This window comes from Pseudomonas sp. P42 (assembly GCF_017973755.1).
Taxonomy (GTDB): domain Bacteria; phylum Pseudomonadota; class Gammaproteobacteria; order Pseudomonadales; family Pseudomonadaceae; genus Aquipseudomonas; species Aquipseudomonas iridis.
Genome location: NZ_JACOPU010000006.1, coordinates 403,701 through 461,371, shown reverse-complemented (window position 1 = coordinate 461,371; position 57,671 = coordinate 403,701). Strand labels below are relative to the sequence as shown.

Below are 57,671 nucleotides of genomic sequence, written 5' to 3'. Positions count from 1 at the left end.
CCATAACACGCTGCGCAAGATCCAGTCCTGCCATAGTCCCGTGTTGCTATCGGCCTGCAGTAATACCAACCCGAGGATTACGAAAGGAAAGGCGATACCGTCATTCAGCCCGGCCTCGCCGGACAGGCCGAAGCGCACGCTGTCGACGTCCCTTGCATCGTTGACCTGGACCAGCGCCGCGAGCACCGGGTCGGTCGGCGCCAGAATCGCACCGATCAGCAACGAGGGCCCCCATGCGAGTTGCAAGCCCCAATGCAGCAACAGGCCGACGCCCGCGATGGTCAGCACCATCACCGGGCCGGCCAGGCCGAACGCGATCCGCCAACGCTTGTCACTTAGCGGCAGGCGCAGTTTCAATCCGCAGACAAATAATGAAAAGAGCACCGCGACTTCCGTCAGGTGCTCCATCCATAACGAGGCGTCATCCAGCGACAGTTTCAGCAGATCCAGGCCACTGGGGCCAATTGCAACACCCAGCAGCAAGCACACCGCCGAGGTCGTCACCGGCATCCAGCGCAGATAGGAGGAGGTCAGCGCCAGCGTCAGCAACACGGCGCCGAGCACGGCAACCCACACGGTAAAACTCATGATTCTTCTCTCGTACTGGCCAGACCGGGCGTCGTGTTCATTCTTCCCGCCGAATTCCCTGTAGGAGCTGCCGCAGGCTGCGATCTTTTGATCTGGTCTTCTAGAGTCAAAAGATCGCAGCCTGCGTCAGCTCCTACACGGGACGGGGGCGGCACTGATCAGGGGCGAACGTCAGAGCATCGGTTTGCCGCCCGTGACGCCATAGCGTTGGCCGGTGATGTAGCTGGCTTCGTCGGATGCCAGCAGAACGTAGATCGGCGCAACTTCCACCGGCTGGCCGGGACGCCCCAGCGGGGTATTGCCACCGAAGTTCTGCACTTCTTCATCAGGCATGGTCGAGACGATCAGAGGCGTCCAGATCGGCCCCGGCGCCACACAGTTCACGCGAATTTCCTTGGGCCCCAGCATCTGCGCCAGACCACCGGTGAAATTGGCGATCGCACCTTTGGTGGTGGCGTAAGCCAGCAGGCTCGGCTTCGGCATGTCCGAATTGACTGAGCTGGTATTGATGATCGACGCACCGGGGCGCATGTGTTTGATCGCCGCCTGACACAGGCGGAAAATCGCCGTGATGTTGACGTCGAAGGTCATCACCCATTCGTCATCGGGGATGTCTTCGAAGTTTTCGTGGGTCATCTGGAACGCGGCATTGTTGACCAGCACGTCGATGCGGCCGAAGTGTTCAATGGTTTGATCGACCAGTTCCTGGCAATGGGACTTTTGCGCGAGGTCGCCCGACAGCAACAGGCATTGGCGACCGGCCTGTTCGACCCAGCGTGCGGTTTCCTTCGCGTCTTCGTGTTCATTGAGGTAAGCGACGACAACGTCAGCGCCTTCACGGGCAAAGGCAATGGCTACAGCGCGGCCGATACCGCTGTCGCCGCCAGTGATCAGGGCGATCTTGCCGGCCAGTCGGCCAGAGCCAACGTAACTTTGCTCGCCGCAATCAGGATACGGCTCCATTTTGCGTTGCGAACCGGGAACGGATTGGGACTGCGCAGGGAAGGGTGGTTTTGGATAATCGGTCATCGTGGGTCTCCGAGTCTCATGGCGGGTATGGCCGGTTGACCCGGCAGGTTTGCCATGAGTTCGATCGGATTTGCGCTGACGGTTCTACATTGAGCAAAACCCAAGTCCCCCTGTAGGAGCTGTCGAGTGAAACGAGGCTGCGATCTTTTGATCTGTTTTTTAAGAGCAAGATCAAAACATCGCAGCGTGCCGCAGCTCCTACATGTGCGGGTTACAGACCAAGCGCCGACAGTCCCGGATGATCATCCGGGCGACGGCCCAGCGGCCAGTGGAACTTGCGCTCGCTTTCCTGAATCGGCAGGTCGTTGATGCAGGCATAGCGCTGGAACATCAGGCCGTTGTCGTCGAACTCCCAGTTCTCGTTCCCGTAGGAGCGGAACCAATTGCCGGAATCGTCATGCCATTCGTAGGCATAGCGCACCGCAATGCGCGTGTCCGAGTAGGCCCAGAGTTCCTTGATCAGTCGGTAGTCCAGCTCTTTCGCCCATTTACGGGTGAGGAAGGCTTTGGCCTCTTCCCGGTTGTTGGCGAACTCGGCGCGGTTGCGCCATTTCGTCTCGAGGGTGTAGGCCAGCGAGACCCTCTCGGGATCACGGGAATTCCAGCCGTCTTCGGCCAGGCGAACTTTCTCGATGGCCGATTCAAGGTTGAAGGGTGGCAATGGCGGACGTACCTGAGCTGCAGTAGACATGATCAGTCTCCCGATAGATTCAACGTTTAAACAACTTGTCTGGCCTATTAAGGCGTTACAGGTCCAATAACTTGCGCGCCATGCATTGCGCATTATCGGCGGCACTGTGATCACCCATCACAAGCGCTACGGTAATGGCGCCGTCAATCAGGATCAGCAGCTGTTTGGCCAGCAACTGCGGATCCTTGGCGCCATGTTCGGTACACAGCTCGCACACGTAGTCGAGCAGCTTCTGTTTGTGTTGCCTGGCAACCAGACGCACCGGATCTTGCGCGTCGCCGGTTTCGCCGCTGGTGTTGATGAAGGCGCAGCCGCGAAAGCCCTCCGAGGCGAACCAGCCCTTGAGCACGGTAAACAGGTTGAGCAGGCGATCGGCCGGCGTTTCGGCCTGATCCACAGCGCTCCGGTACCAATGCATCCAGCGCATGTCGCGTCGTTGAAGGGCGGCAGCCACCAACTCATCTTTATTGGTGAAGTAGCGGTAGATGCTCTTTCTGGAGACGCCGGCGGTTTTCACCAGAAGATCCATGCCCGTGGCGGCGATGCCACTTCTATAGATCAGCTTTTCGGTGACATCCAGAATGATGTCGCGGGTTGAGGTGTCTGTGATTTCGTTCATGTGGCGAACAGTAGAACGGTCGTTCTTCATTGGCAAGTTGTTTTTTAAAGTCAACAGATCGCAGCCTTCGGCAGCGCCTGCGCGGGGATTGTGAACACCTTGTAGGCGCAGCCGAAGGACGCGATCTTTCGATCTCTTTACAGACCCTCACAAGACCCACAGGGATCGATGGTGTAAGCTCTCGGGTTCTTCGGATTCGACCCATTGCGAGCCCTATGCCGTTGCTCTTCAAACGCTCTCTGCTGCCAAAACTGCGCAGCTTTCCGCTGGCCGCCGAGGCCGTGACCATTTTGTCCGGCGCCGCCGAGTTCCGCCGTTGCCTGCTGGAGAGAATCGCTATGGCGACCCAGCGCATCTATGTCGTCGCGCTGTATTTGCAGCAAGACGAAGCCGGTCAGGAAATCCTCGATGCCTTGCACACCGCCAAACTCGCGCGTCCCGAGCTGGAAATCGCCGTGGTGGTCGACTGGCTGCGCGCCCAGCGCGGGCTGATCGGTGCCGGCAAGCAGCCGGGCAATTCGGCGTGGTATCAGGAAATGACCCGCACCCACCAGAGTGAAGTGCCGGTCTATGGTGTACCGGTGCAAACCCGCGAACTGTTCGGCGTGCTGCATTTGAAGGGCTTCGTGATCGACGATTGCGTGGTCTACAGCGGCGCCAGCCTTAACAACGTTTACCTGCACAAGTTCGACAAGTACCGTTTCGACCGCTATCACGTCCTGCAGAGCCCTGAGCTGGCGGACTCGATGCATCACCTGGTCAAGCACGGCCTGATCGAGTCCAAAGCGGTGCATCGCCTCGACCTGCCGAATCTGCCGACCACCCGCAGCCTGCGTAACGACATCGGCGATCTGCGCAGCCGCCTCAAGCACGCGGCGTACGACACCAGTGCCGGCAGCACCGCCAGAGTAGGTTTGTCGGTCAGTCCATTGCTGGGCGTGGGCAAGAACAACCCGCTAAACCGGGCAATTCTCGAATTGATCGCCAGTGCGCAAAAGCAGCTGACCATTTGCACGCCTTACTTCAACCTGCCGCTAGGGGTGATCCGCGAGATCAACCGCGCGCTGGCCCGTGGCGTGAAGATCGACATTGTGGTTGGCGACAAGACCGCCAACGACTTCTACATTCCGCCGAGCGAGCCGTTCAGGGTGATCTCAGCGCTGCCGTACCTGTACGAGATCAGCCTGCGCCGCTTCGCCAAACGCCATCAGCGCAGCATCGACAGCGGTCAGTTGAACCTGCACCTGTGGCGTGACGGCGACAACACCTATCACCTCAAGGGCATGTGGATCGATCAGCGCTACACGCTGCTGACCGGCAACAACCTTAATCCACGGGCGTTCCGCCTGGACCTGGAAAATGCGTTGTTGATCGATGATCCCAAAGGCGAGTGGGTGGACCCGCGAGCGCAGGAGCTGGAGGCAATCTTCCGCCATACCTCGCGGATTTCCAGCTTCCACGACCTGGAGACCTTGCCGGAATACCCGGCCGGGGTGGCGAAGTTTCTCAAACGCGTGAGTCGGGTGCGGATTGAGCGGTTGCTTTACCGGATTCTGTAAATTGATCTGGATGATGCGGCGAGCCTGCTGACGTCATCGCTGGCAAGCCAGCTCCCACAGGTCTGGCCGGCGTTCACGAAATCCGTGAGCACTCCAAAACCCTGTGGGAGCGAGCCTGCTCGCGAAGGGGCCAGCCCAGACGCTAGAAAACTCAGTTCAGCCCCAACTTCCCACGCAACGTGGAAAGATCTTCAGCCAAAGTATTCACCGGCCCGACCAGTGCCTTGCGGTCGTTATCCTTGACCTTGTCATACGTCTCAAACCCACCATCCTGGGTCTTGTACCTGGCCAGCACCTTGTTGACGGTGGCGAAGTTCTTGTCGACTTTCGCTATGAAAGCCTTGTCCTGCTGCTCTATCTGCGGACGGAACAAATCGACGATTTTCTTCGCGCCATCGATGTTGCCCTGGAAGTCATACAGGTCGGTGTGGCTGTAGCGATCTTCCTCACCGGAAATCTTTGTCGCGGCCACTTCTTCCAGCAGCGCAGCAGCACCGCCCACCACTTTTTCCGGCGGGAAGGTCAGGCCGGCCACGCGGGTTTGCAGGTCTTGCACGTCTTTGTTCAAGCCATCCGCCAATGCATCGAGGCCCTGGGTGCTCTTCTGCGCGAACAGCGAATATTCAATGCGGTGGAAACCGGTGAAATCTTCAGCTTTCACGCCTTTCTCGTGATCATCGACGCGAGAATCGATGGACGCATCGAGATCACTAAACAGCTCGGCAATCGGCTCGATCGACTCGTAGAAAACGCGGGTCGGTGCGTAGAGTTTTTGCGCGGTCGCCAGGTCGCCTTTCTTCACGGCGTCGGTGAATTGCTGGGTGTGGCTGGCCAGTTCATCGAGTAGTTCGGTGACGTAAATCTTGTAGTCCGACACCGGCCCGACCAGATCCAGCGGTGCTGTTGCGGCGAATGCCGACAGCGGGGTGTTGAGCAATCCGAGGGTCAGCAATAACGCGAGTGGCGTCTTTTTCATGGGGGCGGCTCCAGTGTTGAAGTTGTTTTATGCGGCTGTTTTGGGTTGTGTGGCGTTGAGCAGCGAGCGACCGATAAAGTCCTTGTCGCCCGTAACACCCGGCAGGGTGAAGAAGTAACCGCCGCCGACCGGTTTGAGGTATTCCTCCAGCGGTTCGCCGTTGAGGCGGGTCTGCACGGTGATGAAGCCTTTTTCCAGATCAGCCTGGTAACAGATGAACAGCAGGCCCATGTCGAGTTGGCCGTTCTTGTTGACGCCATTGGAATAGTTGAACGGTCGACGCAGGATCAGGTTGGCCTGGCTGGCGGCGGTGCGCGGGTTGGCCAGGCGAATGTGCGCGTCGAGCCTGGTCAGCTTGCCTTCCGGGTCTTTGCTGTAATCCGGGACCTCGCTTTCGTGGTGACCTCCCATTGGCGCGCCGGTGTTCTTGGTCCGACCGAAAATGCTTTCCTGCTCCTGCAACGGCGTGCGATCCCAGCGTTCGACGAAGTTGCGGATGATCCGTACCGCTTGATAACTGCCGTGCGCCGCCCAGGCCGGTTCGTCGCTGCCCGGTTGCACCCATACCAGGCGATCCATGGCTTTATCGTCGTTGGAATCGGGGTTGGCCGAGCCATCACGGAAACCCAGGAAGTTACGCGCCGATTGCGCCGGCACACCGGGCTTGGCCGGGGCTTGCGGCGGCACGCTGCCTTCCTGTTTCCAACGCACCAGCAACAGGTCCGGCAGGTTTTTGACGATGTCGCGCAGGGCGTGGATGTTGGTGTCGGCGGTGTTGGCGCAGAACTGCAGACTCAGGTCGCCATGGCAGCCATCAGCCTCCAGCGCATCGTTGGGGAAACCGACCATGCGTTGCAGACGTTTGGGTTTGGCGTCCGCCAGGCCGAAGCGCTCATCGAACAGCGATTCACCCACCGAAACGGTGATGGTCAGGTTGTCCGGGGTGACGACCGGGCCGAGGATGCCGGAGTCTGGCGGTGGCAGTTTCGGATCGGTCTGCGCGACCGGTCCGCCCTTCATCAGGAAGGCGATGCGCTCGTTGAGCGTGCGGAACAGTCGCTCGAGATCTTCGCGATCGCTGGCCAGCACGTCGAACGCCACCAACATGCCTGACGCCGGGCGAGGGGTGACGATGCCGGTTTGATGCACACCGTGGAAATCGTGACGGTCTTCGGTCTTGTCGCTGCTCGGTGCTTCGGTGACTTGCGCAGGTGCAGCCGCCATAACCTGGCAGCTCAGGGCCGATCCGGCCAGCGCGACACCCGCAGCGCCCATGCCCATCAGTACACGGCGGCGTTGCAGGTTGAGTTTTTCAGAATATTTCATCGGTACGGGTCTTCTGCTTACAGGCCGGAGAGGCCAAGGGCTGGATCGATGCCATCAAGTGCGTCGGCCAAAGCCTGGGCCTTGTCGGCGATCTGCTTGCGTTGCGCGCCGCTGATGGCGTCGTAGCTGGCGTAGCCGTCCTTGACCTTGTAGCTGTTCATTTCGTTGTCGAAGTCGGCCAGCGTCTGGTCGATTTTCGGCAACAGATCTGCCGCCGACTTGCTCAGCATCGGCCGCAGCAGATCGACCACTTTGTGGGCGGTTTGCAGATTGGCGGCGAAACCGTTGAGGTCGCTGTGGCTGTAGCGTTCTTCTTCACCGCTGGCGGCACGCACGTCGGCGAGAGTGTTGAGGTTGCGCACGACGATGTTGACCAGTTGCTCGGGTGGCAACGATTGCGCGAGCAGTTGCTGTTTCAGCGTGGTGACGTCGCTCAGAAGACGCTGGGCGACGGCGGCGAGATCATCGAGTTGGCGTTGCTGGAACAGCGCGTATTCGATGCGGTGGAAACCGACGAACGCCGGGTCCTGCTCGCGCTTCTCAAAGTAATCGGCGCGCGCATTGATGCGGTTGTCCAGTTCGGCCAGTCGCTGAGCCGCCGGGGCCAAGCGTTGATACGCCGCCCGCGCCGGCAGGTACAACGCCTGCGCCTGACTCAAGTCACCGCTGGCAATCGCCTGACTGAGCGCGGTCGTGGTTTTGATCAACGCGCTGCCCTGGCTGGCCAGATACACACGGAATTCCGACAGCGGCCCGATGAACGCCACCAGCGACGGCTTGGCTTTGGCGGCGGCGTCAGAAGCGGCGGTCAGTGTCACATGCAGGGTGCCGCGCGGGTTGCTCAGCAGGCCGCAAGTGATGGCGTAGTCGCCGGGTTGCAGGTTGGCATTGATCACCTGGCTCAGGCCCGGGGCGATGTTTTCACGCTCTTCGACCACCAGCACGCCGTCGAGGATTTCCCATTCCACCGCCCGTTCGGAGCGGTTGACGATACGGAAACTGGCGCGACCGGCCGGGACTGTCAGGGCGTTCGGCTCGCAATTGCCCGGATGAATGTTGACCACCACTTCATCGTGGTTGTGCTGACGCTTGGCCGCGGCCATTTTCGAGGCGTACCAGAACAGGCCACCGGCGGCGATCATCACGATCACCGAACCGGCCAGCGCCCAACGCAAGGCACCGGGAGGCGAGGCCTGAGGAGTATTCGGCTTTGACATGAGTGCCCTTATTGGCTGGAGGCGGAAGACGATTGCGCGACAGGCTTGGGCGCGGGCAGAAAGAACATCACCAGCGCCAGCAGCAGATAGATCAGGTATGCGCCAAGGGTGCTGACCGTCGGCGCATCCTGATAACCGAACATGCCGGCCAGCACCGAGCCCAGCGGGCCATCCATCGGCAGTGTCGCGCTGAAATCGAAGAGCACGGTTTGCAGGTGATTCCAAACGCCGGCTTCATGCAGGGCTTGCACCGAGTTGGCGAGAATCCCCGCGGCCACGACCAGAATGAACAACCCGGTCCACTTGAAAAATGCCGAGAGGTTGAGGCGCATGCTGCCGCTGTAGATGAGGAAGCCAACGATGATCGCCAGAATCAGGCCGAGCAGGGCGCCAATCGGCGCGCCCGGGCCTTCGCTCTGCTGGAACACTGCGAGCAAAAAGAACACGGTTTCCAGACCCTCTCGCGCCACGGCGAAGAAGACCATGGCGATCAGCGCAATCACCTGATGTCTGGACGAGGTCAGCGCCTGATCCAGCGAGGCGTGCAGCGAATGCTTGATCGACCGCGCGACCTTGCGCATCCAGAACACCATCGAGCTGAGAATCGCCACGGCCGCCAACCCGACCACGCCTTCGAACAGTTCTTGCTGCTTTTGCGGGAATTCGGCGCTGACCAGCTCCAGGCCACCGCCGACCAGCAATGCCAGGGCTGCCGCGAGAAAAACACCGATCCACACGGCGGGCATCCATTCGCCGCGGCCGGTCTGTTGCAGGTAGCTGGCGATAATGCCAACGATCAACGCGGCTTCAATGCCTTCGCGCAGCATGATCAGAAAGGGAACGAGCATTCGATATCCGCGGTGATTTAGATAGGAAGCTAAGTTGTAACATAATGACACTCATTCGCATATGACAACCATTGACAAGAACCTGAACGCAAGCTGAACAACATGACGTTATGTTCAGCACAAAACCCTGTGGGAGCAGGCTTGCCCGCGATTGCAATGGAACAGCTGGCATTTCTGTTGACTGACAGGACGCCATCGCGGGCAAGCCCGCTCCCACAGGGTTTGCATTGTTTTCGGGCCAGCAACGCGCGGGTGGCTGCGGTAAGATGCCCGTCACTCAAAAACAACAAGGTCTGCCGCGTTCCATGTCGGAAAAAGACACCATCGCCGTGCAACTGGTGCGTGAAGCGCTGCTGCAAAGTTGTGCCCCAGGCGTGGCCAGGGAAGAACTGTTGAACAAGGTCGGCATTGCCCCGGCCTTGCTGGAAACCGGCGAGGGCCGGGTGCCGGCATCGCAATACGCAAAGCTCTGGCGTCTGTTGGCTCGGCGGGGGGATGACGAGTTCTTCGGCATGGACCCGCGCAAGCTCAAGTCCGGCAGTCTGGAGTTTCTTTGCCGCAGCGCCATGGCACAACCGACGCTGGTAGCCGGTTTGAGCACGGGCCTGAGCTTCCTGTCGTTGATGCTTGAGCGCCTGCCGGCGCAACTGGTTCATCAGCAGAGTCTTGCGGAAATTGTCCTGCTTGAAGACGATCCCGAACCACGCCGCGCGTTTACCTACTTCACCTATTGGATGATCGTCCACGGCGTGGCCTGCTGGCTGGCGGGGCGGCGGATTCCGATCCTGGCCATCGAACTGCGCTGCCCGGCGCCGGACTTTACCGATGACTACCGGGTGATGTTCTCGGACAACCTGCGCTTTGATCGGCCACGCACGCGGATGATCTTTTCCGCCGATTGCCTCGATTTGCCGATCAAACGTTCCGCCGAGGAGCTCAAGCGCTTTCTGGCTCACGCGCCGGCCAACATTCTGGTCAAGTACCGCGATCCGCAGAGCCTGGCCAGCCGGATCAAACACGATTTACGTCAGTTGCCTGCCGAGCAGTGGCCGGAAACCGAAGCGTTGGCCCAGCAACTGTGCATGTCGGCCTCGACGTTGCGCCGTCGCCTGGCCGAGGAAGGGCAGACGTATCAGGGCCTCAAGGACAGCGTGCGCAAGGAATTGGCGATTGTCTGGCTGGCCGAGCCTTCGATCAGCTTTGTCGAGATCGCCAGCCGCTTGGGGTTTGCCGATGCGAGTTCGTTCTACAAGGCGTTTCGCAAGTGGTCGGGGTCAAATCCGGGGCATTACCGGACGTTGATCCTTAACGAAGCCGTCTGATCCGAATTTCATGCTGGCTGATCTGGCCCCTTCGCGAGCAGGCTCGCTCCCACAGGGTGAACGCATTTCAAATGTGGGAGCGAGCCTGCTCGCGAAGGGGGCAATCCTGGCGGCACATCTCTTGAACCCTGGCCAAACCAGTCAGCCACTTTGATGGCTTTGACCATTGCCCCAAGCCCCTGACAGCGCGACTATCCCTCTGTTGTTTACGGTTCCCAGCCTAATAAAAACACAGAGGGATTCTGGCAATGCGCGACTACCTGTCTGCCACCGAACAGTTCAACTATCAGCACACTGTGGATGCCGCGCTCAGCGGCTCGCTTGAGGCGCTCAACGCCTGCGTCGAATGTTGCGACCGCCATGCTTTGCCGGGGCGCATCGCGCTGTTCTGGGAAGGCCGCGACGGCGCCAGCGCGACGTACACCTTCAGCGACTTGCAGGACAAAGCCGCGCGATTCGCCAATTTCCTCCTCGCCCAAGGCGTGCGCAAGGGTGACAAGGTCGCCGGCCTGCTGCCACGCAATATCGAATTGCTCATCACCGTTTTCGCCACCTGGCGCATCGGCGCGGTCTATCAACCGCTGTTTACCGCGTTCGGCCCGAAGGCCCTCGAACATCGACTGAACAGCTCCGGCGCCAAAGTCGTGGTGACCGACGCCGTCAACCGACCGAAACTCGCTGAAGTTGCCGACTGCCCGACGCTGGTCACGGTCGGCGGCGCCAAAGGCCAGGGCATTGTCCGTGGCGATTTCAGTTTCTGGGCTGAACTGGCCAATTATTCCAACGTCTGCGAACCCGTGCTGCTGAGCGGCGAAGACCCGTTCCTGCTGATGTTTACCTCGGGCACCACTGGCCCGGCGAAAGCCCTGTCGGTACCGCTCAAAGCGATCGTCGCGTTCCAGAGCTACACCCGTGATGCGGTGGATCTGCGCCCCGAAGATGCATTCTGGAACGTCGCCGATCCGGGTTGGGCCTATGGCATCTATTTCGGTGTCACCGGCCCGTTGGCAATGGGGCATCCGATCACTTTCTACGATGGCCCGTTCACCCTCGAAAGCACCTGCCGGGTGATCAACAAGTATGGGATCACCAACCTCACCGGTTCGCCGACGGCTTATCGTCTGCTGATTGCCGGCGGTAACGAGTTCGCCAGGTCAATCAAGGGCAAGCTGCGGATCGTCAGCAGCGCGGGTGAGCCGCTGAACCCGGAAGTGATCCGCTGGTTCGCTGACAACCTTGATGTGGTCATCCACGACCATTACGGCCAGACCGAACTGGGCATGGTGCTGTGTAACCACCACGGCCTCGACCATGCAGTTCACGTTGGCGCCGCCGGTTTCGCCTCGCCGGGTCATCGCATTGTGGTGCTCGACGAGCAGCATAAGGAACTGGGCGTCGGTCAGCCAGGCATCCTCGCCATCGACCGTGCCAACTCCCCTATGTGCTGGTTTGGCGGCTATGAAGGCGCACCGACCAAAGCCTTCGTCGGCGATTACTACCTGAGTGGCGACACGGTGGAGTTGAACCCGGATGGCAGCATCAGTTTCGTCGGCCGCAGCGACGACGTGATTACCACGTCTGGTTACCGCGTCGGCCCATTCGACGTCGAAAGCGCGTTAATCGAGCATCCGGCCGTGGTCGAGGCCGCGGTGGTCGGCAAACCCGATCCGGAGCGCACTGAACTGGTCAAAGCATTCGTGGTGCTCAGCGCGCAATACCGCGCGGCACCAGAGTTGGCCGAAGAACTTCGCCAGCACGTACGCAAACGTCTGGCCGCGCATTCGTACCCGCGTGAAATCGAATTTGTCAGCGAATTGCCCAAGACCCCGAGCGGCAAATTGCAGCGCTTTATCTTGCGCAACCAGGAAATCGCCAAGGCTCAAGAGGCCGCGGCGCACAACGTTTCAGCTTGAATCGAAGGAAACAGTCATGCAGATCGAGAACAAGGTTTTTATCGTCACTGGCGGCGCTTCCGGCCTGGGTGCGGCCACCGCTGAATTGCTGGTGAGTGCCGGCGCCAAAGTGATGCTGGTGGACATGAACGCCGAAGCGGTTGCCGCGCAGGCCAAGCGCCTGGGCGCGCAAAGCGTCGTCGCCGACATCAGTAATGAAGCCGCCGCCGAAGCCGCCATACAAGCGACCGTCACTGCATTCGGCAGCCTGAATGGTCTGGTCAACTGCGCCGGCATCGTCCGTGGCGAGAAGATCCTTGGCAAGAACGGCCCGCACGTATTGTCCAGTTTTGCCCAGGTGATCAACGTCAACCTGATCGGCAGCTTCAACATGTTGCGCCTGGCCGCTGCGGCGATTGCCGAGAGCGAGGCCAATGCCGATGGAGAGCGCGGCGTGATCATCAACACCGCCTCGGTAGCGGCGTTCGACGGCCAGATTGGTCAGGCCGCGTATGCAGCGTCAAAGGGCGCCATCGCCAGCCTGACCCTGCCGGCCGCCCGTGAACTGGCGCGCTTCGGCATCCGCGTGATGACCATCGCCCCGGGCATTTTTGAAACGCCGATGATGGCCGGCATGACCCCGGAAGTCCGCGACTCGCTGGCGGCCGGCGTACCGTTCCCGCCGCGTCTGGGCAAGCCTGCCGAGTACGCCGCGCTGGTTCGGCATATCATCGAAAACAGCATGCTCAATGGTGAGGTGATCCGTCTCGACGGCGCCTTGCGCATGGCCGCCAGGTAAGGAGGATTTGTCATGACTATTTCCAACGATCCGATTGTTATCGTCAGCGCCGTTCGCACCCCGATGGGCGGCTTTCAGGGCGAACTGAAAAGCCTCACCGCGCCGCAACTCGGCGCCGCCGCCATCAAGGCCGCGGTTGAACGCGCCGGTATCGCCAGCGATGCAGTCGATGAAGTGCTGTTCGGTTGCGTATTGCCTGCGGGCCTCGGCCAGGCCCCTGCGCGGCAAGCAGCGCTGGGCGCCGGGCTGGATAAATCGACCCGTTGCACCACCGTCAACAAGATGTGCGGCTCGGGCATGGAAACCACCATCCTGGCCCACGACATGCTGGTCGCGGGCAGCGCTGATGTGGTGATCGCCGGCGGCATGGAAAGCATGTCCAACTCGCCGTATCTGCTGGATCGTGCCCGCGCCGGTTACCGCATGGGCCACGGCCGGGTGCTGGATTCGATGTTCCTCGACGGTCTCGAAGACGCCTACGACAAGGGGCGCCTGATGGGCACCTTCGCCGAGGAGTGCGCCGACACCAATAAGTTCAGCCGTGAAGCGCAGGACGCCTTCGCCATCGCCTCGACCACGCGCGCGCAACAGGCGATCAAGGACGGCCGCTTCAAGGACGAAATCGTCCCGCTGACCGTGACCGTCGGCAAAGAGCAAGTGCTGATCAGCAATGACGAACAGCCGCCGAAAGCCAAACTGGACAAGGTCGCTTCGCTGAAACCGGCGTTCCGCGAAGGCGGTACTGTTACGGCGGCGAACTCCAGTTCGATTTCTGACGGCGCAGCGGCGCTGGTGCTGATGCGTCAGTCGCAGGCGCAGAAACTTGGTTTGAAACCGCTGGCGGTCATTCACGGTCACTCGGCGTTCGCTGATACCCCGGGCCTGTTCCCGGTGGCACCGATCGGGGCGATCAACAAACTGGTGAAAAAGACCGGTTGGTCGCTGGCCGAGGTTGACCTGTTTGAAGTCAACGAAGCGTTTGCCGTGGTTGCGATGGCGGCGATGAAGCATCTCGATATCCCGCACGAGAAGCTGAATATCCACGGCGGTGCTTGTGCGTTGGGCCATCCGATCGGTGCGTCGGGTGCGCGGATTCTGGTGACGTTGCTCTCGGCGTTGCGCCAGAACAATCTGAAACGCGGCATCGCGGCCATCTGCATTGGTGGCGGTGAAGCAACGGCCATGGCCGTGGAATGCGTTTACTGACACATACCTTCCCCCTGTAGGAGCTCCCGCAGGCTGCGATCTTTTGATCTTTTTTGCGAGCTAAAGTCAAAAGATCGCAGCCTTCGGCAGCTCCTACAGGGAATCGTGTGGTAACCCGGATTTAAGGACTCACCATGATCCCCAACGAAGACCAACAACAGATCCGCGACATGGCCCGGCAATTTGCCGAGGAACGGCTGAAACCGTTCGCCGCCGAGTGGGATCGCGAGCACCGCTTTCCCAAGGAAGCCATTGGCGAGATGGCCGAGCTGGGCTTTTTCGGCATGCTCGTGCCGGAGCAGTGGGGCGGTTGCGACACCGGTTACCTGGCCTACGCCATGGCGCTGGAAGAAATCGCCGCCGGCGACGGTGCCTGTTCGACGATCATGAGCGTGCACAACTCGGTGGGTTGCGTGCCGATCCTCAAGTTCGGCAACGACGATCAACGCGAGCGTTTTCTCAAGCCACTGGCCAGCGGCGCCATGCTTGGGGCTTTTGCTCTGACCGAACCGCAGGCCGGTTCCGACGCCAGCAGCCTGAAGACCCGCGCACGTCTGGAAGGCGATCATTACGTGCTGAACGGCTGCAAACAGTTCATCACCTCCGGGCAAAACGCCGGGATCGTGATCGTCTTTGCGGTGACCGATCCAGGTGCCGGCAAACGCGGGATCAGCGCGTTTATCGTGCCGACCGACTCGCCGGGCTACAAAGTTGCCCGCGTCGAAGACAAGCTCGGCCAGCACGCCTCGGACACTTGCCAGATTCTCTTCGAAGACGTCAAAGTGCCGGTCGCCAACCGGTTGGGTGAGGAGGGCGAGGGTTACAAAATCGCCTTGGCCAACCTCGAAGGTGGACGCGTCGGTATCGCCTCGCAATCGGTGGGGATGGCCCGTGCAGCATTCGAAGCGGCGCGCGATTACGCCCGTGACCGCGACACGTTCGGCAAGCCGATCATCGAGCACCAGGCCGTTGCTTTTCGCCTCGCCGACATGGCGACGCAAATCGCCGTCGCCCGGCAAATGGTGCATTACGCCGCGGCGCTGCGTGACAGCGGTCAACCGGCGCTGGTCGAAGCGTCCATGGCCAAACTGTTCGCCTCGGAGATGGCCGAGAAAGTCTGCTCGATGGCCTTGCAGACGCTCGGCGGTTACGGTTATCTCAACGATTTCCCGCTGGAGCGCATCTACCGCGACGTGCGCGTCTGCCAGATCTACGAAGGCACCAGCGATATTCAGCGCATGGTTATCTCGCGCAATCTTTGACCAGGAATTTTATCCATGACTTACGAAACGATTCTGCTGGAAAACCACGGCCGTGTTGGCTTGATCACTCTCAACCGGCCACAGGCGCTGAACGCGCTGAACGCGCAACTGGTTAGCGAAGTGAACCAGGCACTTGATGCGCTGGAAGCGGATGCCAATATCGGCTGCATCGTCATCACCGGCTCGAAAAAGGCTTTCGCTGCCGGCGCCGACATCAAGGAAATGGCCGAGCTGACCTATCCGCAGATTTATATGGACGACCTGTTCAGCGACAGTGATCGCGTGGCCAACCGCCGCAAGCCGATCATCGCCGCGGTTAACGGCTTTGCTTTGGGCGGTGGCTGTGAGCTGGCGTTGATGTGCGACTTTATCCTGGCCGGTGACAACGCCAAATTCGGCCAGCCGGAAATCAACCTCGGCGTGCTGCCGGGCATGGGCGGCACACAACGTCTGACTCGCGCCGTGGGCAAAGCCAAAGCCATGGAAATGTGCCTCAGCGGGCGTTTGATCGATGCGGTTGAGGCTGAGCGTTGCGGCATCGTCGCGCGGATCGTGCCGAGTGATGAATTGCTCGATGAAGCGCTGAAAGTGGCAGCAGTGATCGCCAGTAAGTCGCTGCCGATTGCGATGATGGTCAAGGAAAGTGTGAACCGTGCGTTCGAGGTCAATTTGACCGAAGGCGTTCGTTTTGAGCGCCGGGTGTTCCATGCGGCGTTTGCCACTCAGGATCAGAAGGAAGGCATGGCAGCGTTTGTGGCCAAGCGGACGCCTGAGTTCAAGGGTAAGTAATTCGCGAACTTGACTGGCCTGATGGCGATGCTTTTAGAAGATCAAAAGATCGCAGCCTGCGGCAGCTCCTACACGGGAATATGTGTTTCCTTGTAGGAGCTGCCGCAGGCTGCGATCTTTTGCTTTTAGAGCTGGTAGTTCTTCAATTCCCGAGCAATCACCATCCGCTGAATCTCGCTCGACCCTTCATAAATCTGGGTAATCCGCGCATCGCGGTAATACTTCTCGACCGGATAATCTTCCAGATACCCATACCCGCCATGAATCTGAATCGCCGACGAGCAAACCTTCTCGGCCATCTCGGACGCAAACAGCTTGGCCTGTGACGCCTCCGACAAACACGGTTTGCCCGCCGTGCGCAGACGCGCCGCATGCAAAATCATCAACCGCGCCGCGTTCAATTGCATGTGCATGTCGGCCAGCAGATTGGCGATGCTCTGGTGTTCGTTGATCGGCTTGCCGAACTGCATCCGATCCCGCGAATAAGCCAACGCCGCTTCAAACGCCGCGCGGGCAATCCCTAACGCTTGCGCGGCAATGCCGATGCGTCCGCCCTCAAGGTTGGACAAGGCAATCGCCAGACCTTTGCCGCGCTCGCCAAGCAGGTTGGCCTCGGGAATGCTGCAGTTGTTCAGCGTCACCGCACAGGTGTCGGAAGCGCGGATGCCCATTTTGTGTTCGGTGCGATCGACGATGAAGCCCGGTGTATCGGTGGGCACCAGAAACGCCGAAATACCTTTCTTGCCCAGATCCGGGTCGGTCACCGCAAACACGATCGCCAGTTTTGCCCGTTTGCCGTTGCTGACAAATTGCTTGGCGCCGTTGATCACCCACTGGCCATCGCGCAGCTCGGCGCGAGTGCGCAGGTTGTGCGCTTCGGAACCGGCCTGCGGTTCGGTCAGGCAGAAGCAGCCGATCACCGCGCCACTGGCCAGATCCGCCAGCCAGGTCTGTTTCTGCTCGTCGCTGCCGTAGTTCATCACCGGGCCGCAACCCACCGAGTTGTGGATGCTCATGAACGCACCCGTGGCGCCATCGCCGGCAGAAATTTCTTCCACGGCCAGCGCATAAGCGACGTAGTCGACGTAGGTCCCGCCCCATTCCTCAGGCACGACCATGCCCAGCAGACCCAGCTCGCCCATCTTCGCCACGAGGGCGTCGTCGATCCAGCCAGCCTTTTCCCAGGCTTGCGCATGAGGCGCGATTTCGCCGCGGGCAAAGTCCCGGGCCATGTCGCGGATCATCACTTGTTCTTCAGTCAGTTCGAGATCGTGCATGGCTCAGCTCCCGCTCTCAGCAAAACCGTGGAAGAAACTCGCCACATGCGCAGCGTCCAGCGCGGCGAGGTTCGGCGGGTTCCAGCGAGGTGTCTTGTCTTTGTCGATCAGCAGGGCGCGCACGCCTTCGATCAGGTCACCGCGGGCGAACCACTGACGATCCAGATGCAGTTCGAGGGCGAAGCACTGTTCCAGGCTCAAGTGCCGGCCACGACGGAGCATTTCCAGCGTAACGGCCATGGCCAGCGGCGAGCGGGTTTCCAGCAGATCAGCCGTGGTGGTCGCCCATTCATGGCTGTTGGCAACGGTGACGGCGCGCAGCTGCTCGACCATGCTTGGCACGTCCGGCAGCGCGAAGAAGTGGTCGATGGCCGGACGCAAGGCTTCGAGCGGCGCATCGGGCAGGGTTTGCACGGCGTGTTTGGACAACAGGTTTTGCAACGACTTCAGCGGTGTGTCCTGCCATTCCATCTGATCGAGTTTTTCATCGAGGATGGCGAGTTTGCTGCTGTCCAGATACCAGTCGGCGAGCCCGCAATACAACGCATCGGCAGCACGGATCTGCACGCCGCTGACGCCCAGGTATATCCCCAGCTCGCCGGGAATGCGCGGCAGGAAATAGCTGCCACCGACGTCCGGGAAATAACCGATGGCCACTTCCGGCATCGCCAGACGGCTCTTTTCGGTGACCACGCGCAGATCGGCGCCTTGCACCAGACCCATACCGCCACCGAGGACGAATCCGTCCATCAGGGCCAGCACCGGTTTGCGGTAGTGGTGAATCGTCAGGTCGAGGGCGTATTCCTCGACGAAAAAATCTTTGTGCAGCGTGTCGCCGCTCTTGTAACTGTCGTAAAGCGAACGAATGTCGCCGCCGGCGCAGAAGGCTTTTTCACCGGCGCCGCGCAGGACAACGGCGTGCACATCGGCGTCGCTCGCCCAGGCGTCGAGCCGCTGTTGCAGCAGGCGAACCATGTCGAGGGTAATGGCGTTGAGGCCGGTAGGGCGGTTGAGGGTCAGGTGACCGATGTGGTTGCGAACCTCGGCCAGCACTTCGTTTTGCGTGGCATCCATGGACAGAGTCCGCGGGGATGAAGCCTGAGCAGTCATCACTAACTCCCTGCTTTTATTGTCTTTATTCGAGAAGCTCGCGCGCGAGCGTTAACGGATCGTAACAGTGCAAATTTGCCCTGTACAACGTGGATATCTGCAGGGGCTGTGTGCATTTTTACATCAGGTGATGGAATGCAATGACAGTGTAGGAGCCTTCGGCAGCGCCTACACAGAAGTGTGGGGATTCAGGACGGGCGGGTGAAAACTTCACCAATGCTGCGCCGTTTGGCATGCAGTTCACTGGCGTGGATCAATTGCTCCAGGTCTTCAGGCGTGATGTCGATGAACGCCTCCATGTCAGCCAGCGCCAGTTTCAGGTCTTGAGCAGTGATCGCCTGACTGTCGACCGGGGCAACCACGGGCGCAGGTTCGGCGGGGCGTTTTGGGTAACGAATGCGCGTCAGGTTGTTGTAGGCCAAGGCACTGGCCAACATGCACGCAGCCCCCAACATCACTGGCTCCATGGCTTTCCAGTCCATGGCGATGGTCGCGGGATCGGCCAGCACCAACGTCAACGCCAACGCGCCGGCCGGTGGGTGCAGGCAACGCAACCAGCACATCAGAATCAACGCGATGCCCGCCGCCAGACACGCGCTGCCGAGTGTTCGGTCGAGCACATGGGCGACCAGCAATGCCACGACACCGGCACACAGATAGCCGCCCAGAATCGACCAGGGCTGGGCGAGGGCGCCGGACGATACGGCGAACAGCAGCACCGCTGACGCGCCCAACGGGCCGATCAGGTGATAAGCGACTTCATGCCCGAATACCTGGGCGCACAACCACACGCTGAACAGCGTGCCCAGTGCCATGCCGATAGCGGCGCGGCTCCATTCGGTCGGGCGAGTGTTGATGGCGGCGGGCAACCAGCGAGCGAGCATGTGAAACCGATCCTTGCAAAAATCCGGGCAAAAAAAAGGACTTGTCCGGCAAATCCGGAAAGCCCTCGAAGTGTTCCAACATTGGGGGAGGAACGCGCACAGTGTGCCGATCAATCTCGATGCTGACAAATTCATATTAATGCAGTTTTAGTGCATTACTTTTGCATTGAAGCAACCCTGCGCCCGCTGACAAAACACAGATAGCCGCCCAGCGCCGCGAGACCACTGAGGGCGTAAAACATGCTCGGTGCCGGTGTGTGCATCAGCAGGAACCCGCACATTACCGGGCTTACAGCACCGCCCAGTGCCGCCAGATTCTGTGCGCCGTAGTAGCTGCCGCGCAGTTCTTCCGGGGCCAGGGTGTCGACGAAGAGAAAATCCGCCGGGTAAATGATCATCTCGCCCAGAGTGAAGATGAACATCGCCACGCACCAGCCGACGAGGCTGTCGGCGACACTGAAGCCGATCAGCCCGACGATGAACAGCGCGGTGCCCCCGGCAATCCAGTACCGCAGGTGCTCGCGCTTGAGGAGCCGGCCGATCTGATATTGCAGCAGGATCACTGTGATCGCGTTGCAGGCGAGCAGGGCGGCCATGGTGTCCAGCGTCTGCTGCTGAGTGTGGGTCACCAGCAGGTACTGCGACAGGTACAAGGTGAAACGCCCGTGGACCAACGTACTGAGCAGGCAGCCCAGGGTGAACAGGACCATCGTGCGGTCGTTTTTCAGGATGATCAGGGTATTCAGAAAGCTTTGCGGCTGGCCGAGCGGCGATATCGGGCTCACCTTCCTGGCGACGCCGAGCAGCAGGAACACACTGGCGCAGGCGATCGCACCGGCGACGATAAACGGCGCGCCAGGCTGAATACCGGCGATCACCACGCCGATCATCGGGCCGACGGCGTAACCGATGTTGGTCAGCGTGTAGTTCAGGGAAAACGCCTTGACCCGCTGACCGATGGGCAGGTTCTCGCTGAGGATCGCCTTAGAGCAGATCAGGAACAGCGCCGAGGCGGTTTCGCTGATGATCAGCACCAGCGTGACCAGATACAGATTCTGCGCGAAGGTCAGCAGCATCAGGCCGATGCCGCTCGAGAGCATGGTAAGGATCAGCAACTGGCGCTTGTCCAGGCGATCGATGATGTAACCGCCATACAGCCACAGCAGCGTGGCACTGAACACCGCAATGCCCAGCAGTAGCCCGACGTCCTGGGGGTTGAGGCCGAGTTTGTTGCTGAGGAACAAGGTCAGCAATGGGCTGATCAGGGCACGGCTGATGACAACTGTCAGCGAGCTGATCATCAGCCGGCGGATCAGGGGAGAGTAGGTGGCCACGAAGAGGTCAATGTCCTTATTTCAGATGCACAAGCGGGCGTCGCCATCCTCGCCGGGTCGCAGTCACCGGTCAACCTGACACAACAAAATCCCCTCTGCAGGAGCTCAGAGGTCGCAATAACCGGTCAGGCGACGTCGGACGCGCGCGGCCATTGCTGCAGCGAGATCGGCAATTTGCGCGACTCGCCACGGCCCATCGGGAAGTACTGGAAGCCGTTGCGCGCCAACCGCTCGGCGTCGTACAGGTTGCGACCGTCGAAGATCACCGGGGTGTTGAGGCGCTGCTTGATCAAGTCGAAATCCGGCGCCTTGAACTGCTGCCACTCGGTGCAGATGATCAGCGCGTCGGCGCCGGGCAATACTGACTCAGGCGTGCCCATCAACATCAGTTTTGCTTCGTCCGGGTAGAGGTTTTGGGTTTCCTGCATGGCTTCGGGGTCGAACGCGCGCACGCTGGCGCCGGCGGCCCACAGTTCTTCCAGCAAGACCCGGCTCGGTGCATCGCGCATGTCGTCGGTGTTGGGTTTGAAGGCCAGGCCCCACAGGGCGAAAGTCCTGCCGCGCAGGTCGCCTTTGTAGAACGCGTTGATACGCTCGAACAGTTTGTGCTTCTGCCGCTGATTGATCGCTTCGACCGCTTGCAGCAAATCGCTGGAGCAGTGCGCCTGTTCGGCACTGTGGATCAAGGCGCGCATGTCCTTGGGAAAGCACGAACCGCCATAACCACAACCCGGGTAGATGAAGTGATAGCCGATGCGCGTGTCTGCGCCGATGCCCTGACGCACCGATTCGATGTCGGCACCCAGGTGTTCGGCCAGCTCGGCGATCTGGTTGATGAAACTGATTTTGGTCGCCAGCATGCAGTTGGCCGCGTACTTGGTCAGCTCGGCGCTACGCAGATCCATGAACATGATGCGGTCATGGTTGCGATTGAACGGCGCGTACAGATCGCGCATCACGTCACGCACCTCGTCGCCCTCGCAACCGATGACGATGCGATCCGGACGCCGGCAATCAGCGACGGCGGAACCTTCCTTGAGAAACTCCGGGTTGGAGACGATATCGAAATGCAGCAAACGACCCACCTTGATCAAGGCCTTTTCGATGTGCGTGCGCAAGGTGTCGCCCGTGCCCACCGGCACCGTGGATTTCTCCACCAGAATCAGCGGATGTTCACGGTGACGGGCAATCGCATCGCCGACCGAGAGCACGTAGCGCAGATCCGCCGAGCCGTCCTCACGCGACGGCGTACCCACCGCAATGAACGCCACACGGCCGTGCTGCACGGCGATTTTTTCGTCGCTGGTGAACAACAGGCGTTTCGCATCCAGACCCTCGCGCACCAGGCTGGCCAGCCCCGGTTCGAAGATGCTGACGTGGCCCTGACTCAGCAAGTTGACCTTGTTCTGGTCGACGTCCATACACACCACGTCATGCCCGACTTCGGCCAGCACAGCCGCTTGCACCAGACCGACGTAACCGCTGCCAAATACCGTGATTTTCATGAAGCACTCCTGAATGCGGACGCACGAGCCAGATGAGTGTTGATCTGTTGTTGACCGCGATCAGGGTAGGCAAGGGCATGTTTCAATTCGTCTATCGCGCTTGAAACGTCCGCCCGGTTGTCTGAAAAACGCGGAAGTTCAAGGGCTTGGGATACCGGTCGGAGAATGCCTGATTGACTTTTAAGCCCTTGGCCGGCAGGTTGTGAGCCTTTTCCGGCAACCGGTCGCATTCAGGTTTTGCCGTTTTTTGTCATGTTGTAATGAACTGTTTTCCATTCAAGGCCGTTTCGTTTGATTGACTTGTCGAGTACCCCATCTTCCCCGTCCAACACTAATCCGCTAACGCTTTATCTGGCACGCCTGGCGCCTTCCAGCCAACTGACCATGCGCTACGTCTTGCAGGACGCCGCCGACCGTCTGGGTTTCGAGGACATGAATCTCGAAGACATTCCATGGCACGGCTTGCAACCTGAAGATGTCGTTGCACTGGTGGCGGCTTTGCGTGAGGACAACTACGCGCCCAATACGTCTTCGCTCTATGTAAATGCCGTGCGCGGGGTGATGAACGAAGCCTGGCGCATGAGCCTGATCACTCAGGATCACCTGTTGAAAATGCGTTCGGTCAAAGGCATCGCCGGCACGCGGTTATCGCAGGGGCGCAATCTCAAACGCACGCTGATTCACGAATTGATGGAAGTCTGCGCCGCCGACCCACGCCCGCAGGGCTTGCGTGACGCCGCAGTGATTGCGCTGCTGTACGGCACCGGCATGCGCAAATCCGAGTCGGTGGATCTGGATTTGAATCAGGTCGATTTCATTGAGCGCAGCCTGACCGTCATCGGCAAGGGCAACAAACAACTGATCAAGTACGCACCGGCGTGGGCGTTCGCAAAGCTCGATGCGTGGCTGGAACTGCGTCGCTCACAGCTCAAGGAAGGTGAAAGCGATGACGGGTTTCTGTTCAATCGCATCCGTCGTGGCAGCCACATCACCCGTGAACGCATCACCAAACACGCGATCTATTACATCGCCCGTCAGCGCGGCACACAGGTCGGGGTGAAGATCATGCCCCACGATTTCCGGCGTTCGTTCATCACCCGTGTGATCGAAGAGCATGATCTGTCGATTGCGCAGAAGCTGGCGCATCACAGCAACATCCAGACCACCGCCAACTACGATGTGCGTGACGACAACGAGCGGCGGCGGGCGGTGGATCGCTTCGATCTCTGATCAGGAGGCGGGAGGGCAACCGCGCGACCCACTGGCGGCCTGAGTAATTTGCGCGGCAAGACGTTTGACGTTGTTTTGCTGCGCCGTCACCAGTTCGTCGATGCTTGGCCCGGACGGCGTTTGCAGGACGGAACGGCAGGTCAGCAGTGCGCTGTCAGCCGCACCGAGTGGCCGCAAACGCCATTTGACGTCGATCAAACCGTACTGGCCGGGGATCGAATCGAAGCGCTGCACGTCGACGCGCACCGAGAGTTTCTGCTGGCCGCTGGCGCTGCTCAACTGGTCGACCAAGGCAGTGCGCAGTTCATCCGCGAGCGTCGCGCCCCACCATTCAGTCTCCAGTATCGCCAGGCCACTGTTGCCTTGACGGATGACGATTTGCGCGCGGTCGACCTGCGGCGGCACGGTGATGCCTTCTATGGCGATCTCCGATCCGCTTCGGCCAGAACCCGGTTGTGCCGGCACCAGCGTGTGAAAGCTGATCGGATCGCTACGACAAGCACCAAGCAGCACAAATGCAGCGAGCACGGTGGTCTTCAACGGTAAAGCCATGGTTCAGCTCCTGTGCTCAATTGCGTGGCGGTCCTTTCAGGTCCATCGGCCCGGCGTTTTCGGGACGACCGCGAATCAACGATTCCGGATGACGACCCAAGTAGTCCGAGAACTCACGCAAGGAGCGCGACATGCGAGAGAGTTCATCGAGGGTCTCATTGATTTTTTCCCGCTGCGGTGAGTCATCGGCCAGCGTGGAGTTGGCGGACTGCAGGGTTTTGCTGACGTCGGCGAGGGTGCTCTGTACGCCCGGCAAGGTTTTCGCATTGAACTGGCTCAGGCCTTTGCGCAACTCGACCAGATTGCCGTCAAGGTTACTGGCGATCCGTTCCACCGGCAGTTTGTTGATTTTGTCGACCATCGCTTCGAGTTTTTCCTGCAACTGTTCGAGGCTGCCTGGCACGGTCGGTATGACCACGGGACGAGCCGATGGATCGAAGGCGACTTTTTCGGCTTTAGGGAAGAAGTCCAGCGCCACGTACAGTTGGCCCGTCAGCAGGTTGCCGCTGCGGGCCTGTGCGCGCAGGCCGTTGTCGATAAAGGTGCCCATCAGGCGTATTCCGGCGGCTTCGTCGTTGGGGTCATGATTGAACGCCGTGAGCATTTTTTTGTATGCCTGGCCGAGGCGCTGCGGGTAAATGACGATGCCGACGTTCAGCGGGAAGCTGCGTTTTTTCGCGTCGAAATCCAGATTTATTGCCACCACCCGGCCTATTTCCATGCCGAGGAACTCCACCGGTGCGCCAACCTTGAGGCCGCGCAGGGACTGGTCGAAGCGCAAACTCAGGTATTGCGCCTTGCCGTTGGGTGGGGCGAGGGCGGTCAACTGATCTTCGAACAGCTCGAAGTCTTTGTCATCGGCCGCTGCTACATCGTTGGGACTGTAATCCGGCGCACGGAAGGCGATGCCGCCGACCAGCATCGACGACAACGACTCGGTCTTGACCTGAAAACCGTTGGCACCAACGCTGACGTCGATGCCGCTGGCGTTCCAGAACCGGGTGTTTTCGGTGACGAAGGCATCGTTGGGCGAATGAACGAAGATTTCGATATCGACGCCTTTGCCGTCCTGGGCGAGGGTGTAGGCGACCACTTGGCCAACCGGGATCTTGCGGTAGTAAACCGGCGAACCGATGTCCAGCGAGCCGAGATCCTGAGTGTGCAGCATGAAGCGTTTGCCCGGTTCGCCGTAAGTGATCGGCGGCGGGTTCTCCAGACCCTTGAACTGCCTGGCGCGGTTATTGGCTTGGCCGATGTCGGCGCCGATATAGTCGCCGGAGAGCAGGGTGTCGATACCGGACACGCCGCCAGCGCCAATGCGTGGGCGTACCACCCAGTACTGCGAGTCTTCGCGGGTAAAGCTTTCGGCCTGCTTGGCCAGTTTGATGGTGGCGTTGACGCTTTTCTGGTCATCGCTCAATTCGACATCGGTGACCCGGCCGATGACCACGTTGCGGTATTTGACTTCGGTCTTGTTGGCTACCAGACCGCTGCCGGTCTTGAAGTTGACGGTGATGGTCGGCCCTTCCTGCATCAGGTTGTGCACCACCAGCGAAATGCCCACCAGCACCGCGATAATCGGCACGACCCATACCAGCGACAGGCTGAAGCGTCGGGTTTTTATGGGCGCCTGGCCCGGTGCTGGCGGCTCGCTGATGGCTGACGACTTCATCCGTGTCCTCCTCTGATAATTGGGCACTGAGCGTCAGGAACGCAAAAGCACTTCATCAATATAGAAGTGCTTGGCGATAGAGCAAATTACTGACGATGTTGACGGTGATCGTTCCAAAGCTCCTGCGTGGGAGCGATCAAATCAAGCAAGATCAAAAGATCGCAGCCTTCGGCAGCTCCTACATGGGATCGTGTGTTAGCCGAACATCTCGCGCAACCGATACCAGAACATGCCCAGTGCCAGCAGGGGCGAACGCAGGGCCGGGCCGCCGGGGAAGGTCATGTGCGGCACGCCGCTGAACACGTCCATGCCCTGACTGTGGCCGGCATCAATCGCCTCGCCGAGCAGTTTTGCGCACCAGTGAGTCACGTTCAGGCCATGACCGGAGTAACCCTGGGCGTAGAACACGTTCGGGTGCTGTTTTAGGCGCCCGACCTGAGGAAAACGGTTGGCAGTGATGCCGATCTTGCCGCCCCACTGATAATCAATGCGCACGTCGGCCAGTTGCGGGAAGACCTTGAGCATCTTCGGGCGCATGTAGGCGGCGATGTCTGCTGGATCTCGCCCGGAGTAATGGCAGGCACCGCCGAACAACAAGCGCCGGTCCGCTGAAAGCCGGTAGTAATCGAGTCCGACCTTCTGATCACACAGGGCCAGGTTGCGCGGGATCAGTTGCGCGGCGCGTTCTTCGGACAACGGCTCGGTGGCAATGATGTAGCTTCCGGCGGGCAACACTTTGCCGCTCAGCTGAGGTTCGAGCTCATCCAGATGCGCGTTGCAACCGAGCACCAGGCTGCCGGCACGCACGGTGCCAGTGGCGCAGCGCACCTGAACCGTCGTGCCATGGATGATTTCCAGTACCGGGCTCTGCTCGAATATTTTCACGCCAAGCGACGTCGCCAGTCGCGCTTCACCTTGCACCAGATCCAGTGGATGCAGGTGCCCAGAGCCCATGTCGATCAGACCGCCCGCGTAACCCTCGGCATTCACCACTTGCTGGCGAATCTGCTCGGGCCCGACCAGACGGGTTTCATGGGCGTAGCCGAGTTCGGCGAGGCTGACTTGTTCTTGCTTGAACGCGGCAAATTGCGCCGGCGTATTCGCCAGCTCACAGAAGCCCCAACGCATATCGCATTCGATGCCGTGGTCTGTAATGCGCTGGCGCACCAGGTCCACCGAATCGATCCCGGCACGCTGCAAATAGCGCACACCTTCCTGACCCACGTACTTGGCGAAACCTTCGACCTCGTGGCCAATCCCGCGGATCAATTGGCCGCCATTGCGACCACTGGCGCCCCAGCCAATCCGCCGCGCCTCGATCAACACCACCGACAGCCCGCGCTGAGCCAGCTCGATGGCGGTGTTGATCCCGGTGAACCCGCCGCCGATCACGCAGACATCGACGCTCAGATCGCCGTCCAGGACAGGGTAGGGAGTGGTCGCCCGAGCCGAGGCTGCGTAGTAGGAGCGGGCGTGTTCTTGGGTGTACTGATTCATTTGTTCGACTTCACTTTGCTCCAGGAACGGGTCATCAAACGCATGATTGCCTGGGGCGGGGTAGAGGAGATGTAGAGCTTGTCGAGCACCGCTTGAGACGGATAAACCTCAGGGTTGTTGACCAGCTCCTGATCCATGTACTGCTTGGCGGCCGGGTTCGGGTTGGCATAACCGACCGAACCGCTGACCTTGGCAATCACTTGCGGATCGAGCAGGTAATTAATGAACGCGTGGGCTTCTTTGGTATTGCCGGCGTCGGCCGGAATCGCCAAAAGGTCGAACCACAGGTTGGCGCCTTCTTTCGGGATCGCGTAGGCGATGTTCACGCCGTTCTTGGCTTCCTTGGCGCGATTGGCCGCCTGGAACACGTCGCCGGAATAACCGAAGGCCACGCAGATGTCGCCGTTGGCCAGGTCCGACACGTACTTGGACGAGTGGAAGTAGGTGATGTACGGGCGAATGCTCAGCAGTTTGGCTTCGGCTTTCTTATAGTCTTCCGGGTTCTCGCTGCGCGGGTCCAGGCCCATGTAGTTGAGGATGGCCGGGAAGACTTCGTCAGCAGAGTCCATCATCGACACGCCGCACTGGCTGAGTTTCTTCAGGTTCTGCGGTTCAAACAGCACGGCCCAGGAATCGATATGATCGATGCCCAGCACTTGCTTGACCTTGTCAACGTTGTAGCCGATGCCGTTGGTGCCCCACAGGTACGGCACGGAATGCTCGTTGCCCGGGTCGTTTTTCTCCAGCAGTTCGAGCAGTTTCGGGTCGAGGTTTTTCCAGTTGGGCAGTTGCGCGCGGTCCAGTTTGAGGAACGCCCCTGCTTTTACCTGACGGGCGAGGAAGTGGTTGGACGGCACCACCACGTCATAGCCGGTGCGGCCGGCGAGGAGCTTGCCTTCGAGGGTTTCGTTGGAGTCGAAAACGTCGTAGATCACCTTGATCCCGGTTTGGCTCTGGAAGTCGGCGAGGGTGGTTTCACCGATGTAGTCAGTCCAGTTGTAGACGCTGACCTGTGGCTGGGCGTGGGCTACGGCGCTGAACAGAACGCTCAGGCTGAGCGGGATCAGGGATTTCAATAGACGCATATCGACACCTCTTTAAATGGTCTTTTTATTGTGTTGGGAAGGTCATGTCTTGCACGGACCCTGGGGGAGCGGGCTTCCCCGCGATGGCGGCGGCACAGGCAACATTGATAGCGAGGCTGCCGGCCTCATCGCGGGCAAGCCCGCTCCCACATGGATTGTGCAGATTTGAATCAGACGCTCATCATCAGGAACTCACGCTCCCACGAGCTGATCACGCGCTTGAAGTTTTCATGCTCGGCACGTTTCACCGCGACATAGCCACGGACGAACTTGCTGCCCAGGTACTCGGCGACGGTGGCGCACTCTTCCATTTGCGTCAGCGCTTCTTCGATGGTGATCGGCAGACGCAGGTTGCGGCGCTCGTAAGCGCGACCTTCGACGCCCGCGCTCGGCTCGATCTTCTCGACCATGCCGAGGTAACCGCAGAGCAGACTCGCGGCAATCGCCAGATACGGGTTGGCGTCGGCGCCCGGCAAGCGGTTTTCCACGCGCATCGCCTCAGGGCTGGACGTCGGCACACGCAAGCCGACGGTGCGGTTTTCTTCGCCCCATTCGACGTTCACCGGCGCCGAGGTGTCCGGCAGGAAGCGGCGGAACGAGTTCACGTTGGGCGCAAACATCGGCAGGACTTTCGGGATGTACTTCTGCAAACCGCCGATGTAATGCAGGAACAGTTCGCTCATCTGCCCCTCAGCGGTGGCGAAGACGGGTTTGCCGGTGGCGATGTCCACCACGCTCTGGTGAATGTGCATGGCGCTACCCGGCTCGTCGCCCACCGGCTTGGCCATGAACGTCGCCGCGACGTTGTGCTTGAGCGCTGCCTCACGCATGGTGCGTTTGAACACGGTGATCTGGTCGGCCAGATCCAGGGCGTCGCCGTGACGGAAGTTGATTTCCATCTGCGCCGGGCCGTCTTCGTGGATCAGTGTGTCGAGGTCCAGACCTTGCAGTTCGCACCAGTCGTAGACGTCTTCGAACAGCGGATCGAATTCGTTGGCAGCATCGATGGAAAATGACTGACGACCACTTTCAGCACGGCCCGAGCGGCCCAGTGGCGCCTTGAGCGGCAGGTCCGGGTCTTCGCAGCGCTGAGTCAGATAGAACTCCATTTCCGGCGCGACAATCGGCTTCCAGCCTTTATCGGTGTACAGCTGCAAGACTTTCTTCAACACGTTGCGTGGCGACAGTTCGATCGGGTTGCCGAACTTGTCGAAGGTGTCGTGGATGACAATGGCGGTCGGCTCGATCGCCCAAGGAATCACATAGACCGCATCCGCCACAGGCTTGCAGACCATGTCGATGTCGGCCGGGTCGAGCAGGTCGTAGTAGATGTCGTCGTCGACAAAGTCCCCGGTTACCGTTTGCAGCAGCACACTTTCCGGCAGGCGCATGCCTCGCTCATGCAGGAACTTGTTGGTCGGTGCGATTTTGCCGCGGGCAATGCCGGTCAGGTCGCTGACCACACATTCAACTTCGGTAATCTTGTGATCTTTCAGCCAAGTGAACAGCTGATCGAAAGGGGCATTCATAAAGACCTCGTTATTGGTTTTATTGACGCCGGGGAGGGCGGGTTTCATCTTCCGCCCCTTCCCCTGTAGCGCGTTGACGACTATCTTGGGCGAGCCTTGCAGTTCCATCTATCCACTTTAAACACACCAAAGCGCACCAAAAGAGTGCGCAAGGTCACCCCATGACAACGTGCAATTCGCTCCAGGTTCAAGCGTTCAATACCGCCGATGTGGCCGAGCAAGTCCGCGCCACGCCCGGCTGGGTTCAGCATTACCAACAAATGTCGCCGGGCCATTTCGCCGGACAGATTCGCTATCTGGATCTGCAGGGTGTCGAGGTCTACGAAGAGCAGATGAACACCCGGGTCGAGCAAAATTTCAGCGCGCCATCGGGTGCTTTGGCGTTCTGTTTTGATCGCAGTGACAACGCGCTGTACCTGCTCAATGAAGAGAGCCGCAACATCTGGATCACCCCGGAGAACTACCAGGAAATTGCCGTGGTGTTCGGCCCCGAATTCGTCCGTCAGCACGGTCTGGATGTGACCAAACTCGAAGGCCTGTTCATGGCGCCGCTCAATGGCGGGCAGAACGCCTTGTTCAGTCGCTGGTTAAGCTCGACTCTCACAAAGTTGACGCAACCCATTGATCTAGTTGAAAAAGAGGCGCTGACTCAACAGTTGCTCGAGGACTGTCTGTTCATCCTCGATAACGCGCGGGTGCATCTGGATCGCGGCGGTTTGCAGCGCCGGACCGTGGAGCGAATGATCATGAAGCGCATCGGTGAATGGGCGGCGGATTCACCCGAAGAGACGCTGAATCTGCTGGAGCTTTCGCACGTGGCGGGTGTTCCGCTGCGGCAGTTGCAGCAAGCCTTCAAGCACTTCACCGGGATGACGCCAAGCCATTGGTTGCGACTGCGCCGGTTGAACAGTGCGCACCGCGAGTTGCTCAAGCGCAGGCCGACGGAAACCACGGTTGCCGAGGTCGCGATGCATTGGTCGTTTTGGCACTTGGGGCGGTTTTCCAGCAGCTACCGGGCGTTGTTCAAAGAGCTGCCGAGCGAGACCCTCAAGCGCTCACACATGGCCTGACCCGTAAAAAGACCTTTGTCTCATCCGCGAAGTTAATTAGAATCAGTCTCATTTGAATCTAACTTCGCGCAGGGTCTCTTGAGATGATTGAAGCAGCGGCGCCCTCGGAGCAGAACCTGCACGACCTGTATCGGGATCACCGCGGCTGGCTGGAAACCTGGCTGCGTCGACGCATGGGCAACGCCTGGGATGCGGCAGATCTGAGTCAGGACACCTTCATGCGCGTGCTGTCCAGTGCGCAACCCCTGGCCGATATTCAGGAACCACGAGCCTATCTGCTGACCGTGGGCAAACGCCTGTTAAGCAATTTCTACACCCGCCGCCAACTCGAAAAAGCCTATCTGCAAGCACTGGCGCAATTGCCGGAGGAGAGCGTGCCTTCGCCAGAGCAGCGCTGGCTGCTGCTGGAAACCCTGCAAGCGCTGGACGAGTTGCTCGATGGTTTGCCGCGGCCGGTGCGCCGGGCATTTTTGTGGAGTCAGCTCGAAGGGCTGGGTTATCGCGAGATTGCCGAGCGCTTGCAGGTTTCTGAGCGCACGGTCAAACGCTACATGGCGCAGGCATACGAGCATTGTTTGCTGGTGGATTTGTGATGCGTGTTGCCCCCAGCGACGAAACGCGTGATGTGGCCCGCGCTGCTGCGCAATGGCTGGCGTTGCTGGAGTCGGGCGAGGCCACGGATGATGATCACACGCGCCTGCAACACTGGCGCAGCAGCGATCAGCGCCATGAAAACGCCTGGCAGAAGATTCAGCTGTTGCGCCGACGCTTTTGCGGCCTGCCTTCGGCATTGGCCATGGCCACCCTGGATCGCCCGGATCCGGCGCGTCGTGCAGCGCTGAAACGCGCGCTCGGTCTGGCGGCGCTGGTGCCGGCGGCGTGGCTGATCAGTCGGCAATTGCCGCTGGACGACTGGCGGGCCGATCTGCACACCGGCACCGGTGAACACAGTCAATTACAGCTGGCGGATGGCAGTTCGTTGCAGTTGAACACGGACAGCGCGGTCAACATCGATCTGGTTGCCCGTCAATTGACGCTGGTGCGCGGCGAGATGGCGCTCAAGGTTCCCGGCGACTCAGCCTTGATGATCAACGCACCTTACGGGCGGATCAGCGTCAGTCGCAGCGAAGTCTGCTTGCGCCTCGGCGAACGTGAATGCCGCGTTTCGGTGGTCAGTGGTGCGGTGCAGTTGCAGCCGCTTCAAGGGCCGGCGCTGATGTTGAGTCAGGGCCAGCAGGTCAGTCTGCAAGCGTCCGGCGCCGGGCGTGTCGCAGCGTTCGATGCCTTGATGCCGGGCTGGCGTGAAGGTGTGTTGATGGCGCAGAACCAACCGCTGGGGGATTTCCTGCGGGAGTTGAGCCGTTATCGTTCCGGGCTGTTGCGGTGGGATCCGGCACTGGAGTCTTTGCGCATCACCGGCAGTTTCCGCCTCGACAACACTGATCAAGTCCTTTCATTACTGGCGGCGAGTCTGCCAATCGACGTCCATACGCGCACCCGTTTCTGGGTTTCTCTCGTCCCGCGAAAAAACTTTAGCTGAAGGCTGTCCCTTTTTTTCGCCTCGCTGGTCATTTCAGGCAAGTGAACAAAATCGAGAGCTTTTTCCAATGCCCGCAGTATTCCCAAGTCGTTTGCGTCCGTTGTTGCAATTGAGTCTGCTGCTGAGCCTGAGTGCCAGCCCCTTGTTGATGTCGACCAGTTGGGCCGATGGCGCAGAGCGCCGCAGCTATCAGGTACCGGCCGGTAGTCTGAGCACGGCGTTGACGCGTTTTGCCGGTTTGGCCGGGGTCAATCTGTCGGTAGACCCGGCACTAGTCAGTGGGCGTAACAGCGCAGGGCTGTCTGGTGAATACGGGGTGGAGGAGGGCTTCACGCGCTTGTTGCTGGGCAGTGGTTTGCAATTGCAGCCAGCGGGCGGCAATGCCTACATCCTGGTTCCGGCGGCGGACGGCAGCAGTCTGGAACTGGCGCCGACTTCGATTCTCGGTGCCACCGGTTCGTCAGATGCCGACGTGTTTGCCGGTGGCCAGGTCGCACGGCGTGGCTCGCAAGGGCTGTTGGGGTCCAAGGACTTCATGGAAACTCCGTTCAGCATGACCACTTACACCAGTGAGGCGGTCAAGAACCAGCAGGCCCGGACCCTGGGGGATCTCATCGCCAGTGATCCTTCGGTGCGCGCGACCAACCCGGCAGGGGGGCGTTACGAGCAATTCACCATCCGCGGCTTCAGTCTGTTCAACAGTGACGTTGCCTATAACGGGCTCTACGGCGTATTGCCAACGTACACGATCGACATGGAAATGGCCGACCGCGTCGACATCATCAAAGGCCCGAGCCAACTGATTAACGGCATTTCGCCCCGGGGCAGTGTGGGCGGCGGGATCAACGTGGTGCCCAAGCATGCTACCGACAAGCCAATTACTTCGTTGACGACCAGTTACGCCTCCAACAATCAGCTTGGAGGGGCAGTGGACGTCGGTCGACGTTTCGGCGAGGACAACCAATTCGGCCTGCGCTTCAACGGCGTTAAACAGTCTGGCGACACTGAGTGGGATCACCAGCGTATCGATCGCGATATGGCGGTACTTGGCCTGGACTTTCGTGGCGATCGTCTGCGCCTGTCGACCGACATTGGTCATACCGAGCGCGATACTGACGCCCCGCAAGAACGTGTTCAGGTGGCGGCCAACGCGAAGGTTCCAAACGCCAACGACGTGCGAAACAACTACGCGCAGCCCTGGAGCCAGGCGCGAACCAAGGACACCTTTGGCACGGTCAACGGTGAGTTCGATGTCAGCGATTCGGTGATGGTGTACGGCGGTGTCGGCGCACGTAAAAGCAACCATGACTTCCTGCGCCATGCCGTTTCCGTCACCAATGACGCTGGCGATTTCAGCGTGCAGCCGCGGGATTTCACCCGCGACGAGAATGTTCGTACAGCCACGGCTGGCGTGCGTAACTGGTTCCATACCGGCCCGGTCAGCCATGAGGTCAACCTGGCCGCCAGCTACTTCTACATGGACTTCAAAAACGGCGGCGCCCGCTATGCGGCAGGACGCAGCAATCTTTACGACCCGGTGACAACTGCCAAGCCCGGGACACCGACGCGTCAAGATGCCAAGGTCTATACCGAAAACCGCTTCAGCGGCGTGGCGTTGTCCGACACGCTGGGTTTCTTTGATGATCGCCTGTTGCTGACCCTCGGCGCGCGCTGGCAGCGGGTCAAGGTCGATGACTGGAGCGACGATGTGAAGGGCGACACCGCTTACGACGAGGAAAAAATTTCGCCTTCGGGGGGCATTCTGTTCAAGGCGACCGACAAGCTGTCGCTGTACGCCAATTACATGGAAGGCCTGAGTCAGGGCAAGATCGCGCCTTCGACCTCAGTGAACGAGGATGAAATCTTCCCGCCGTTCATCAGCCGCCAGGTCGAGGTCGGCGCCAAATACGATGCCGGTGCGTACGCATTGACCGCTGCGGTGTTCCGGATCAAACAACCCGCCTACGAAACCAACGCCACGACGCGGGTGTTCGGCCCGAACGGCAAACGGCAGAACAATGGGGTGGAGGTGAGTATGTTCGGTGAGCCGCTGAAAGGTTTCCGGCTGCTCGGCGGTGTGATGTACATCGACAGCGAATTGACCCACACCACCAACGGCACTTTCGATGGCAACCACGCGCCGGCAACACCGAAATACAACGTCAACCTGGGGGCCGAATGGGACGTGCCGACTGTGCAGGGTTTGAAACTGACCGGGCGCGGAATCTATTCCAGCTCCCAATATCTGGATCAATCCAACGAGAAGGAAATCGACTCCTGGGAGCGCTTCGACGTAGGCACGCGTTACGCGTTCAAAGTCGATGACAAAAACATTACCCTGCGTGCCAACATCGAGAACGTGATGGATAAACGCTATTGGAGTTCGGCGGGCGCTTCGGATGACAGCGAGCCGGGTTTGACGCTGTCGACGCCACGGACTTATCTGTTGTCAGCGACAGTCGATTTTTGACGGTGAGATGGGAAGGGCGGCGGTCTCGTTTTGTGGGCAATGTCGGTAAATGTCTTTTAATGTCGTCGATATGCCGTTAACTATACTAAATGGTCGTTTAGTAGAGCTAACAGTAATAAGCCATCAATCAAGAGGGAAGGCCATGATTCAGCGCGATATAAAAGTTGATGAGCTAATTACCGCGCTGGATTTAGAGCCCCACGTTGAAGGCGGCTATTTTCGCAGAACCTATCAAGCCGACCATCGCAAAATGCTCGATACCGCTGGCGGCCCACGATATCTGATGACGTCGATCTACTATTTGCTGACAGAACGATCACCCGTGGGCCAGTTTCATTTCAACCAATCCGACATCCTGCATTACTTTCATCTGGGCGACGCCATCGAGTACAGCCTTATCCTGGCTGACGGTTCACTGCAGACGCTGGTGATGGGCAGCGATATTCTCGCAGGACAACATCTGCAATTGCACGTACCGGGCGGCATCTGGAAAGCTTCACGCTTGCTTGAAGGTTTACACGGATTTGGTTTGATCAGCGAAGCCGTTTCACCAGGATTTGATTTCGGCGATATGGAGATGGGTAATCGCGAAAAACTCACGACGCAGTTTCCTCAGCATCGAACACTGATTGAAAAGATGACGCGGGAGGAAGATTGAGCATGCGGCATTTAAGGAGGTTACCGGGCTCAAGGAACAGCGGCGTCAGAAGCAGCGCGGGAGGTTTAATTCCTGTGGGCAACCGGGTCAATCTCGCAATATCCTGTTACGTGTAATGTATATTATGTTAAAAGACAGGCTATGTCATAAATGTTCATGAGCCATCGCAAGGTCTTGATTCGACAAATGCGCCAATCGCGGTTTAAGTGGAAAGCCCTATGCTAATCCCCTGAAACCCTTGATCCCTGAGGGCTGGAGCGCAGCCAGCAAGCCATTGCGACAAGTTGTTTTTAATAAAATCAGTGGAAAAATCTGTTTTCTGAAAATCCGTAAGGTACTGATTAATAACATTATTTACTGACTAGCCTCAAATTGAACAGCTCCCGAGTCTATGGAGAAATAAATGGACTGAGATCCGAAGGTGCGCATCTTTGGCTGCCCTGAAGCCCACGGAAGACAGGGGTTCCAGCGATTTTTGAAGAAATGAATAGACATTCTCACCCCCCGTTTCCTGAGACGAAACAAGTGGACATTCCATGCCGACCGAGCGCTGCCAAAGGTCTTGCCGGAGACCTGCTTAAGCCTAGCGTCCGCATGCTCATAGGGCCTAAGCTGAAGCTTCTCAAAGCCGCTTCAACCTCTCCAAAGCCCGGTAATAAAGGGCCAGTGTCATGGACACCATGGTTCGTGTTGCAATCACGCAATGATCCTTGTCTGCTCGCCGCCGCTCCTGAACGACATGATCAACAATACGTAGCTTGGTCGTAGCCATCCCTCGATGGCGCCGTTATTTATTGACAAAATAAGTGGAAATGCCATGTTCTGATCAGACTTAAAGTCCGTGCAACCCACGAAAATCGGGCTCTCACGGGTATTCAACAAAACAAGTGGATGTCCCAGAGTGCGTTTCTATCAAAAGATTTAAATGGAAAAACCAATCGTGCTTTTCCACTCATTTCTTGATTTCTGCCTGAGCTTCGTTGAAGCGAATATTATTCCGAAAATGCAGAGCCCGAAGCATGAATTACACGACAATTGCCACTGACCTTGTGCCGAGCAAAGCCGCTCCAATGAGCTTAACTCCGTTTTACGCTCATGACACCCAAAGAATAAAAATGGAGTTCGCACACTTTGACAATATTGGATTAATAATTTTGATAATGATCCAGAAAGGTTTAAGTCCATAATGAAGCGGCGAATTCAGATTGGTCTGACAATACATATTTAAATATAAAGAAATTCCGCGCATCACATGAGGCGCAAAAAATCTACACGAAGTAATTAGCGGAAAAACCAACAGGGCAATCGCTACTTAGTGCAGATCCCAGGCTTTTGTCAAGCCCATGCTAACACTATGTCTGCTGAGCAAGGGTAGTTGCAACGGAGTCATTCAGGGGCTACCATCGATCAATGCTCATCAGTTCACATTAAAGAAGATGGAAAATACAACCGCCCTGCCCTAACTTCCAGTTACTCCCATTACTGGAAGTTCTTAATCAGCGACAAATCATACGGTAGTGCACCAATATGTCTACGCAGCCCATGCCTGTTTTTGAGACCTACGAAATTTTCATTGATATGGACTTTAGTTTGCGTGAACCTAGTATGGCTTGCATTCGTCAGTACATTCAAAATTTTCCCGCATCAGTGGAGGCTAACAAGGGTTATCTAACGACTCGGGAGTTCCTTCGCGCCTTTTCGGACAACAGCCAAACTTTCACTTCTTATAGAACTCATGTTGAAAGGTTGTTGTTATGGGCACTCATCATAAAGCAGAAGCCTTTTTCTCAGCTGAAACGCCAAGATGCGGAAGACTACCTAGAGTTCTGCCGTAACCCTCCAGGAGACTGGATTGACCCAGTCGTACGCGGCCGTTTCGTGACCAGCGATCAGACCGAATCTGCTTGGGGTGATCCTGTCATGCCAAACGAGAAATGGAGGCCATTTAGCCTGAAGCAATCTAAGGACTCCTCGAATGACCTGAAGTTAACGCCCGACGCCACATCCCAGGATGCAGAGCCTGGCGTGGCCTCCAGCGTCACTCGTTACAAGCCTTCTCCGAGCACCCTCAACCAGATCTATACGATCTGCAGCCGGTTCTTTGAGTACATGATCGAAGACGGGACAGCTTCGGCGAACCCTTTCCGGATGATCAAGAAGCGCACCCTTAACCGTGGAGCGCCACAAGAGGAAGGCTCGAATCGCGCCCTGACGCCCTTGCAGTGGAACTACGTGCTGGAGACCGCTGAACGGATGGCCCAGGATGAGCCAGCGCGACACGAACGCACTCTATTCATCGTCGCCACTCTGTTTGCGATGTATCTCCGGGTCTCCGACATCGTTGGCCGGCCGAACTGGCACCCGGTCATGGGTGATTTTCGCCAGGATCCAGAGGGCAACTGGTGGTACCACGTGATCGGGAAAGGCAACAAGGCCGGTAAGGTCGCAGTCAGGGATGAGTACGTCTCCAAGTACCTGAAGCGCTACCGCCGGTTTGTAGGCCTTTCGCCGTTGCCGGAATGGAACGAGCAGACGCCTCTGCTGATGACACTTCGAGGTCGCTCAGGACTCTCGGGGCGACAAGTACGCGCCCTCCTCCAATCAGTCTTCGATAATGCTGTCGCGCGAATGCGCGATGAGGAGCGCGAAGAACACGAGATGAATAGCCTGCGTGCAGCGTCTGCGCACTGGCTGCGGCATACTTCTGCAACGTTTGATGCGCCACTGCGTAGTCCAAAGGATCTGCAGATGGACTTGCGGCATAGCAGTCTCAGCACCACTCAGAACGTCTATTACCACTCGCACGACCAAGAACGTAGTCTCTCTGTGCGTGGCGTGGGCATGCGCGACAGGGGTTAACAGTCCCATCGCCTCCTTAGCAGCTACCGGTATCGGGCTACATACGCATTCTCAATCAGATGAGTACAGTCAATTGCGACTGTACTCACTACCGTTCGACAGTTGTTGCACCGCCTGGTTGGACATTGGCGAATACGCCCGAACTTTAACATTGGCGAGTGCTTATTTAACGTCAGGCATCGTCAGGCGATACGTTAGTATTTGAATCGAATTGCGCCTACTGCTAATCCATAGTTGCTATATCAGTGCCATCATTAATATTAATGGAGGTATTTAAATGCCCGGCGCTAAATCCACTTCATGCTCTCGCGCTCGAACCAAAAAATGGTTTGGCACCCGCCAATTTTCCGTTGCCCAGAAGAAACTTGTAAGGCTTAGTCAATTTCAAGCAATTGGTTTGTTTTTCAACGCCGTCGACATCCTGCGGGAGGATCCTTGATGGATCAATTGAACGGGATGTTTGTTTCGACCGCGAAGTTGATCAACTGAGCATCGGAACTGACGCCCCAGTACATCTATTATGCTCTGCTAACTGGGACGAGAGATTCTTCGTGGCTTGGTGCTTGATCGGTGCGCGAGAGCGAGAGCTTGCCAAACAGCTGATTGCTGACGGAGCCCACAACTTTTGGCCCGATACGCGTCTCTGCGAAGCCGGGTTGGAAGACCGTGTTCAAGTATGGCTGGCCAATCTCCCCACGGACAAACCTGATCACGTAGAGTTTGAAATCGTGAGATTCGCAGACCAACCGCCTCGAAATGCCCTCCAGTTCGCAAAATAGAATCGAGGTGCAACGAGCAAGAAGCCACGAGCGTTGAGTCTGCCAGGATCAGGAACAGCGCCGATGATAAGCCCACTTGGCTATCCTGAAGCCGCTGTTCGCGGATCATTCTGTGCAATGCGTTGCTTGGCGCAGCGGGGAAACACTAACTGTATTTATATACAGCATAGGAAGGATACGACGCCTCGAGCGTTTAAGTGCACCGACGCCCCCTGTGTTGGGCTCCTGATGAGCCTCTAAACCACGTGACACGGGCCTGTAGCCATCCTCCACTGGCGACCACCCATCATGGTCGACAAGGTTAATTAGGACACACAGGTGCCAGATTCATGAGGCTAGAAATAACGCTGTTTTTTTATACATCATTCGGCCTGCCACGCGCACTCCGGTACCCTGCCCTCGCTTTCTCGAGCACGAGCGTCAGCACTTTGCGAAGCCAGGGAAAAAACTAAGCGATAGCTTAGCTTCTCAAGCTAACCGCTCCAAAGTCCGCGAAAACTAAGGTAACCGTTAGTTTTCAGGGAAGACTCCGGTCACTGGCGCCCCACACAGCTACCTGTAAACCAACTTTTTGCACAGTAAACCACTTCGGTTAACAGCATCGAAAATTGGTTTACAACCTCTTTTCTATCCTTCAAAGGCTGGGAACAGCGCGCGTTGGGTGAGCAGCAGCAACCCCAACAGGCTGGAGGCCTTGTCCTTACGGTTTTCGATAGCCTCCTCGAGCAGTGCCCGGGCGTCTTCCTGCGTGAGCTTTAGCGTACCGGTAGCAAGTGCAGCGGCAAACTCCAGGGCGGCATCGCCGTAAGTCCGCTCCCAGCGGGCAAATACCTTGGCGATGAACTCCTTCATCAGCCTGCTCAGCTCCGGGCTTGCTGAGTAGTCGAGCTCTGAAGGTAGACACGCCCGGAGGAATGACGCCTGTAGGACGTTGTCGTTAAACCGAAGGAAGCACTCCGGTGATAACACCACGGACTCATACCCCGTCGGCTGAAGGCGCAGCTCATGGTCTTCGTGTTCCCGAGCGAACTGCAGGACTGCAGCAATCGTAAAGAACACCGTACTTTGCGGTACGTTCGGACAGTCCTGGCCCACATTGCTTGAGGCGTCGAAGAACAGAAAGCCATCGGATAAGGCGAGCGCGCTGCCGTCATGTTTTGGCAGGAAGCTGTGCTTGTGCGCCATAACCAGCTCAGCGGCCTCATCAAGAGCCTGATGACGAACCTTGTCCGCGACTGCGGGCATGAAGCCGACGTCATCGACCTGCCCGGCAGAGGCAACCTTGGTCAACCGACTCCAGGCGTTCTCTTTCCCGTCATCTCCGATAGGCAGGCACAGCCAGTTAGAGAGGCCATACTCCCGGGGCGTGGGGTTCTTCATCAAGAAAGTTTTGAGAAGTGTCCAGGCTCTCGCGCTCTGTGGAATCCCGATCGGTGCAAGGAACCTGCGCGGCACGGTCGCTTCCATGTAGGCCCGAAGATCACGACTAATCTCTCTCAGGATGCCGCCATCGCGTGCAACCACTGTCGCGACCAGCACCCCGGAGACGGTTTTGAAATCGACTTTATCAAGCTCGCTGTAAGGCACGCATCGGATTGACTTGGTCGCGCCCCATTTCTCGCTGAGCAGCTCATGGGCCACCTCGCCGAGTTTCTTCGACCCGTCATCGTCGGCGTAGACGATCAGGTTTGTCGCCATGGAGACCGACCAGTCGATTTCAGCGGCAAGCCATTTTCTGAAGGCAGCGTCCGCCAGTAACAGATCAGGATTGAGCGTCAACAGCTTGCGAGGCTTGCTCGACTTGTTGAATCCATCTATTCCTCCCATACCGAAGTACTTGTGGAATTTGGCCAGCCGCTTCGGGTCATGCTTCAAGGATATTGTAATCGACTTGGGTGGCTTGGATTTCGCCGAGAAGTTCTCCCCTATGATCTCAATCAGCGTGTAGCCTTCCTCCGCCTTGACCGGCAGTGGGTAGTCAATGTCATCCAGGGCGACCAGCGCACCCCCGTATCGGTCATCCGCCGTGCGATCGATCAGTGTGGCAACGCACTCCTCTACGAAGCCCTGCTCACCCATCTGCTTGGCCATACCGCCAGATGTGGAGGCTGATACCACGCAGAAATACTCACCAGCCGGCGGGTAGATGGTCTTGAGCCGCTCGTAGGAGTGGAAGCTCATGACTTCGGCCTTGCTGTCCAAGCGAGCGAGTGCATTTTTCACGAATGCGTAGATGCCCATGGTGTCGATGTACACCTTGCCAGCCTGGCGCAGCCTGGCACCGTACTCGAGTGCAATCGCATACCCCACCACACACACCTCGGCCTCATCGCTCGCCAGTTCCCTGGTTTGGATGAACACATTGTTGAGCGTGCCGGAGGGGTGCTTGAAGGAATGCGCGGACGGCGCTGAATGAATGACGTTGTTCTTCTCGATCAGCGTGCTCAAGCCATCCCTCAAGAGAGCGCTCGGATCATGACGGTAGACAAGCTCATTGCCGCCCAGCACATGAGGGTTGAAGCTCGCACCATTCCACTCCAGGAACACATATTCATGGACACAGACGCGCGCGTTTTTCTCGCCACGCTTCAGGAGGTTGGCCAGGCGGTCTTGGTCGTCAGCCCAACCGCTCTTGAACACAGATAACTGATCAGACGTCCCCAGGATGTAGACGCAGTCAGGTAGATGCCGTTGGGCCTTCAGCGCTGCCTCGATATCAGTAAAGACATGCTGAACCGATAGCTCTGAATTGTTGTAGCAGACGACCAACGCTTCATGACTGCCATAGGAGTCGCTTACAGCAGACATCCATTGATAGAAACGCTCCATTACATGCCCCTCAATGGAATCATGATGGTGACAACAGCCCCTGCAACGGGCGCCAAGTCGGTGGTGTCCCAATCTCTGAAATCGTCAGGGTGACGGTGCTGATCGTTCTCTTCGAACTGGTTGTAGATGCACAGCCGACCGGAGCGGATCCGGATCAGCCCGCCCACCTTGCGAAGCTCGTTCAGGATGGCCGGTAGGCCGATGCCGGCAGCGTCCAGAGTCTTGCTGGACTGGCGTGGCTTCAGGCATTTGAGCAGGTAGTCTCGCTCTTCCTGGAGCGACATCTCATGCACCGCTCTGCCGCTAAACCTGGAGGCAAGTCCGGGGCCTGAGTCGAAGAAGCTGATGTGCAATGCGCGCAGGCTGGTCTTGTTGTTTTCGGTGGTGGACGACTCTCGCTGCCAGTAACGGCGCAAGTCCTCACTACCGTCAAAATCTTCAGCAAAAATCTCGTCCTCCAGTCGCTTCCAGCCGACCATGACGCCTTCAACATGGGCGACATACGCATGGCCCAAGTGGTCTGAAGTCGCGTGTTCCTGGGTGTTGGATACAAGCTCAGAGCAGAGCAGGCCCAAGCTTTCGAGGAGAGAATCCGGGACACTGGTGCGCCCGCTCTGCTTGTTGACGAAGTCAATGAGTCTGCGCATCTCAGTGGTCATTTCGGACGCAGGCTTCACCTTGTCTTCCGCGCTAAAAAGCGGTCGCAGGTGCTGAACCTTAGATCCTGCAACACAGATCAGATCGACGACTCGGCCGTTGACGACGTCCTCGTACCTGCCGGCGTCCATGGCCTGCATTCGTTCGACCGACTCCTGAAAGACCTCTCGGCGATTGAATGTCTGCTCGCCCAGCCGGACACCCTTGGAAAGGCGCAAGGCCGCAATACCTGGCGAACAGTTAGCGAGGTTGCGCAGCAACGTTTTAGCATCGGCCTGCGGATTAAAATCCAGGTAATCGCTCTGCAACTGCTCCCGGGCCAGGGTAACGATCAGTTGCAGGCGTGCGGCATCATGCATGGCGCCATGCCGCGCACTGAGCATGTCTGCCTGAATGAGAAACCTCTCACCCTGGCTGTCGCTGATTTTGCGAATGGCCGCTTCGATGTCTTTGAGCGTACGCGTCTTGCCAAGGTTGATAGGTTTCAAGCCTGTGTCTCCAATCATTCGTCCGCTTTATCCTCAGCTCTAAGAAGCAAGGTTTTGATCTTAGGCTCTGGCTTCCAGTAATTCGGGCCTTTGAGGAACTTCCCGTTCTCGTCGTAGATAGGCTTTCCATCTGCTCCCAGTTTGCTTTCGTTGCTGTCCATGATGACGTTCAGAACGTCCTCCAATGGCAACCCGTATTTCAGGGCCTCAGACCGGCAGTAAACCATCACATCGCCCAGCAGGTCGGCAATGGCAACCTTGATATCGATCTCGGCTTCACCTTTCTCGATCTTCTCGACGATTTCATCGATCTCATCAACTTCAGCCATTAGTGTGACCTTGAACTTCCTGAGCTTGTCCGCAGGATCGGCCAGAAGCGTGGGAGCGCTGTTTATCGGCAGCTTATACATCTGATTCATGGCATGAATGCGGTCTTTGAAAGGCTTACTCATGAATGTTTCCTTCTCGATAAGTCAAAAGTGGTGAGTCCGCTTTGCATGATGCAAGACGCAAAAAAATCATTGGGGAAGCCTAAGCGCCGCGACGACTGGACATGGTGGGTTTGACAGGCGCGTGGCTGCCTGGCTGGCATTGAGGCCGCGCGGTAACGCTGGGGGGCTGGCGTCTGGGCAATCCATGTGCGATTGAAAAACTCATTGTCTATCACTACTCCATTAGCACAGGACGCCAGTCAAGAAATCAGGTACCAGAAGCATACTGGAGAGCTCGAACAGCGGCGAGCCTTAAACAAACAGCGTGCGCTTGCGTCCAAATACATCAAAATCCATCGGTGCCCGTTAAAAAACATCGAGCGACATTTACGGAAACCTTAGCGGTTACCCTCCTCTGTAATCGAGAACGGTCGGCCTATCGATCGCGTGGCGGATCCAGTCTGAGCGTTGGTCTATACCCTTGATGAGCGCCTAGCCCTGGGCCACGAAAGCATTGCGGGTAAAAGGGGCCTGCTCGAGGTTACTCAGTCGACAAACCCATGCTCTAAGCGCCTGATGAGCTCAATCACCGTGTCAGTCTCCAACCTTGTTGCGACCATGCAGGCTGGGGTGCAAAGGACTACGCAAAGATCTGCGAGTACGGTGCAGCCACGAACGGCATGGATCTCGACAATTGCAGAAACACTCCCGATGGGTGGCTGAACGGCCCAGGCGTTCCGAATCTAGATAGGGCGGACGAGATATTGCGAGCGCTGGGCCTGGGCTCGGAGTTCAGCCCAAAACTGTGGATTTTGGCAGCAAGGCTGCTGGGAAGGACGCCTAAGGAGTCTCGCGTGGCAATCGCGAATTTCCTGAGCCGTCCTGACGACGCCCCAACATGCGAAAGCGCGGAAACGTTCTGCGCGACATTTTCGCCGCTGCGCAACGCTTCGGGTGCCCGATCACGGAGCCAGAACGACAGCTTGACATCTCATAGCCGCGAGGCTGCTGATCCAATTGGCGTTTAACCACCGGCCCGTACAACAGCTCCAGCAGACGCGCCATTTCCCGCCAGTAACGGTACTTATCGGCGGAAAACTCAATAGCTACTCCCTTTCCAGCTCTGAGCTCTCGCGAGCGCCGGAAGGATTTTCACTCAGGCTGGTACTTCGCCGTTCCAGTAGCAATTGTACGCGCCGGAGCGGCCGCGATTGAGACTGCACTCAAAATACGTTTGAGCTCGATCCCCAGCGCCTCCCCTTCTGATTCAGCCCCGATTTGCCAAGCTCCGACCCCATAGTCCGCATGATAGGTCGGGCTGACAAGCGACATTACTTTGTCTGCCCTAGGTATCAGCAGCAATGAAACGTCAGGCTTGATGCCCTTCCACCGGAGGCTGTCGTGATAAATGTGCGCTGATTCCATCGCATCCAGGACGCTGGCGCGGGCGCTGCGATACTTTGCGTCGAAAACTACGAAGCGCTTCGCCGAAGGCGAGTCCCACGTCACGACGATATCCGGATATCGCTCTCGCGATAAACTTTGGAAACCGCGATGCGCAGGCTGATCAATCGCTGGGCATCGGACTTGGTAACACACCTCAACGGTCACATCAGCCGCTTTTCCCCGCCATACGATTTCTCTTAAGCCCAACGATCGATATTCACGACTCCAGACGAGTTCAGGAAGCTGACGTTGCAGCTGTGAGACTACCGTCACAAAGCACCACCGCTCGTAGATCTCCCATGTTGGACTAATCCACAGCGTCTCATCAGGATCCTTTCCCAACCACCCTGAACGCAACGCGTACCAACCAAACCGATAAGCTCGCGCATATGCAGGGTGAGCAGAGATCGCATTCAATCCTGCAGTCGATAGACGTCTGGCAGTCACGATACAGAAAGGTCTCGCGCGTTGAAGCCGTTCAAGCTTGCGAGCAAGCGACTCGGTGAACGCAATTCGACGTACGAGCCTTGGCGTTAACGCTGATCGGGTTTCGCTGACCACCTCAGTTGCAGCGGCATGTTGAAGTCCCCTCACCACCTGCCGGCAACGTCTAAGAACATCGAAGAGAACAAGTCCAACGGCCTGATTCGCCGGGTTGTCCTCTTCCTCGTAAGATCTGCTGACCTCAAAGCGTACAGTGTTCAAGGCCGGACGCTGAGTAATAGCAGGATGCAACAGTGCCTGCCCCGTCGGCCCTCTGAGTGCCTTATGCACGGATGCGGAGTCCAACCGCTTGACCGTGTGCGCACTCACCGAGGTGCGGTCGCTCTTCAAGGTTGTTAACGGCCGCTGAGATATCTGTTTGAGCGCGCGGTGAAGCCGATCCCCATAGCGTCTCAGCCTCGCATAATGCAGGTGCGGGTTGGTTAGTGCTCCATCATGGCCAATTCCAAACTGAGCCTCTTCTGTGCCCAGAACGAGAGCCGGGTCGAAATCCAGAATAGCCTCAACCATGGCAGCGAATGCGTGGCCGCCGAGCTTATTATCAGCTGCTGAAACGTCCAGCCGGTAAATGGCGGCAGTCCGCCCCTGGTCATCCAGAAGCTCTGCCGCGACCTCTCCTGCATAAAAGCCTGGTGACCATAACCATGCACATGCGCCGTTTTGGTCGACCGTCTCGATCAAGATGTCATCAATGTAGAAGGAAAACCCTTCAAACGCGGTAAAAAGATAAGCCTTCTTCTCCATGAAACCCGGGGTCAACTGACCTGGGTGCACGTCAAATCGAGCATCGCCCTGCTCTACCTGCAAGATGATCGACATGGTCTACCGCCAGAATCTGGTCGAGCCGGAGTGAGCCAGGTCGTCGGCCATTTCTTTAACCTTGCGCAACGACATACCCAACCCCGCATCTTTGAGCGTGGCATGTAGCAAAGTGAACACCTGCTGAAGTCGCGGGCTGTCTTCGCCACGCAACTTGGGGAGTATCTTCGAATAAATGGCATGGTCGAGAGCACGTGAGAACTCGATGACACCACCCGCCTGTGTTTGCTGCAGATAGCCAATCACGTCGTTGAGCGTGCGCCACCCGAAATGCAGTCGAGCTGGACGAAGCACATCCATGAGTGAGGACATGAGATTTCTGACGATTGAAATCTGTTCATCCTCAAGCGAGCTCTTCTGCCAGCCAGGAAATGCTTTGACCTCGATGTCCCAAAACTCGATCACAGACGCTCGATCAAGCACCTTGTCGCTCAACCCATGAGTGGTCTCATCCATGTTCACGGTGCCGATGATCACGAGGTTGCTCGGATACGGAATGCCTGGAGGAACACCATCGATCTCGTCGACTTGACCGTGAAAGACGATCGTTTCGCCGGTTTCCATCGCTGAAAGCAGAGGCGCCAGATATTGTTCCGGATGAGAGAGGTTCATTTCATCAAGAACCAGTGTGTAGGGCTTCGTCGGGTTGGCGCTTGCCTGCAGGAGAAAATCCAGAACTCCAGTACGCACATACGCGTCTGACTCCAACGGATTAACGTAACCCAGCAGACTCGTGTAGTCATGCCAGCCTGGCTGGACAGGCACGATCAGCAACCCTTCACTTGGCTGGGGATCGTCCTGCCACAGACTCAGCGCATAGTTACGGGCTAGTTGCGTCTTTCCCGCACCGCTCAAGCCTGTCAGCACCGCGAAATGACGCCTCGGATGCCCCCACAATCCAGCATCAAGTTGTCCGATCAGCTCTTCTGGAAAGCGAAACTCTTGATCAAATCGGGCAATCACGGCGCCCAGCCTTGGCCTCTCAATTTCGATATCGAGCTGGACTGGGGCTACTTGAGCCAAGGACGGGCTGAGACCTGGAATGATCGCAAGACCCTTAGGCTCCCAGTGAATGCGATTAACCCACTGCTTACCCCTTTCGGTAAGGCTGAGCACTTTCTCGGAGATCGTGACCAGATCAAGGTACCTGAACCAACCAATAATCGCTGATGGGGCGAAATCAGTCGTCCATCCTGGGTTTGCCTTTCTGAGTGTGAGGATGGCGTCACGGTTAGATAACGGTGTGTCACGCAATGCCGCTAGCAAATAGTCAAACCCCAAGATGCGGGTGATCATCCAGTCAATGATCTCATCTGGATCACCCGACTCCAGGAATGCCTCGCCGCGGGGTGTCAATTGCAGGCTGTTTGCGTTGGCACGCAGCACGCCCCATTCGGCGATCAGAGCGTTCAGCTGAGTGTTGCAAGTCGACGTTTTTGATTGAGGGTTGATCGATTGCAAGTGTTGGATGAAGTCTTCACGAGTGCATCCATCTGTTGCAAAGTCGATCATGCTTTGAATGGTGGCTGGGCCTCCGCCAATCGCCAGCAAACCGCGCCTCCTTCTCTCAGGGGGCAAGGGCTTGAGTACTTCGTCACCTGTCTCTAAATCGGATATTTCAGTGGCTTCGCCTTCTGGGTTCTGAACATAGTTGACGAACAGCAGCCAAGGCAGCGTCAAGCGTGAGACCCCCTCCCTGGAGTAGACGTCAGCCACCTTACCCATCACGTCATCCAACCGGTTCAATACGAGCCGGTGCAGATGACGCCTCTGACCGCTCAGTGGAATCCCCAAGGCATGAGCCAGCTCGCGCAGTTTTCGATGATGCGCTATCGACGTAAAAGCACCTGGACAAAGCAATGCGAAAACCCGGTACATCTTCAGTCGGGGGTTTCTTTTGGTCAGCCCAGCAACTGCGGACGCAATCTGAGCCCAAGCGTCGGCGATGAGCATTTCACTCTCAGAAGGATCGCTCGTCTGCGCGAATTTTTGCTTCAGATGCCAGAGGCTCTCTACGATGGCCGAATTTTCGGCGACCGCAGAAATGTTGATGCGCCCCATACCGGTTGCCGAAACAGCCTCGGTGTCCCAGAGCGCCAGTTGGAAGTCCTTGCTTAGGAACTCTTCTTGAGACACATCCCTGACACGCACTAACCATTTCTGGAATTCGGTGATCCAGCTTTGATTGCCCGCTAAGGACATCACCTGCTCCTGGAGGCTAATACATCCAGCCCTGAGCTGTTCGTCATCCTTAAGATCCAGCAAGTCCATTCTCCACCAACGATATTCTTAGATGGCGAGATAATGTCACTGCTGCGGGCTGGAAGCCAGATCCGACCTTTGACGTAGCAGGAGGTAAGCGAGAGCATTTCACTATCCCTCGCCCTGTATGACCTAGCCGTAGGCTGACGCACCGGCTTGATGGGTTAGCCATTATCTTGGAGCTAGACAATCCACCGTCGACTTGATGACAAATTGCCACTAGACATCATCCCTCAACCTCCGTAGCGTTCTGGCGGCATAGGGTTACAAGACATTCATTATTCAAGGGACGTGTGATGGGCGAATGGTCAAAGAAGCTGGGCGAGCGCGGTGAACACATCACGGAGTCGCTGCTCAACCTGATTGGTTGGAAGGCAGCACTCAAGGGACACGAGTTCGACTGCGTGAAACCTGTTCCCCACAGCACGACCGGCAACCCCAGAAAAACCCATGGTGCCGATTTTGTCTTCAGCTGCCTATCCCCATTGGAGGATGGCATCCTCAAGCACCTCGTTATTTCTTCGAAATTTACATCCGGCCCCTACCCAACTTCTCCTGGCCCATTATTCAAAGACCATTTCACCGACCTTGCAACGACAGTCGAGTGCTTCAATCGCTCACCGTTGAAAAAGTCGATCAACTCGGGCTATACAGGCGCTAGCGGTCAGTCGCTCGCTGGCATCCTTTGCTGGTTCAGTGCGGCATCGGACGCAGAGGAGGATGTGGTCAGTCACATAGCGGGGTCGCGAAACCTCGACAGCTCCAACTACGGCACCATCTACGTCATTGATAATTACCGAGCTAGCTTTCTGTTCGACACCATTACGTACGCGAGAAATCGATTCGGCGCAGAAAATGTTCGTTTCCTCTACCCCTCTACTGGGAAAAACGTAAGCCCCATCGAGAGGGTCACAAACGGGACGATACTGCCTCCCGAATACCTCAACAGTGGCTTGATCCCCTTCTTCATCCAAGAGCATGAAAGGAAATCACTGCTCATCTGCTGTCAGGATCCTTTCAGCATCGAAGCGGTAAAACGCATGATTGGCTTCTCGATGGAAATCGCCATGGAATTTCCTCACAAGGTGGCCCTCGCGTTCCCTGACTACAACTACGTAGATCATGAGGAAATTGCAGACATAGCGAGGCTGTCAATTGCGAACAAGGAGTTCGCTTCAATCGTCGAATTCGAATCCTACCAAGCAGATTTCAGGGGGTAATGCAGTGAGTAATCAAAATATTGACTCTATCCTTCCCCAAGGTGAAGCGCTGCGTACCTACCTTGCTCAGCCTTACATCAGTGCCGGCGACATCAAACACGTTCTGAAGAGCCGAGGCGTCTTCATCAACAGCTCAGAGAAAGAGTATTCCATCCCTGCTCTTACGCTGTCTTTGGTACGTCCGAGCGAGTTTTCCAAGCTTCAGCTTGCCTACACGACCAAGGAAGACAACCCCAAGATCACCACCCAGACGATCAAGTGGCAAGGTGATGATGCCTTGTTGGACGCGATCCCTGACGTCATGGATGTCAACAAGCTGCTGGATCTTGAGTTCGTAAACTTCAAGGTCTTGGGAACACCAGAATTCTACCCAGTCAACAGAGACCTCGACACGATCCGGATGGACTACCTGCTAGAGCGAACTGACCGCTCCAAGAGCTGGGCTGACTCGCGCAAAAATTTCAAAGGCTCCATCGAGATCAAGAAAAACAAGGCTCAGGACGAGCTCATCATGATCTTCACGCACACTGCGCCTGAAACAAAGACGACAAACAAGGCGATGTCGAAGCATCTGATTTCACATTTCAAATCGGTCAAGCAGATCAGTGAATCTGAGCAGGCCACCTCGATTCGTTTCTGCGATTTTACCAACCAGAACAGGTTCAATTACCTGTTAGGGCTCACGCAACACAGCAAATTGGTCGCACTGTCCTTTAAGGAGGTCGTCGATATCGGGATCTCGCCCGACCCAGACATCCTCCTCCCCGCAGCGCTGGACTGGATGAAGGAAAAGATCCGAAACCTGGACTTAAAGGGCTTCAGCCTTGAGGACTCTGACTTTCTTTCAGATGTGTCCTATCGCCCTAGCCTGTTCCTGCACAGGATCGATGCCAAATTCCGATTCAGCACCTCGGGCCTCGATGGCGATTGCGTGATCTCGCTTGGATTTCCAGAATTTTCCGCGGCCCAGAAAAAAGACAGTGAGATTGAATTGAGGATCAAGCAGATAAGCTTCGATAACACGGGCAGGTCTATCGACAAGAATGACGCCAAGGAAACAATTCTGAAGGAGTTGGAATCCGAGAAGATTGAGACCTTCAAGACCCTATCGATTCCTGCCGGCGTTGCGGTGGCGTCTTAGTCTTAGTCTTGGTCTGGCTAAGGCTACGATGAGCTGGCTGAGGGGAGGCGCCCGCCGAGCGCCCGGCTCCCAAAAGTTTTCTGCGATACCTTCGACGCCTGTAGCTTCACGGTCGCGGAGATCCAGTCACCCTCGCTCACTTGGGAGATCTCCCTAGCCTGCGTCGGCAAGGTCAGCTCTCATTTCTGCCAAGGCGTGGCTTGAGCTAGCGCGGAGCCTGCTGGAGGCGTCTGGCCCGATGTCGGAAAGGTGATAGGCCTTGCGCGCGTCCAGCAGTGAAGACGCGCGCAAGGTTCAACACTATCGCGAACCTCCACGAAGAGCAGTTCGCTGCAGCTTTCTCACCTGCTCATCGGCAACGTCAATGGCGTTACCCTGAAAGGCCAACCAATTGGAGCTATTCTGGGACGCAAAATCCAGACGCTTTCGATTCCACTCGTCAATCTGATTTTTGACCGTAGCTACGTGCTCAACCACCAGTTGAATTTGCGCATCCCACTTGGTGGATCCCACCCGCTTATGACAGGCCACCACATCGCGGCATACAGCATCCAGTCGAGTGAACCAGTGATGGAACATGAATGCTTCGTTAGGGCCATCAGTCAAGACCTTCGCGGCCTGTAGAGCATCCAATGCGGCGGTTATGAAGAATGCGATGCGTGACTCAATCGATCGCTCCCCTGGGCTAAGGTCACGCAGGGATTGCAGGGCTGCCTCGGCCCCAGAAAGAGCCTCCGACATTTCATCCAAATCAGAACGATCTAGAGGTCGACTGTTGAAGTTTATGCAGCGCAATGCATGCGCGAGCCCTGTTTTTAATGCGGGAAATCGCTCACGTCCCAGTGAAAAATCGTGCTGTGAGCCGTCGCCAGTCGTCACCTTCTCCATCTGGCAAGGCGCGCCGTAGACATACCGCTCATTTTCTTGCAAAAAACTCATAGCCAGTGAGTGGTCATTACACAGGGCGCGGGATCGCTCCCACTGATCAGTGATCCCAGGCTGCATCGCTTTGCTCATCAATACCAAGCCATTGTAGAGGTCGGCAAATTTCTCGACTGCCTCGGCGTAGACCTCATCAAAATTGACCAGCTTCGGCTTCTGCTTGATCTCGAACGGGATAGCCCCGGTATCTGCGATGTACTCAATCACGCTGGCGAAGTACCCACTCACGGACGAACCGTGAGCCTTGAGTACCTTTTCAGCTTTTTCTTTATCCTCGTCAGCAACACGAGCATTAATTTGGGCCATAAGGCCTCCTGTTACGTCGTTGGGTTTCTATCGAGCCCATCGTGACTCGACGCAAAAAGTAAAGCATAAAGCTTTATGGTAAAGCAAATGGCTTTACATAAATCCAAGCCCTTACCGCTCCATGCTTAACTGCCTATATGCCAAGCACATGGATACCTAGGGCATGATCCAGTCACACCCGTGGTTCATTTCTGAAGTTGATTCCCGCGATTAGATGTTGGGGTAACGATTACCCACCAGACGCCAGAATTCGTTAAAGCTGCGGCGCCCGCCATCGCGCTGGAATGTGGCTATCACGTACCGAGAGTTGATCGTGGTGACCACCCAAACTCCCCTCCTTTGCCGTAGCTAGGATGTCGGAGGTTTGGATGAAGTGGCCATCCGCGTATCGCCCGTTCGGCCCCTTCTTGGTATTCCCGAACACAACGCCAACCGCGCTGTGCCTACTGATGTGGACATTTACAAGAATCGACGTGACCTCTTCTTCGAAGCCCTGCCCGACCGCTCAAGTAATCCGAAGCGGGTCGAAATCGGAGTAGCGTTTGATGTAGAAATCGACTTCCACTTCGCTGTTCTCTGTCATGGTAAATGCCCCCCAAGCCATGCAGCTGAAGTGGAAGTCGAGGCATGACTGCGATACAACTCTTTCAGCCCTGTCAGGGACTCGACTTTAAGGCCTGGCTCATGCGTGTCGATGTAAACCTCACCTCCCTTAACCTCCAGGATCGAGACCAGCACTTCATCCATGCTGAAGCCCATGGTGAGAGACGTCAGCCCCTCCATCTTCCAGCCTTCGCCTTTTTTCATCCAGTTGGGTGTGACCGCCTAGACTTCCCGAACAACCAGGCTCTCATCTTGGGCCAAAAGCAGCTCAACGAGCCAGGCCTCATCGCTGATCACGTGATACCAGTGGGCAGCAAGCGCCCTGGAGACGCCATGTCAATGCATGAGCCCGTCGCAGAACATGCCAGGAATGCCGGCCATGTCATCAACCTTTCAGCTCTCTAGGCTGCTATCCGGTGAAGACTGGGCAGCAGCTTTATGGGCAGCTCAATGATCAAATAAAGAGGCGTGTTCCAGGACGAAACTCAAGAACTGTCTCTCGTCCACCCCAATGGCTCACAGCAGCTTCTAGCCTTGCTTTGTCGAAAATGGCACCTTTCTCCTGCCAATGCTGCAACAGCCCTGGCTGTTTCCTTTTTGTTTGAGCGCAAGCAATCATTGGACTGGATGCTGTCTAAGTCAGCATCCAGTCTTTGTCGCTCGATATGCTCAGGGGAATCTGTACAACGAGTGCCGCAGTATTCCCGGGCCCCACATTCAGGAGCGTGGGTTAGTGAGTCACTCACGCACCGAGCTCATTGATCACCCATCCCTGCGCTTCGAGCGCTGCCCTTCGCTCAGCACTCGCCTCCCCTTCACCCAGTGCGCTGATTCGAATAGCCAGGCACAGCAAGTGCGTAGGCCTGGTCATCCCGACGTACATGAGCATCCTGTTCTTCCGGTAAGTCACCTGATATTCCTTCTTCACCAGCGGCTTACCCTCCAGCCAGGGCAACATCATCTCCAAGACATGCTGTCCGCTGAACGTTTCCACAATCAGTGTCGCCGAATGAGTCTTGCCCTTGACGGCGTGCATGGATGACAGTTGGACGTCGACGGAGTCATGTTCACCTTCGTCGTATCGGTATGTGTTGATGGTTTCACGGGGTATCTCGGACTCGTCCGTATCACGCGGCTCTGTCCACGCTAGGTAAGCCTCTACCTCGTGTTCGTTTGAGATCGCCTCGCCAGGATGCAGCTCTGCAATTAGGCGCTTAAGCAGCACGGCATGCCTCTGAACCCAACGCTCCTCTCGCAGCGGATGGGCATGGAACAAATAGAGGTAGATGCCTCGCTGGTAGGCTTTCAGAAGCGTCGTGTTCAACGCTAAGCCGCGCTCTATGAAGCGGTGAAGCCTTGTCCTGATCTGGACAGGTCTCCTCAAGCCTGCACGCTCAGCCAGATGAAGCAAACACTTGGCAATCATTTCAACGCTTTCGTATGCATGACCGCTAACGGCCAGATGCGCTCTAGCCCTGCGAATACCTTCAACGAATGTTTTGGGCGTATACCTCGAGCTGTTGGCATCTGAGCGATAGGCGCTCCAATAGTGCTCCAGAGCCTTCGGGAATTGCTCCGCCTTGTAGTTCTTCAGCCGGTGAACGGCGCCGATCGCATGCACCCCATCCATGCGATCCGAAACAGGCAGGCACCGGCAAACTAGCTGCGCAAACGCACTGAGAACACCGCTCGTATCGTCGTCAGGGAAGACAAAGATCGTGTTTGGACAAACATCGCCGGCCCTGCCCCTCCCGATCAATCCCCCAGCAATGGGAGCGACTGCGAAGTTGTTCGCCAAGGAAGCAATAGCTTGGTTGAATCGAAAGCTGGTGAAGATATCGATTGTCTCTCCATGAGGAAAAGCGCCATCGGATTCACCGTCCCCATCGAAGATCTGTTGATTGGGATCCCCAACTCTGACCACGACTGTATTCACGGCATCGCGCGGAAACACGTGATTCAAGAGCTGATTCTGCACGACATCCGTGTCCTGCATCTCGTCGATGAGCACACAGGGGAACCGAGCTTGCAGCGAATGAGCGACATTCGGCTCCTGCTCAATCATGGCCTGGCCGAGCGTGAAAACCTCGTCATAGCAAAAGTAACCTTCCGAAGCGGCAGCGCCCATGGCTCTACCTAGTTTTCCGTATGAGGGAGCCTCGGGTGAGCAAATGTAATGTACGCCCCCAAGCGGATTCGAAAAATCAGCCATTTGAAGACGAAGATCAGCAAGCCTTTTTTCCTTTCTGCCAAGGAAAGTCTCCATATTTCTCCGTTCGTGTCCCAGCGCCCTACCCCTGGCACGCCCGGTCGCCTCGTCATCGATCATTACCAGCGGGTGGCCATTCGACCGCAGCCAGGGCGACGCCAAAAAACGCATGACAAAGCCATGGATGGTGTCGATGAAATGGGGGTATCGCAGCAGCCTCTTGCCAACCTCCGTAGCGCCCAGCCGACGCTCGATCTCCTCGCGCGCCGCATTGGTGTGCGAAAGCACGCAAATCCCCTGAGTACGGCTACTCCAGTGACGACCAAGGATGGCAAGCTTGGCAACCACCAGGGTGGTCTTGCCGCTCCCTGGGCATGCCGCTACATCGAGCGTATCGAGACGTTTGAGAAACGCCCTCCGTGGCTCATCCAGATCGCGCAGCGACATAAGCCCGCTCACCCATTCGATGTCTGCATCCGTGACTGGCGGAACTAGATCCTTGAGCCTCATTACGCAGGTTCCTCCACCCCGGCTGCGTGTGCATCGGCCGTCGTTGCAGGGGCCGCAGGTGACTCTGGCGTTTGAGCCAGAATAGGGCCGCCTGTGGCGTGGTCGATCGCTTCAACGACATAGGTCGGTAGCACTGTACGCAAGCTCGCCTGATCGAGCTCTCCTTCATCAAATGCCAGCTGCAGCAGGTCGACCAGGTGCTGTGCGGTGATCGACTTGGAACCGGAATCCACAAGACGGTAGATCTCCGTAGCGCGCTCCGCCTCGGTGGGGTACCGAGTCTTGAGGGCCTCAAGCGCCCTGCTTGCCCTCTCGAGCACTTTCTCCCGTGTCAGCTTGCGCTCGTTGATCTTCGCGTCATGCAAAGCCAGCACGGCGGCTCGATGTACCCAATCCATGAGTCCCCCGACAGCCAGGTCGTACTCAAGCGTCCAATGATTGGCCACGAAGGTTTTCACGTTCTGGCCATCTCCACGTGTCCGTTTTTGCCGATGAGCCGCTAGCTTGGGTTCTCGCTCCATATCAGTCGCGCCGAAGTCGCTCAGCATGCGCCACCGCCGAGGCGCCGGCTTACCATTGGGTCTGCGCTTGTTCGGGTTCAGCCCCATGATGGCTGGCGCGCAATCAGGCATCACATCCATGTCGGTGATGCAGGCTGTGGGGATTTGAATGACGCCTTCAGACTCGTCGGCGCGCTGCATGATGTGAGCATATCGACGCAAACCGACTCCACCGACGTTGACGATCGACACACCATGCTCGGTCAGGTCACACCCAAGCAGCCGGGCCAACGCCGGCAGAAGAATTGCCTCAGCATCCCCTTCAACGATGAGCAGCCCCTTGGCAAAGAACAGGCTGGCTTTGGTGACATCCAGGAAACGACTCAAAAACCGATAGTCATCAACCGAAAGTTTGGTTCGCCCCTGCGCCATGGAGAACGCACGCTGACATTGAATGAGTACGAGGTTTTCCAAGGCGATCTTGGAACTCAGGTTGGGACTGTGCGTTGTCAAAATCACCTGAACAGGTCGTGTCTGCGCTTGCTCTTGAACGTGTTCCTGAACTTGAGGCTGGGAAGCTCGCTCCAGGAACTCCATCAGTCTGAGTTGGCGCTGAGGATGAAGGTGTGCCTCTGGCTCTTCGATTAGCAACAGTGGCAGACCGTCTGGCTCTTTGCCCAGCAGGATGAGCTCGCAGGCCATGAACAGCAGATTATTGGAGCCCAGGCCGTAACTGCCCTTTGCAAGCGCCGAGCCCTTGTCCAACAGTCCCAATTCGAGGCGCTCGAGAATCTGTTTGAGCTTTGTGGTCTCACTGCCGCTGTCGCCGAAGCCCAGATGGCTATGAAGTGGTTGGCCAGCCAGTGAGAGAGGTTCCAGATAGCGCTCGTTGATCGTCGCCTGGGCAACCCTGATTGCTCCATGGCCTCTGACGAGCTCACGCATGTAATCGCCCATGCCGGCAATGCTCAGACCGGAAGCCTCGGCTGTTGACGCCGGCGGTGCCGTAGCGACGTAGGACTCACCGGTTTCGATTCCCGGAAAGCTGGACAGAACTTGGGACAAGCGAGAGTTACGCCCCGGCGACATCTCACGTTCAGCATCCCGCAAAGGCTTCAGGTAGGCGGTCGCCAGTAACTGGCGCGCTCCAACGTCCAGGGCCGGCCCCTCTCCGCGCGCCCCACAACGGACTTGGATGTCGACCCAGCGACGTGACGCAGTCGGCAACGCGAGTCGACGTGCTGACCAGTGCACATGAAGCAGGCCCTCGCCACCAGAAAACGTTACGTACTCAGCAAATGCTCCGAGTTCCAGCGTGGATAACCCGGACAGCGTGCAAACCAGGGTGATGTCCGTCGTAGGCTCGCCATTCCCTGTGACATGGAAGTCCTCCAGTTCAAGCCGAAGGAAATCCGAGTCACGGGTCTGCAGGACGTGCCGGATGGCGTCGATTACTGCGGTCTTACCGGCATCATTCTCCCCTACAAGAGCAGTGACGCCCTCGTTAAAGTGGATCACAAAACCTGGAGTCAGATCGCCAAACTGCCGGAAATTACGTATAGACAGCGCTGAAAGGTACATACCAACTTCTCCCTGAGCCTGGCTTCCATCGGACTTTGGGCTTCCAAGC

At 57.6% G+C, this 57,671-nt stretch carries 43 protein-coding genes and 1 pseudogene (1 of these 44 only partly in view); 16 read left to right on the top strand and 28 right to left on the bottom strand.

Annotation, left to right across the window (positions count from 1 at the left end; all coding sequences use genetic code 11):
* The 4 genes from H8B20_RS21485 to H8B20_RS21470 all read right to left on the bottom strand — a co-directional run.
* Positions 1 to 588: the start of a cation:proton antiporter gene (locus H8B20_RS21485; RefSeq protein ID WP_210624531.1), read on the bottom strand. The gene continues 759 nt to the left of window position 1, outside the view; the window shows 588 of its 1,347 coding nt (coding positions 1–588); the start codon lies at positions 586 to 588; its stop codon lies beyond the left edge, outside the window.
* Between the two features lie 171 nt (positions 589 to 759).
* Positions 760 to 1,617 carry an SDR family oxidoreductase gene (locus H8B20_RS21480; RefSeq protein WP_210624530.1) on the bottom strand — a complete coding sequence of 286 codons (858 nt, stop codon included), beginning with the start codon at positions 1,615 to 1,617 and terminating at the stop codon, positions 760 to 762.
* Between the two features lie 211 nt (positions 1,618 to 1,828).
* Positions 1,829 to 2,308, bottom strand: a complete 480-nt coding sequence (locus H8B20_RS21475; protein WP_200616817.1) for a nuclear transport factor 2 family protein — start codon at positions 2,306 to 2,308, stop codon at positions 1,829 to 1,831.
* A gap of 55 nt (positions 2,309 to 2,363) precedes the next feature.
* Positions 2,364 to 2,927 (bottom strand): TetR/AcrR family transcriptional regulator, encoded by a 564-nt coding sequence (locus H8B20_RS21470; protein WP_210624529.1) that lies wholly within the window; start codon positions 2,925 to 2,927, stop codon positions 2,364 to 2,366.
* A 215-nt stretch (positions 2,928 to 3,142) separates the two neighbouring features.
* Here H8B20_RS21470 and pssA point away from each other — a divergent pair, with 215 nt between their 5' ends.
* Positions 3,143 to 4,486, top strand: a complete 1,344-nt coding sequence (gene pssA / locus H8B20_RS21465; RefSeq protein WP_210624528.1) for a CDP-diacylglycerol--serine O-phosphatidyltransferase — start codon at positions 3,143 to 3,145, stop codon at positions 4,484 to 4,486.
* Positions 4,487 to 4,637: 151 nt separating this feature from the next.
* Here pssA and efeO (H8B20_RS21460) read toward each other — a convergent pair whose 3' ends face one another.
* The 4 genes from efeO (H8B20_RS21460) to efeU are packed head-to-tail and all read right to left on the bottom strand — an operon-like array spanning position 4,638 to position 8,853.
* Positions 4,638 to 5,462, bottom strand: coding sequence for an iron uptake system protein EfeO (gene efeO / locus H8B20_RS21460; protein ID WP_210624527.1), 825 nt, complete (start codon positions 5,460 to 5,462; stop codon positions 4,638 to 4,640).
* A gap of 27 nt (positions 5,463 to 5,489) precedes the next feature.
* Entirely contained in the window at positions 5,490 to 6,788 is a 1,299-nt protein-coding gene (gene efeB / locus H8B20_RS21455) for an iron uptake transporter deferrochelatase/peroxidase subunit (RefSeq protein WP_210624526.1), read from the bottom strand.
* A gap of 17 nt (positions 6,789 to 6,805) precedes the next feature.
* Positions 6,806 to 8,005, bottom strand: a complete 1,200-nt coding sequence (gene efeO / locus H8B20_RS21450) for an iron uptake system protein EfeO (protein WP_210624525.1) — start codon at positions 8,003 to 8,005, stop codon at positions 6,806 to 6,808.
* A gap of 8 nt (positions 8,006 to 8,013) precedes the next feature.
* A complete protein-coding gene (gene efeU, locus H8B20_RS21445) occupies positions 8,014 to 8,853 on the bottom strand; it encodes an iron uptake transporter permease EfeU (RefSeq protein WP_047301137.1) in 840 nt (279 codons plus the stop codon).
* Positions 8,854 to 9,158: 305 nt separating this feature from the next.
* Between efeU and H8B20_RS21440 the strand changes: the two genes are divergently transcribed.
* From H8B20_RS21440 to H8B20_RS21415, 6 genes are all read left to right on the top strand, one after another.
* A complete protein-coding gene (locus tag H8B20_RS21440) occupies positions 9,159 to 10,175 on the top strand; it encodes an AraC family transcriptional regulator (RefSeq protein WP_210624636.1) in 1,017 nt (338 codons plus the stop codon).
* Between the two features lie 248 nt (positions 10,176 to 10,423).
* Positions 10,424 to 12,088: an AMP-binding protein gene (locus H8B20_RS21435; RefSeq protein ID WP_210624524.1), complete on the top strand. Its 1,665-nt coding sequence runs from the start codon at positions 10,424 to 10,426 to the stop codon at positions 12,086 to 12,088.
* Positions 12,089 to 12,104: 16 nt separating this feature from the next.
* Entirely contained in the window at positions 12,105 to 12,866 is a 762-nt protein-coding gene (locus H8B20_RS21430; protein ID WP_210624523.1) for an SDR family NAD(P)-dependent oxidoreductase, read from the top strand.
* A gap of 12 nt (positions 12,867 to 12,878) precedes the next feature.
* Positions 12,879 to 14,072 (top strand): acetyl-CoA C-acyltransferase, encoded by a 1,194-nt coding sequence (locus tag H8B20_RS21425; protein ID WP_210624522.1) that lies wholly within the window; start codon positions 12,879 to 12,881, stop codon positions 14,070 to 14,072.
* Between the two features lie 134 nt (positions 14,073 to 14,206).
* Positions 14,207 to 15,334: an acyl-CoA dehydrogenase gene (locus tag H8B20_RS21420; protein WP_042559232.1), complete on the top strand. Its 1,128-nt coding sequence runs from the start codon at positions 14,207 to 14,209 to the stop codon at positions 15,332 to 15,334.
* Between the two features lie 15 nt (positions 15,335 to 15,349).
* Positions 15,350 to 16,123, top strand: coding sequence for an enoyl-CoA hydratase (locus H8B20_RS21415; RefSeq protein WP_115148091.1), 774 nt, complete (start codon positions 15,350 to 15,352; stop codon positions 16,121 to 16,123).
* Between the two features lie 125 nt (positions 16,124 to 16,248).
* Here the strand turns inward: H8B20_RS21415 and H8B20_RS21410 are convergent, their stop codons facing one another.
* The 5 genes from H8B20_RS21410 to H8B20_RS21390 all read right to left on the bottom strand — a co-directional run bounded on the left by H8B20_RS21410 (position 16,249) and on the right by H8B20_RS21390 (position 22,233).
* Complete coding sequence (locus tag H8B20_RS21410; protein ID WP_210624521.1) at positions 16,249 to 17,400, bottom strand: acyl-CoA dehydrogenase family protein; 1,152 nt, start codon at positions 17,398 to 17,400, stop codon at positions 16,249 to 16,251.
* Between the two features lie 3 nt (positions 17,401 to 17,403).
* Entirely contained in the window at positions 17,404 to 18,510 is a 1,107-nt protein-coding gene (locus tag H8B20_RS21405; RefSeq protein WP_210624520.1) for an enoyl-CoA hydratase/isomerase family protein, read from the bottom strand.
* Positions 18,511 to 18,698: 188 nt separating this feature from the next.
* The gene (locus tag H8B20_RS21400) at positions 18,699 to 19,394 is read right to left on the bottom strand and encodes an HPP family protein (protein ID WP_210624519.1); all 696 of its coding nucleotides are present in this window, start codon (positions 19,392 to 19,394) and stop codon (positions 18,699 to 18,701) included.
* 155 nt (positions 19,395 to 19,549) lie between these two features.
* The gene (locus H8B20_RS21395) at positions 19,550 to 20,728 is read right to left on the bottom strand and encodes an MFS transporter (RefSeq protein WP_210624518.1); all 1,179 of its coding nucleotides are present in this window, start codon (positions 20,726 to 20,728) and stop codon (positions 19,550 to 19,552) included.
* Positions 20,729 to 20,853: 125 nt separating this feature from the next.
* Entirely contained in the window at positions 20,854 to 22,233 is a 1,380-nt protein-coding gene (locus H8B20_RS21390) for a UDP-glucose dehydrogenase family protein (protein WP_210624517.1), read from the bottom strand.
* 384 nt (positions 22,234 to 22,617) lie between these two features.
* Here H8B20_RS21390 and H8B20_RS21385 point away from each other — a divergent pair, with 384 nt between their 5' ends.
* Positions 22,618 to 23,463, top strand: a complete 846-nt coding sequence (locus H8B20_RS21385; protein WP_228732751.1) for a site-specific integrase — start codon at positions 22,618 to 22,620, stop codon at positions 23,461 to 23,463.
* On the opposite strand, the gene H8B20_RS21380 is transcribed toward H8B20_RS21385, so the two are convergent.
* The 5 genes from H8B20_RS21380 to H8B20_RS21360 all read right to left on the bottom strand — a co-directional run bounded on the left by H8B20_RS21380 (position 23,464) and on the right by H8B20_RS21360 (position 29,798).
* Positions 23,464 to 24,015 carry a PqiC family protein gene (locus H8B20_RS21380; protein WP_210624516.1) on the bottom strand — a complete coding sequence of 184 codons (552 nt, stop codon included), beginning with the start codon at positions 24,013 to 24,015 and terminating at the stop codon, positions 23,464 to 23,466.
* 16 nt (positions 24,016 to 24,031) lie between these two features.
* Positions 24,032 to 25,687 (bottom strand): PqiB family protein, encoded by a 1,656-nt coding sequence (locus H8B20_RS21375; RefSeq protein ID WP_210624515.1) that lies wholly within the window; start codon positions 25,685 to 25,687, stop codon positions 24,032 to 24,034.
* A 195-nt stretch (positions 25,688 to 25,882) separates the two neighbouring features.
* Positions 25,883 to 27,184 carry an NAD(P)/FAD-dependent oxidoreductase gene (locus H8B20_RS21370; RefSeq protein ID WP_210624514.1) on the bottom strand — a complete coding sequence of 434 codons (1,302 nt, stop codon included), beginning with the start codon at positions 27,182 to 27,184 and terminating at the stop codon, positions 25,883 to 25,885.
* Positions 27,181 to 28,269: a polyamine ABC transporter substrate-binding protein gene (locus tag H8B20_RS21365; protein WP_210624513.1), complete on the bottom strand. Its 1,089-nt coding sequence runs from the start codon at positions 28,267 to 28,269 to the stop codon at positions 27,181 to 27,183. The genes H8B20_RS21370 and H8B20_RS21365 overlap by 4 nt, the downstream gene beginning before the upstream one ends.
* 170 nt (positions 28,270 to 28,439) lie before the next feature.
* Entirely contained in the window at positions 28,440 to 29,798 is a 1,359-nt protein-coding gene (locus H8B20_RS21360; RefSeq protein WP_210624512.1) for a glutamine synthetase family protein, read from the bottom strand.
* A gap of 161 nt (positions 29,799 to 29,959) precedes the next feature.
* Between H8B20_RS21360 and H8B20_RS21355 the strand changes: the two genes are divergently transcribed.
* The 6 genes from H8B20_RS21355 to H8B20_RS21330 all read left to right on the top strand — a co-directional run bounded on the left by H8B20_RS21355 (position 29,960) and on the right by H8B20_RS21330 (position 38,395).
* A complete protein-coding gene (locus H8B20_RS21355; protein WP_210624511.1) occupies positions 29,960 to 30,868 on the top strand; it encodes a helix-turn-helix domain-containing protein in 909 nt (302 codons plus the stop codon).
* Positions 30,869 to 30,951: 83 nt separating this feature from the next.
* Entirely contained in the window at positions 30,952 to 31,461 is a 510-nt protein-coding gene (locus H8B20_RS21350) for a sigma-70 family RNA polymerase sigma factor (RefSeq protein WP_042559152.1), read from the top strand.
* Complete coding sequence (locus H8B20_RS21345; RefSeq protein ID WP_210624510.1) at positions 31,461 to 32,408, top strand: FecR domain-containing protein; 948 nt, start codon at positions 31,461 to 31,463, stop codon at positions 32,406 to 32,408. Before H8B20_RS21350 ends, H8B20_RS21345 begins: the two co-directional genes overlap by 1 nt.
* Before the next feature lie 67 nt (positions 32,409 to 32,475).
* Positions 32,476 to 34,878 carry a TonB-dependent receptor gene (locus tag H8B20_RS21340; protein WP_210624509.1) on the top strand — a complete coding sequence of 801 codons (2,403 nt, stop codon included), beginning with the start codon at positions 32,476 to 32,478 and terminating at the stop codon, positions 34,876 to 34,878.
* Positions 34,879 to 35,020: 142 nt separating this feature from the next.
* Entirely contained in the window at positions 35,021 to 35,536 is a 516-nt protein-coding gene (locus H8B20_RS21335) for a cupin domain-containing protein (protein WP_210624508.1), read from the top strand.
* A 1,527-nt stretch (positions 35,537 to 37,063) separates the two neighbouring features.
* Complete coding sequence (locus H8B20_RS21330) at positions 37,064 to 38,395, top strand: tyrosine-type recombinase/integrase (RefSeq protein ID WP_210624507.1); 1,332 nt, start codon at positions 37,064 to 37,066, stop codon at positions 38,393 to 38,395.
* A gap of 1,406 nt (positions 38,396 to 39,801) precedes the next feature.
* Here H8B20_RS21330 and H8B20_RS21325 read toward each other — a convergent pair.
* The 5 genes from H8B20_RS21325 to H8B20_RS21305 all read right to left on the bottom strand — a co-directional run bounded on the left by H8B20_RS21325 (position 39,802) and on the right by H8B20_RS21305 (position 48,613).
* Positions 39,802 to 42,003 carry a hypothetical protein gene (locus H8B20_RS21325; RefSeq protein ID WP_210624506.1) on the bottom strand — a complete coding sequence of 734 codons (2,202 nt, stop codon included), beginning with the start codon at positions 42,001 to 42,003 and terminating at the stop codon, positions 39,802 to 39,804.
* Entirely contained in the window at positions 42,003 to 43,166 is a 1,164-nt protein-coding gene (locus H8B20_RS21320; RefSeq protein ID WP_210624505.1) for a hypothetical protein, read from the bottom strand. Before H8B20_RS21320 ends, H8B20_RS21325 begins: the two co-directional genes overlap by 1 nt.
* A complete protein-coding gene (locus tag H8B20_RS21315; protein WP_210624504.1) occupies positions 43,163 to 43,600 on the bottom strand; it encodes a MazG nucleotide pyrophosphohydrolase domain-containing protein in 438 nt (145 codons plus the stop codon). The genes H8B20_RS21320 and H8B20_RS21315 overlap by 4 nt, the downstream gene beginning before the upstream one ends.
* Before the next feature lie 1,131 nt (positions 43,601 to 44,731).
* Positions 44,732 to 46,348 (bottom strand): DUF2357 domain-containing protein, encoded by a 1,617-nt coding sequence (locus H8B20_RS21310; RefSeq protein ID WP_210624503.1) that lies wholly within the window; start codon positions 46,346 to 46,348, stop codon positions 44,732 to 44,734.
* Between the two features lie 3 nt (positions 46,349 to 46,351).
* Positions 46,352 to 48,613, bottom strand: a complete 2,262-nt coding sequence (locus H8B20_RS21305; protein ID WP_210624502.1) for an McrB family protein — start codon at positions 48,611 to 48,613, stop codon at positions 46,352 to 46,354.
* Between the two features lie 293 nt (positions 48,614 to 48,906).
* On the opposite strand from H8B20_RS21305, the gene gapS4a reads away from it, so the two are divergent.
* Both gapS4a and gapS4b read left to right on the top strand, forming a co-directional pair.
* On the top strand, positions 48,907 to 49,830 hold the full coding sequence (gapS4a, locus tag H8B20_RS21300; protein ID WP_210624501.1) for a GapS4a family protein: 924 nt from the start codon (positions 48,907 to 48,909) through the stop codon (positions 49,828 to 49,830).
* 4 nt (positions 49,831 to 49,834) lie between these two features.
* Complete coding sequence (gene gapS4b / locus H8B20_RS21295) at positions 49,835 to 50,971, top strand: GapS4b family protein (RefSeq protein ID WP_210624500.1); 1,137 nt, start codon at positions 49,835 to 49,837, stop codon at positions 50,969 to 50,971.
* 300 nt (positions 50,972 to 51,271) lie between these two features.
* Here gapS4b and H8B20_RS21290 read toward each other — a convergent pair whose 3' ends face one another.
* The 5 genes and pseudogenes from H8B20_RS21290 to H8B20_RS21275 all read right to left on the bottom strand — a co-directional run bounded on the left by H8B20_RS21290 (position 51,272) and on the right by H8B20_RS21275 (position 57,622).
* Complete coding sequence (locus tag H8B20_RS21290) at positions 51,272 to 52,219, bottom strand: type II toxin-antitoxin system RelB/DinJ family antitoxin (protein ID WP_210624499.1); 948 nt, start codon at positions 52,217 to 52,219, stop codon at positions 51,272 to 51,274.
* Between the two features lie 210 nt (positions 52,220 to 52,429).
* A pseudogene (locus tag H8B20_RS27945) lies at positions 52,430 to 52,802 on the bottom strand (hypothetical protein).
* Positions 52,799 to 53,026 carry a hypothetical protein gene (locus tag H8B20_RS28385; RefSeq protein ID WP_414704609.1) on the bottom strand — a complete coding sequence of 76 codons (228 nt, stop codon included), beginning with the start codon at positions 53,024 to 53,026 and terminating at the stop codon, positions 52,799 to 52,801. Before H8B20_RS28385 ends, H8B20_RS27945 begins: the two are co-directional and overlap by 4 nt.
* A gap of 538 nt (positions 53,027 to 53,564) precedes the next feature.
* A complete protein-coding gene (locus H8B20_RS21280) occupies positions 53,565 to 55,541 on the bottom strand; it encodes a UvrD-helicase domain-containing protein (RefSeq protein WP_210624497.1) in 1,977 nt (658 codons plus the stop codon).
* Positions 55,541 to 57,622, bottom strand: a complete 2,082-nt coding sequence (locus H8B20_RS21275; RefSeq protein WP_210624496.1) for an ATP-dependent nuclease — start codon at positions 57,620 to 57,622, stop codon at positions 55,541 to 55,543. Before H8B20_RS21275 ends, H8B20_RS21280 begins: the two co-directional genes overlap by 1 nt.
* Positions 57,623 to 57,671 lie beyond the last annotated feature (49 nt).

Bases quoted from the DNA above. Each gene is read 5' to 3' on its own strand.
- H8B20_RS21480 (WP_210624530.1), bottom strand. From the start codon at position 1,617: ATGACCGATTATCCAAAACCACCCTTCCCTGCGCAGTCCCAATCCGTT.
- H8B20_RS21475 (WP_200616817.1), bottom strand. From the start codon at position 2,308: ATGTCTACTGCAGCTCAGGTACGTCCGCCATTGCCACCCTTCAACCTT.
- H8B20_RS21470 (WP_210624529.1), bottom strand. From the start codon at position 2,927: ATGAACGAAATCACAGACACCTCAACCCGCGACATCATTCTGGATGTC.
- pssA (WP_210624528.1), top strand. From the start codon at position 3,143: ATGCCGTTGCTCTTCAAACGCTCTCTGCTGCCAAAACTGCGCAGCTTT.
- efeO (WP_210624527.1), bottom strand. From the start codon at position 5,462: ATGAAAAAGACGCCACTCGCGTTATTGCTGACCCTCGGATTGCTCAAC.
- efeB (WP_210624526.1), bottom strand. From the start codon at position 6,788: ATGAAATATTCTGAAAAACTCAACCTGCAACGCCGCCGTGTACTGATG.
- efeO (WP_210624525.1), bottom strand. From the start codon at position 8,005: ATGTCAAAGCCGAATACTCCTCAGGCCTCGCCTCCCGGTGCCTTGCGT.
- efeU (WP_047301137.1), bottom strand. From the start codon at position 8,853: ATGCTCGTTCCCTTTCTGATCATGCTGCGCGAAGGCATTGAAGCCGCG.
- H8B20_RS21440 (WP_210624636.1), top strand. From the start codon at position 9,159: ATGTCGGAAAAAGACACCATCGCCGTGCAACTGGTGCGTGAAGCGCTG.
- H8B20_RS21435 (WP_210624524.1), top strand. From the start codon at position 10,424: ATGCGCGACTACCTGTCTGCCACCGAACAGTTCAACTATCAGCACACT.
- H8B20_RS21430 (WP_210624523.1), top strand. From the start codon at position 12,105: ATGCAGATCGAGAACAAGGTTTTTATCGTCACTGGCGGCGCTTCCGGC.
- H8B20_RS21425 (WP_210624522.1), top strand. From the start codon at position 12,879: ATGACTATTTCCAACGATCCGATTGTTATCGTCAGCGCCGTTCGCACC.
- H8B20_RS21420 (WP_042559232.1), top strand. From the start codon at position 14,207: ATGATCCCCAACGAAGACCAACAACAGATCCGCGACATGGCCCGGCAA.
- H8B20_RS21415 (WP_115148091.1), top strand. From the start codon at position 15,350: ATGACTTACGAAACGATTCTGCTGGAAAACCACGGCCGTGTTGGCTTG.
- H8B20_RS21410 (WP_210624521.1), bottom strand. From the start codon at position 17,400: ATGCACGATCTCGAACTGACTGAAGAACAAGTGATGATCCGCGACATG.
- H8B20_RS21405 (WP_210624520.1), bottom strand. From the start codon at position 18,510: ATGACTGCTCAGGCTTCATCCCCGCGGACTCTGTCCATGGATGCCACG.
- H8B20_RS21400 (WP_210624519.1), bottom strand. From the start codon at position 19,394: ATGCTCGCTCGCTGGTTGCCCGCCGCCATCAACACTCGCCCGACCGAA.
- H8B20_RS21390 (WP_210624517.1), bottom strand. From the start codon at position 22,233: ATGAAAATCACGGTATTTGGCAGCGGTTACGTCGGTCTGGTGCAAGCG.
- H8B20_RS21385 (WP_228732751.1), top strand. From the start codon at position 22,618: ATGCGCTACGTCTTGCAGGACGCCGCCGACCGTCTGGGTTTCGAGGAC.
- H8B20_RS21380 (WP_210624516.1), bottom strand. From the start codon at position 24,015: ATGGCTTTACCGTTGAAGACCACCGTGCTCGCTGCATTTGTGCTGCTT.
- H8B20_RS21375 (WP_210624515.1), bottom strand. From the start codon at position 25,687: ATGAAGTCGTCAGCCATCAGCGAGCCGCCAGCACCGGGCCAGGCGCCC.
- H8B20_RS21370 (WP_210624514.1), bottom strand. From the start codon at position 27,184: ATGAATCAGTACACCCAAGAACACGCCCGCTCCTACTACGCAGCCTCG.
- H8B20_RS21365 (WP_210624513.1), bottom strand. From the start codon at position 28,269: ATGCGTCTATTGAAATCCCTGATCCCGCTCAGCCTGAGCGTTCTGTTC.
- H8B20_RS21360 (WP_210624512.1), bottom strand. From the start codon at position 29,798: ATGAATGCCCCTTTCGATCAGCTGTTCACTTGGCTGAAAGATCACAAG.
- H8B20_RS21355 (WP_210624511.1), top strand. From the start codon at position 29,960: ATGACAACGTGCAATTCGCTCCAGGTTCAAGCGTTCAATACCGCCGAT.
- H8B20_RS21350 (WP_042559152.1), top strand. From the start codon at position 30,952: ATGATTGAAGCAGCGGCGCCCTCGGAGCAGAACCTGCACGACCTGTAT.
- H8B20_RS21345 (WP_210624510.1), top strand. From the start codon at position 31,461: ATGCGTGTTGCCCCCAGCGACGAAACGCGTGATGTGGCCCGCGCTGCT.
- H8B20_RS21340 (WP_210624509.1), top strand. From the start codon at position 32,476: ATGCCCGCAGTATTCCCAAGTCGTTTGCGTCCGTTGTTGCAATTGAGT.
- H8B20_RS21335 (WP_210624508.1), top strand. From the start codon at position 35,021: ATGATTCAGCGCGATATAAAAGTTGATGAGCTAATTACCGCGCTGGAT.
- H8B20_RS21330 (WP_210624507.1), top strand. From the start codon at position 37,064: ATGTCTACGCAGCCCATGCCTGTTTTTGAGACCTACGAAATTTTCATT.
- H8B20_RS21325 (WP_210624506.1), bottom strand. From the start codon at position 42,003: ATGGAGCGTTTCTATCAATGGATGTCTGCTGTAAGCGACTCCTATGGC.
- H8B20_RS21320 (WP_210624505.1), bottom strand. From the start codon at position 43,166: ATGATTGGAGACACAGGCTTGAAACCTATCAACCTTGGCAAGACGCGT.
- H8B20_RS21315 (WP_210624504.1), bottom strand. From the start codon at position 43,600: ATGAGTAAGCCTTTCAAAGACCGCATTCATGCCATGAATCAGATGTAT.
- H8B20_RS21310 (WP_210624503.1), bottom strand. From the start codon at position 46,348: ATGTCGATCATCTTGCAGGTAGAGCAGGGCGATGCTCGATTTGACGTG.
- gapS4a (WP_210624501.1), top strand. From the start codon at position 48,907: ATGGGCGAATGGTCAAAGAAGCTGGGCGAGCGCGGTGAACACATCACG.
- H8B20_RS21290 (WP_210624499.1), bottom strand. From the start codon at position 52,219: ATGGCCCAAATTAATGCTCGTGTTGCTGACGAGGATAAAGAAAAAGCT.
- H8B20_RS28385 (WP_414704609.1), bottom strand. From the start codon at position 53,026: ATGAAAAAAGGCGAAGGCTGGAAGATGGAGGGGCTGACGTCTCTCACC.
- H8B20_RS21280 (WP_210624497.1), bottom strand. From the start codon at position 55,541: ATGAGGCTCAAGGATCTAGTTCCGCCAGTCACGGATGCAGACATCGAA.
- H8B20_RS21275 (WP_210624496.1), bottom strand. From the start codon at position 57,622: ATGTACCTTTCAGCGCTGTCTATACGTAATTTCCGGCAGTTTGGCGAT.